The 55,078-nt window shown below is 62.3% G+C and carries 53 protein-coding genes, 3 tRNA genes, 1 other RNA gene and 2 pseudogenes; 32 read left to right on the forward strand and 27 right to left on the reverse strand.

From position 1 onward, the window contains the following. Both ACFDTG_RS05400 and ACFDTG_RS05405 read left to right on the forward strand, forming a co-directional pair. Positions 1-634 (forward strand): AIR synthase-related protein (locus tag ACFDTG_RS05400; RefSeq protein WP_375289996.1); only part of this gene is annotated, 634 nt, incomplete at its 5' end. A 108-nt stretch (positions 635-742) separates the two neighbouring features. Then, on the forward strand, positions 743-1,408 hold the full coding sequence (locus ACFDTG_RS05405) for a nitroreductase family protein (protein ID WP_375289997.1): 666 nt from the start codon (positions 743-745) through the stop codon (positions 1,406-1,408). Between the two features lie 68 nt (positions 1,409-1,476). Here the strand turns inward: ACFDTG_RS05405 and serB are convergent, their stop codons facing one another. Continuing rightward, entirely contained in the window at positions 1,477-2,361 is an 885-nt protein-coding gene (serB, locus tag ACFDTG_RS05410) for a phosphoserine phosphatase SerB (RefSeq protein WP_375290045.1), read from the reverse strand. Between serB and miaA the strand changes: the two genes are divergently transcribed. From miaA to leuA, 8 genes are all read left to right on the forward strand, one after another. After that, the gene (gene miaA, locus ACFDTG_RS05415) at positions 2,354-3,307 is read left to right on the forward strand and encodes a tRNA (adenosine(37)-N6)-dimethylallyltransferase MiaA (protein ID WP_375289998.1); all 954 of its coding nucleotides are present in this window, start codon (positions 2,354-2,356) and stop codon (positions 3,305-3,307) included. The two genes, serB and miaA, sit on opposite strands and share 8 nt — an antisense overlap. A 90-nt stretch (positions 3,308-3,397) precedes the next feature. Next, a complete protein-coding gene (gene ilvB / locus ACFDTG_RS05420; RefSeq protein WP_375289999.1) occupies positions 3,398-5,146 on the forward strand; it encodes a biosynthetic-type acetolactate synthase large subunit in 1,749 nt (582 codons plus the stop codon). An 11-nt stretch (positions 5,147-5,157) separates the two neighbouring features. Continuing rightward, positions 5,158-5,673 carry an acetolactate synthase small subunit gene (gene ilvN, locus ACFDTG_RS05425; protein WP_375290000.1) on the forward strand — a complete coding sequence of 172 codons (516 nt, stop codon included), beginning with the start codon at positions 5,158-5,160 and terminating at the stop codon, positions 5,671-5,673. Between the two features lie 15 nt (positions 5,674-5,688). Next, positions 5,689-6,723 (forward strand): ketol-acid reductoisomerase, encoded by a 1,035-nt coding sequence (gene ilvC / locus ACFDTG_RS05430; RefSeq protein ID WP_375290002.1) that lies wholly within the window; start codon positions 5,689-5,691, stop codon positions 6,721-6,723. Between the two features lie 49 nt (positions 6,724-6,772). Further along, on the forward strand, positions 6,773-7,429 hold the full coding sequence (locus tag ACFDTG_RS05435; protein WP_375290003.1) for a YceI family protein: 657 nt from the start codon (positions 6,773-6,775) through the stop codon (positions 7,427-7,429). Positions 7,430-7,563: 134 nt separating this feature from the next. Further along, the gene (locus ACFDTG_RS05440) at positions 7,564-8,694 is read left to right on the forward strand and encodes a glycosyltransferase (protein WP_375290004.1); all 1,131 of its coding nucleotides are present in this window, start codon (positions 7,564-7,566) and stop codon (positions 8,692-8,694) included. Then, positions 8,681-9,832 carry an alpha-hydroxy acid oxidase gene (locus ACFDTG_RS05445; RefSeq protein ID WP_375290005.1) on the forward strand — a complete coding sequence of 384 codons (1,152 nt, stop codon included), beginning with the start codon at positions 8,681-8,683 and terminating at the stop codon, positions 9,830-9,832. Before ACFDTG_RS05440 ends, ACFDTG_RS05445 begins: the two co-directional genes overlap by 14 nt. Before the next feature lie 171 nt (positions 9,833-10,003). Next, positions 10,004-11,680 (forward strand): 2-isopropylmalate synthase, encoded by a 1,677-nt coding sequence (gene leuA, locus ACFDTG_RS05450; RefSeq protein ID WP_375290006.1) that lies wholly within the window; start codon positions 10,004-10,006, stop codon positions 11,678-11,680. Here leuA and ACFDTG_RS05455 read toward each other — a convergent pair. Next, the gene (locus tag ACFDTG_RS05455; RefSeq protein WP_375290007.1) at positions 11,673-13,073 is read right to left on the reverse strand and encodes a short-chain fatty acyl-CoA regulator family protein; all 1,401 of its coding nucleotides are present in this window, start codon (positions 13,071-13,073) and stop codon (positions 11,673-11,675) included. The two genes, leuA and ACFDTG_RS05455, sit on opposite strands and share 8 nt — an antisense overlap. Before the next feature lie 137 nt (positions 13,074-13,210). Between ACFDTG_RS05455 and ACFDTG_RS05460 the strand changes: the two genes are divergently transcribed. Beyond that, complete coding sequence (locus tag ACFDTG_RS05460; RefSeq protein WP_375290008.1) at positions 13,211-14,809, forward strand: isocitrate lyase; 1,599 nt, start codon at positions 13,211-13,213, stop codon at positions 14,807-14,809. A gap of 10 nt (positions 14,810-14,819) precedes the next feature. Beyond that, positions 14,820-14,999, forward strand: a complete 180-nt coding sequence (locus tag ACFDTG_RS05465; protein WP_375290009.1) for a hypothetical protein — start codon at positions 14,820-14,822, stop codon at positions 14,997-14,999. 69 nt (positions 15,000-15,068) lie between these two features. On the opposite strand, the gene ACFDTG_RS05470 is transcribed toward ACFDTG_RS05465, so the two are convergent. From ACFDTG_RS05470 to efp, 8 genes are all read right to left on the reverse strand, one after another. After that, positions 15,069-16,391, reverse strand: coding sequence for an amidohydrolase (locus ACFDTG_RS05470; protein ID WP_375290010.1), 1,323 nt, complete (start codon positions 16,389-16,391; stop codon positions 15,069-15,071). 151 nt (positions 16,392-16,542) lie between these two features. Further along, positions 16,543-18,342, reverse strand: coding sequence for an SLC13 family permease (locus ACFDTG_RS05475; RefSeq protein WP_375290011.1), 1,800 nt, complete (start codon positions 18,340-18,342; stop codon positions 16,543-16,545). Between the two features lie 88 nt (positions 18,343-18,430). Then, entirely contained in the window at positions 18,431-19,708 is a 1,278-nt protein-coding gene (locus ACFDTG_RS05480) for an HD-GYP domain-containing protein (RefSeq protein WP_375290012.1), read from the reverse strand. A gap of 107 nt (positions 19,709-19,815) precedes the next feature. Further along, a tRNA-Leu gene (locus tag ACFDTG_RS05485) sits at positions 19,816-19,900 on the reverse strand. A gap of 72 nt (positions 19,901-19,972) precedes the next feature. Next, positions 19,973-20,293, reverse strand: a complete 321-nt coding sequence (locus ACFDTG_RS05490; protein ID WP_375290013.1) for a hypothetical protein — start codon at positions 20,291-20,293, stop codon at positions 19,973-19,975. Positions 20,294-20,396: 103 nt separating this feature from the next. Beyond that, positions 20,397-21,215 (reverse strand): inositol monophosphatase family protein, encoded by an 819-nt coding sequence (locus ACFDTG_RS05495; protein ID WP_375290014.1) that lies wholly within the window; start codon positions 21,213-21,215, stop codon positions 20,397-20,399. A 10-nt stretch (positions 21,216-21,225) separates the two neighbouring features. Then, a complete protein-coding gene (locus tag ACFDTG_RS05500; protein ID WP_375290015.1) occupies positions 21,226-21,579 on the reverse strand; it encodes a hypothetical protein in 354 nt (117 codons plus the stop codon). 11 nt (positions 21,580-21,590) lie between these two features. After that, positions 21,591-22,154, reverse strand: a complete 564-nt coding sequence (gene efp, locus ACFDTG_RS05505; RefSeq protein WP_375290016.1) for an elongation factor P — start codon at positions 22,152-22,154, stop codon at positions 21,591-21,593. Positions 22,155-22,285: 131 nt separating this feature from the next. On the opposite strand from efp, the gene ACFDTG_RS05510 reads away from it, so the two are divergent. Then, the gene (locus tag ACFDTG_RS05510; RefSeq protein ID WP_375290017.1) at positions 22,286-22,627 is read left to right on the forward strand and encodes an elongation factor P; all 342 of its coding nucleotides are present in this window, start codon (positions 22,286-22,288) and stop codon (positions 22,625-22,627) included. On the opposite strand, the gene ACFDTG_RS05515 is transcribed toward ACFDTG_RS05510, so the two are convergent. From ACFDTG_RS05515 to thiE, 3 genes are read right to left on the reverse strand one after another with little or no spacing between them, the layout of a single operon-like run. After that, positions 22,624-23,298: a M23 family metallopeptidase gene (locus ACFDTG_RS05515; RefSeq protein ID WP_375290018.1), complete on the reverse strand. Its 675-nt coding sequence runs from the start codon at positions 23,296-23,298 to the stop codon at positions 22,624-22,626. The genes ACFDTG_RS05510 and ACFDTG_RS05515 overlap by 4 nt on opposite strands. Then, entirely contained in the window at positions 23,295-24,674 is a 1,380-nt protein-coding gene (locus tag ACFDTG_RS05520; protein ID WP_375290019.1) for a L,D-transpeptidase, read from the reverse strand. Before ACFDTG_RS05520 ends, ACFDTG_RS05515 begins: the two co-directional genes overlap by 4 nt. Then, positions 24,616-25,257 (reverse strand): thiamine phosphate synthase, encoded by a 642-nt coding sequence (gene thiE / locus ACFDTG_RS05525; RefSeq protein WP_375290020.1) that lies wholly within the window; start codon positions 25,255-25,257, stop codon positions 24,616-24,618. The genes ACFDTG_RS05520 and thiE overlap by 59 nt, the downstream gene beginning before the upstream one ends. A gap of 101 nt (positions 25,258-25,358) precedes the next feature. Here thiE and ACFDTG_RS05530 point away from each other — a divergent pair, with 101 nt between their 5' ends. Next, the gene (locus tag ACFDTG_RS05530; RefSeq protein WP_375290021.1) at positions 25,359-25,748 is read left to right on the forward strand and encodes a hypothetical protein; all 390 of its coding nucleotides are present in this window, start codon (positions 25,359-25,361) and stop codon (positions 25,746-25,748) included. A 4-nt stretch (positions 25,749-25,752) separates the two neighbouring features. Here the strand turns inward: ACFDTG_RS05530 and ACFDTG_RS05535 are convergent, their stop codons facing one another. From ACFDTG_RS05535 to tkt, 5 genes are all read right to left on the reverse strand, one after another. Then, the gene (locus ACFDTG_RS05535; RefSeq protein WP_375290022.1) at positions 25,753-26,640 is read right to left on the reverse strand and encodes a fructose bisphosphate aldolase; all 888 of its coding nucleotides are present in this window, start codon (positions 26,638-26,640) and stop codon (positions 25,753-25,755) included. A 196-nt stretch (positions 26,641-26,836) separates the two neighbouring features. Continuing rightward, positions 26,837-27,295: a PaaI family thioesterase gene (locus tag ACFDTG_RS05540; RefSeq protein WP_375290023.1), complete on the reverse strand. Its 459-nt coding sequence runs from the start codon at positions 27,293-27,295 to the stop codon at positions 26,837-26,839. After that, positions 27,292-28,494 (reverse strand): phosphoglycerate kinase, encoded by a 1,203-nt coding sequence (locus ACFDTG_RS05545; RefSeq protein ID WP_375290024.1) that lies wholly within the window; start codon positions 28,492-28,494, stop codon positions 27,292-27,294. Before ACFDTG_RS05545 ends, ACFDTG_RS05540 begins: the two co-directional genes overlap by 4 nt. A 23-nt stretch (positions 28,495-28,517) precedes the next feature. Beyond that, complete coding sequence (gap, locus tag ACFDTG_RS05550) at positions 28,518-29,525, reverse strand: type I glyceraldehyde-3-phosphate dehydrogenase (protein ID WP_375290025.1); 1,008 nt, start codon at positions 29,523-29,525, stop codon at positions 28,518-28,520. Between the two features lie 15 nt (positions 29,526-29,540). Beyond that, positions 29,541-31,529, reverse strand: a complete 1,989-nt coding sequence (tkt, locus tag ACFDTG_RS05555; protein WP_375290026.1) for a transketolase — start codon at positions 31,527-31,529, stop codon at positions 29,541-29,543. Positions 31,530-31,581: 52 nt separating this feature from the next. Between tkt and ACFDTG_RS05560 the strand changes: the two genes are divergently transcribed. From ACFDTG_RS05560 to ACFDTG_RS05585, 6 genes are all read left to right on the forward strand, one after another. After that, entirely contained in the window at positions 31,582-31,896 is a 315-nt protein-coding gene (locus ACFDTG_RS05560; protein WP_375290027.1) for a hypothetical protein, read from the forward strand. After that, entirely contained in the window at positions 31,893-32,222 is a 330-nt protein-coding gene (locus ACFDTG_RS05565; protein WP_375290028.1) for a cell division protein ZapA, read from the forward strand. The genes ACFDTG_RS05560 and ACFDTG_RS05565 overlap by 4 nt, the downstream gene beginning before the upstream one ends. An 11-nt stretch (positions 32,223-32,233) precedes the next feature. Continuing rightward, positions 32,234-32,404, forward strand: a non-coding RNA gene (ssrS, locus tag ACFDTG_RS05570) — 6S RNA. Between the two features lie 28 nt (positions 32,405-32,432). Beyond that, entirely contained in the window at positions 32,433-33,011 is a 579-nt protein-coding gene (locus ACFDTG_RS05575) for a 5-formyltetrahydrofolate cyclo-ligase (protein ID WP_375290029.1), read from the forward strand. Next, on the forward strand, positions 33,008-33,223 hold the full coding sequence (locus tag ACFDTG_RS05580) for a DUF2842 domain-containing protein (protein WP_375290030.1): 216 nt from the start codon (positions 33,008-33,010) through the stop codon (positions 33,221-33,223). The genes ACFDTG_RS05575 and ACFDTG_RS05580 overlap by 4 nt, the downstream gene beginning before the upstream one ends. A 27-nt stretch (positions 33,224-33,250) precedes the next feature. Continuing rightward, complete coding sequence (locus ACFDTG_RS05585; RefSeq protein WP_375290031.1) at positions 33,251-34,033, forward strand: DNA-formamidopyrimidine glycosylase family protein; 783 nt, start codon at positions 33,251-33,253, stop codon at positions 34,031-34,033. 9 nt (positions 34,034-34,042) lie between these two features. Here ACFDTG_RS05585 and ACFDTG_RS05590 read toward each other — a convergent pair. Next, a tRNA-Asp gene (locus ACFDTG_RS05590) sits at positions 34,043-34,119 on the reverse strand. Between the two features lie 187 nt (positions 34,120-34,306). On the opposite strand from ACFDTG_RS05590, the gene ACFDTG_RS05595 reads away from it, so the two are divergent. Next, positions 34,307-34,516, forward strand: a complete 210-nt coding sequence (locus ACFDTG_RS05595) for a hypothetical protein (RefSeq protein ID WP_375290032.1) — start codon at positions 34,307-34,309, stop codon at positions 34,514-34,516. A gap of 70 nt (positions 34,517-34,586) precedes the next feature. Here ACFDTG_RS05595 and ACFDTG_RS05600 read toward each other — a convergent pair whose 3' ends face one another. From ACFDTG_RS05600 to thyA, 4 genes are all read right to left on the reverse strand, one after another. Continuing rightward, positions 34,587-35,894, reverse strand: a complete 1,308-nt coding sequence (locus tag ACFDTG_RS05600; protein WP_375290033.1) for a dihydrolipoamide acetyltransferase family protein — start codon at positions 35,892-35,894, stop codon at positions 34,587-34,589. A 7-nt stretch (positions 35,895-35,901) separates the two neighbouring features. Then, entirely contained in the window at positions 35,902-36,900 is a 999-nt protein-coding gene (locus ACFDTG_RS05605) for an alpha-ketoacid dehydrogenase subunit beta (protein ID WP_375290046.1), read from the reverse strand. 74 nt (positions 36,901-36,974) lie between these two features. After that, positions 36,975-38,276 (reverse strand): 3-methyl-2-oxobutanoate dehydrogenase (2-methylpropanoyl-transferring) subunit alpha, encoded by a 1,302-nt coding sequence (locus ACFDTG_RS05610; protein WP_375290034.1) that lies wholly within the window; start codon positions 38,274-38,276, stop codon positions 36,975-36,977. Positions 38,277-38,363: 87 nt separating this feature from the next. Continuing rightward, positions 38,364-39,335, reverse strand: coding sequence for a thymidylate synthase (thyA, locus tag ACFDTG_RS05615; protein WP_375290035.1), 972 nt, complete (start codon positions 39,333-39,335; stop codon positions 38,364-38,366). Between the two features lie 110 nt (positions 39,336-39,445). On the opposite strand from thyA, the gene ACFDTG_RS05620 reads away from it, so the two are divergent. After that, positions 39,446-39,522: transfer RNA gene (locus ACFDTG_RS05620), tRNA-Pro, on the forward strand. Between the two features lie 839 nt (positions 39,523-40,361). On the opposite strand, the gene ACFDTG_RS05625 is transcribed toward ACFDTG_RS05620, so the two are convergent. Beyond that, positions 40,362-41,156 (reverse strand): TorF family putative porin, encoded by a 795-nt coding sequence (locus ACFDTG_RS05625; RefSeq protein WP_375290036.1) that lies wholly within the window; start codon positions 41,154-41,156, stop codon positions 40,362-40,364. 203 nt (positions 41,157-41,359) lie between these two features. On the opposite strand from ACFDTG_RS05625, the gene kdpF reads away from it, so the two are divergent. Genes kdpF through ACFDTG_RS05655 form a run of 6 tightly spaced genes read left to right on the forward strand, consistent with a single transcriptional unit; the run spans position 41,360 to position 49,089 of the window. Further along, positions 41,360-41,449: a K(+)-transporting ATPase subunit F gene (kdpF, locus tag ACFDTG_RS05630; protein ID WP_197635597.1), complete on the forward strand. Its 90-nt coding sequence runs from the start codon at positions 41,360-41,362 to the stop codon at positions 41,447-41,449. After that, positions 41,449-43,473: a potassium-transporting ATPase subunit KdpB gene (kdpB, locus tag ACFDTG_RS05635; RefSeq protein WP_375290037.1), complete on the forward strand. Its 2,025-nt coding sequence runs from the start codon at positions 41,449-41,451 to the stop codon at positions 43,471-43,473. The genes kdpF and kdpB overlap by 1 nt, the downstream gene beginning before the upstream one ends. A 20-nt stretch (positions 43,474-43,493) precedes the next feature. Beyond that, positions 43,494-45,152 (forward strand): potassium-transporting ATPase subunit KdpA, encoded by a 1,659-nt coding sequence (kdpA, locus tag ACFDTG_RS05640; protein ID WP_375290038.1) that lies wholly within the window; start codon positions 43,494-43,496, stop codon positions 45,150-45,152. A 27-nt stretch (positions 45,153-45,179) separates the two neighbouring features. Continuing rightward, on the forward strand, positions 45,180-45,734 hold the full coding sequence (locus ACFDTG_RS05645; protein ID WP_375290039.1) for a potassium-transporting ATPase subunit C: 555 nt from the start codon (positions 45,180-45,182) through the stop codon (positions 45,732-45,734). 12 nt (positions 45,735-45,746) lie between these two features. Further along, positions 45,747-48,374 (forward strand): ATP-binding protein, encoded by a 2,628-nt coding sequence (locus tag ACFDTG_RS05650; protein ID WP_375290040.1) that lies wholly within the window; start codon positions 45,747-45,749, stop codon positions 48,372-48,374. 16 nt (positions 48,375-48,390) lie between these two features. Then, the gene (locus ACFDTG_RS05655) at positions 48,391-49,089 is read left to right on the forward strand and encodes a response regulator transcription factor (protein ID WP_375290047.1); all 699 of its coding nucleotides are present in this window, start codon (positions 48,391-48,393) and stop codon (positions 49,087-49,089) included. Between the two features lie 63 nt (positions 49,090-49,152). On the opposite strand, the gene ACFDTG_RS05660 is transcribed toward ACFDTG_RS05655, so the two are convergent. Then, complete coding sequence (locus tag ACFDTG_RS05660) at positions 49,153-50,052, reverse strand: LysR family transcriptional regulator (RefSeq protein WP_375290041.1); 900 nt, start codon at positions 50,050-50,052, stop codon at positions 49,153-49,155. A gap of 94 nt (positions 50,053-50,146) precedes the next feature. Here ACFDTG_RS05660 and ACFDTG_RS05665 point away from each other — a divergent pair, with 94 nt between their 5' ends. Together ACFDTG_RS05665 and ACFDTG_RS05670 are read left to right on the forward strand one after the other, a co-directional pair. After that, positions 50,147-50,479, forward strand: coding sequence for a nuclear transport factor 2 family protein (locus tag ACFDTG_RS05665; protein WP_375290042.1), 333 nt, complete (start codon positions 50,147-50,149; stop codon positions 50,477-50,479). 35 nt (positions 50,480-50,514) lie between these two features. Continuing rightward, positions 50,515-51,254, forward strand: a pseudogene (locus tag ACFDTG_RS05670) (SDR family oxidoreductase). A gap of 137 nt (positions 51,255-51,391) precedes the next feature. Here the strand turns inward: ACFDTG_RS05670 and ACFDTG_RS05675 are convergent. Both ACFDTG_RS05675 and ACFDTG_RS05680 read right to left on the reverse strand, forming a co-directional pair. After that, positions 51,392-51,604, reverse strand: a complete 213-nt coding sequence (locus tag ACFDTG_RS05675; RefSeq protein ID WP_375290048.1) for a helix-turn-helix domain-containing protein — start codon at positions 51,602-51,604, stop codon at positions 51,392-51,394. A 226-nt stretch (positions 51,605-51,830) separates the two neighbouring features. Beyond that, positions 51,831-52,289, reverse strand: a pseudogene (locus tag ACFDTG_RS05680) (AraC family transcriptional regulator); the annotation flags it as partial. A 155-nt stretch (positions 52,290-52,444) separates the two neighbouring features. Here ACFDTG_RS05680 and ACFDTG_RS05685 point away from each other — a divergent pair. Both ACFDTG_RS05685 and ACFDTG_RS05690 read left to right on the forward strand, forming a co-directional pair. After that, positions 52,445-53,164: an SDR family oxidoreductase gene (locus ACFDTG_RS05685; protein WP_375290043.1), complete on the forward strand. Its 720-nt coding sequence runs from the start codon at positions 52,445-52,447 to the stop codon at positions 53,162-53,164. 349 nt (positions 53,165-53,513) lie between these two features. Beyond that, positions 53,514-54,995, forward strand: coding sequence for an aldehyde dehydrogenase family protein (locus ACFDTG_RS05690; RefSeq protein WP_375290044.1), 1,482 nt, complete (start codon positions 53,514-53,516; stop codon positions 54,993-54,995). The last annotated feature ends 83 nt before the right edge of the window (positions 54,996-55,078 follow it).

Consider the following 55,078-nt stretch of genomic DNA (forward strand, 5'->3'; position numbering starts at 1 on the left):
CAACGAAAGCAAGGCGACCGGCGGCGGCAGCGCGATCCTGCCCACCCCCGCCATCGGCGGCGTTGGCATCATCGATGATTACGCCGCAATGATGACCATGGGGTTCAAGGGCGCGGGCGACACGCTCTACCTCGTCGGGCCCGAATTCTGGGCGCGGCCCGATCCCACCCGCTCGCATCTCGGCAAATCGCTGTGGCTGGATATAATTCACGGTAATGACGGCGGCCGCACCCCGCCCACCGACCTCACCATCGAACGCAACGCGGGCGAGATCGTGCGCGAGATGATCGGCCACGGACTGGTCAACGCGGTCCACGACATCTCGGACGGCGGCCTTGCCGTGGCGCTTGCGGAAATGGCGCTGGCCGGCGGCGTGGGCGCCGAAGTGGAGGCCAATCCCGCCTATACCCCCGCGCAATGGTGGTTCGGCGAGGATCAGGGCCGCTACATCATCTCCGTCCCCGATGTGGAGGCGCTCAACAGGCAGCTCGCCAAGGGTACGAAAAACGACGAAACCGCCCAGATCGGCTTTACGAGAATCGGCAAGACCGGCGGAGACAGCGTGCTCGGCGTCAAGCTGGCGGATATGCGCGAGGCGAGTGATAGCTTCTTCAGGGACTGGATGGAGGGGTAGCAGGCGGCGCAACGCACCCGTGTGCGCTGCCGCTTCCCCCCACCGTAAACCCGGCTTCATATCGGGTGGCCCTTCCCCTCGGCGCTGAAGTGCTCGATTGTGCGAATCGTGACCGGCACCATCCCCTTCAGTTTGGACCACCTGGACGACGCTGAGGCGCTTTCTCGGGTAGAAGGTCTGCGCGACCGGCTGCGGCTCCGGCGAAGTTGCCGCGATTTCTCCGCAGAGCTGGTGCCTCGAGCCATCATCGAAACCGCTATAGCGGCGGCAGGCACGGCGCCTAGCGGAGCGAATCACCAGCCTTGGCACTTCACGGTGGTGGGCTCGGCCGAAACGAAACGGGCAATCCGCGAGGCGGCCGAAGCCGAGGAGCGCGCCTTCTACGCGGGCAAGGCCGGAACGGCTTGGCTTGAGGCGCTGGCGCCGCTGGGCACCGACGCCGAAAAGCCTTTCCTTGAAATCGCCCCGTGGCTGATCGTGGTCTTCGCCCAGCGCAAGGGCGGCATCGCCGAAGATGGCGAGACGCAGAACTATTATGTGAGCGAAAGCGTGGGCATCGCCTGCGGCATGCTGCTGGCGGCGCTAAACGAAGCGGGCCTTGCGACCCTCACACATACGCCATCGCCGATGGGGTTCCTGAGAGAGATCTGCGGGAGGCCCGAATGGGAAAAGCCGGTGATGATCGTTGTCGCTGGCCACCCGGCGCCTGGCGCACGCGTGCCCGATCACGTTTCGCGAAAAAAGCCGCTCGAGCAGCTTGTGAACTGGCTGTGATCAAAGGCGGTCTGCCCCGATCGCGCGGGCGTTCGTGGAACTTGGCCGCCTATCGCCGCCCCGAGTACTCAGGCCAAGACCCATTCGCTGCGCGGAATTCCCAATAGCTTGAGAACATTGGTCAAATCGCCATTCTCCACCCATCCATCGGCAGCAGCGCGGGCCTTGGGCTTGGCGCGATAGGCGATTCCATAGTCCGCCGCCTCGAGCATGGGAATATCGTTGGCGCCGTCCCCCATGGCGAGGACCCTTGCGCCCTCTCCAAGCTTTTCAGCTTCTTCCCTCAGTGTCCTCGCCTTGGTGGAGGCATCGCTGACAGGCCCGGCGAGCGCTCCGGTGAGCTTCCCATCGGCAACCGCCAGGCGATTTCCGACCACCCGCTCGAACCCGATCGTCTCGGCAACGGGATCGGCGAAATGATGGAAGCCCCCGGTCACCAGCACCGTCCGGCAACCCTTGGATTGCAGCGTACGGACCAGCGTCCTGGCCCCCGCTACGGGAGAAATTTGCTCTTTAAGACAGAGTTCTATCGCCGTTTCCTCAAGCCCTTCGAGTAACGCGACCCGGTCCTTCAAGGCGCTGGGAAAGTCGAGTTCGCCCTGCATCGCGCGTTCGGTAATTTCGGCAATTCTGCTTTTCAGCCCGGCATAATCCGCCAGTTCGTCGATGCACTCCTGCCCGATCATCGTAGAGTCCATATCGGATACGAAGAGCCGCGGAATCTCGATCTCGCTTGATGCCATCAGTAGGTCGCAGGGAGCCATATGTTTATCCAGAACTGCCCTGATCTGAACATCCTGTTCGCCCGCGAACAGGATCTGTAGGACGTCGGAACAGGCATCCAGCATCGCCGCCGATGCCATCGGTGCGCCGATATCTTCAAGTGCCTTCGCCGCTGCATCGAGGCGTTTCTCCAGTCCCTCTGGCTCTGCTATCAGCCGCGCAATGAGCACTTCCACAGTCTCCGACAAACCCCCGTTGGCGCTCATTGCAGGGCCGACGGCCAGCGGCAAGAGCGCCCTTGCAGTCCGGCTCGCCAAGTCGATCGAGGCGCGCGGCGGCTCTGCCGTTGTAATCAATGCCGACAGCGCGCAGGTTTATGCCGACCTGCGCGTCCTCTCGGCCCGACCCACAGAAGAGGAAATGGAGGGAATTCCGCATCGCATTTTCGGCACTTGGGACGGCTCCGTTGCCTGTTCCGCTGCGGACTGGTCCAAGTCCGCAAGGGACGAAATCGCGCGGGCTCATGCGGAAGGGGCATACCCGATCCTGGTCGGTGGAACGGGGCTTTACTTCAGGACTCTGCTGGACGGTATAGCCCCCATCCCCCCTATCGATCCGGCAATTCGCGATGAAGTTCGCGCCTTGTCCCAAGAGGATGCCAGGGCCGCACTCGAAGCGGAAGATCCACTGGCTGCCACACGCCTGGCGCCCCGCGATACGGCGCGCACCACCCGGGCGCTGGAAGTCATCCGTTCGACCGGTCGGCCAATTACGGATTGGCAGGGGGCCCGCTCCGGTGGCATCGCCGGGGAGATCGGCCTGCATCCCCTGGTGCTCATGCCAGAGCGCCCATGGCTATACGCGCGGTGCGATCTACGCTTTGGCGCGATGCTCGAGAATGGCGCTCGCCAGGAAGTCGCCGCCCTTCTCGAGCGGCGGCTGTCAGAGGATCTGCCCGTAATGCGGGCCATCGGCGTGCGCGAAGTAGCAAGGTTGCTGGAGGGCCAGGCCTCTTTTGAGGAGACGGTGGAAGCGGGTTGCCTTGCAACCCGGCGCTATGCGAAACGCCAGTTTACCTGGTTCCGGCATCAAGCTCCCGCCGATTGGCCACGGATCGAGTCTGAAAATTACGGAAATACCGAAATCGATGAATTATTCTTTCGTTTTTTGTCTTGACTTTGAAACTGAGCGCGCTCAGGTGGACTTCCCCGTCGGCCCGGCGCTCAGACCCTGCGCCGGGCCATTTTTCGTCGTCAGGAGGTTGAAGTGAGTACCGAACGGAGCGGAGCGGCCATTCTGGTCGACAGTCTCATTCGCGAAGGCGTGGAGGTGGTCTTCGGCTACCCCGGCGGCGCGGTTCTCCCCATCTACGACGAATTGTTCGGCCACGACGGGATCCGGCATATTCTGGTCCGCCACGAGGCCGGAGCGGCCCATGCGGCGGAAGGCTATGCCCGCGCGACAGGCCGGCCCGGCGTTGTTCTCGTAACCAGCGGACCCGGCGCCACTAATGCGGTCACCGGAATCGCCGATGCCTGGATGGATTCCATCCCAATGGTCATCATAACCGGACAGGTTCCAACGGCGCTCATCGGCACCGACGCTTTTCAGGAAGCCGATACGGTCGGCATCACGCGCCACTGCACCAAGCACAACTATCTGGTAAAGGATCCGGGAAGCCTCGCGGGCACGATCGCCGAAGCCTTCCGCATCGCCACCAGCGGCCGTCCCGGGCCGGTGCTGGTGGACATTCCCAAGGACGTGCAGATCGCCATGGCCGCCGATGCCATGCGCGAAGCTCCTCCCCTCCCCTCCCACCGCTATCAGCCTCGCGTGGCGGCAAATCCGGAAGAAATATCGCAAGCCGTCGATATGATCGCCTCGGCGGAACGACCGGTCTTCTATACGGGTGGCGGCGTCATCAACTCCGGCCCGGTCGCCAGCGAACTCCTGCGTCAGCTTCAGCGTAAGACCGGTGCGCCGGTAACAAGCACGTTGATGGGCCTCGGCGCCTTCCCGGCGACGCATCCCGATTGGCTGGGGATGCTGGGCATGCACGGAACCTATGAAGCGAACATGACCATGAACCGCGCCGATCTCATCGTGGCGATCGGTGCGCGCTTCGATGATCGCGTGACGGGACGCCTCGATTCCTTCGCGCCGGAAGCAACGAAGATCCACATCGATATCGACCGGGCGAGCATAAACAAGATCGTTCCCGTCGATCTCGGGATCATCGGTGATTGCGCCACCGTCCTCGAACAGATCATTCAGGCGTGGGGAGACCGCAGGCCGCGCGATCTGTCTGAGTGGACTGCGCGGATCATGGGCTGGAAGGCGCGCGAGTGTTTGGCCTATCCGGAGCGGAAGGATGCAATCATGCCGCAGAAGGCAATCGAACGCCTCTTTGCACTGACCAAGGCGCACGACCCCATCATCTCAACCGAAGTCGGTCAGCACCAGATGTGGGCAGCGCAGTATTTCGGATTCGACGCGCCCAACCGCTGGCTCACCAGCGGTGGTCTTGGCACGATGGGCTATGGTCTGCCGGCGGCGATCGGTGCTCAGCTCGGTAATCCCGATGCCCTAGTGATCGACATTGCGGGCGAGGCGAGCATCCAGATGAATATCCAGGAGCTTGCCACCGCGAGCCAGTATCGCCTGCCGGTGAAGGTCTTCATTCTAAACAACGAATTCATGGGCATGGTCCGCCAGTGGCAAGAACTGACCTACGAAAGCCGCTATTCGAACAGCTACTCCGACAGCCTGCCGGATTTTGTCAGGCTGGCGGAAGCATACGGGTGGAAAGGCATCCGCATCGAGGACGAGAGCAATCTCGATGCCGGGATCGAGGCGATGCTGGCCCATGACGGCCCGGTGATGGTCGACTGCCTCGTCGCCAAGGAAGCCAATTGCCTCCCCATGATCCCGAGTGGAGCGGCCCACACCGAGATGCTGCTTTATGGCGATCTTGTGAGCGGAACAATGGCAGACGAAGCCAAGGCGCTGGTATAAGGCGACCCCCAATGAAGATCGAAACCCAGGATGCCGAAAGGCATGTGCTGACCGTGCAGGTCGATAACGAGGCGGGCATTCTCGCCAAGATCGCCGGCATGTTCACGGCGCGCGGCTACAATATCGACAGTCTCACGGTTGCCGATATCTCCGAAGACCATGCGGTAAGCCGGATCACCGTGGTCACCAACGGCCCCCCGCCCGTCATCGACCAGATCAGGGCTCAGCTCGAGCGTCTGGTTCCTGTGCACAAGGTCACGGATCTCACCGAGCAGGGCCCCTATGTCGAACGCGAGCTCGCGCTCGTCAAAGTTGCGGGCATGGGTGAAAAGCGCGTGGAAGCGCTGCGGATCGCGGAGCTTTTCCGCGCGAAGGTAGTGGATACCACCACCAGCAGCTTCGTGTTTGAAATTACGGGTTCGCCCGACAAGATTTCCAGTTTTCTGGTGTTGATGCGCGAACTCGGGCTGGTCGAAGTGGGCCGATCCGGGATCGTCGGAATGTTGCGTGGCGCCGGGGGCGCCTGAGTAAAAGGGAAAGACATGCAGGTTTATTACGACAAGGATTGCGACACTGACCTCATCAAGGGGAAGAAAGTCGCGATTGTTGGATACGGCAGCCAGGGGCACGCACATGCCCAGAACCTTCGCGACAGTGGTGTCGGCGAAGTGGCGATCGCCCTTCGTGAAGGTTCGGCGACGCGCAAGAAGGCGGAAGAGGCTGGCTTCAAGGTCATGAGCAACAGCGAAGCCGCCGCTTGGGCGGATGTCGTCATGGTCCTCGCCCCTGACGAGCATCAGGCCGCGATCTGGGCGAATGACATGTCCGGCGAAATGAAGGCGGGCAGCACGCTTGCCTTCGCGCACGGTCTCAACGTGCATTTCGGCCTGATCGAACCCCCGGCCGACATCGACGTGATCATGATCGCCCCTAAAGGACCGGGCCACACCGTGCGTTCCGAATATCAGCGTGGCGGCGGCGTACCCTGCCTGATCGCGGTTCATCAGGAAAGCACGCAGTCGGGCGGCAACGGCTATGCCAAGGCTTTGGCACTCAGCTACGCCAGCGCGGTCGGCGGCGGTCGGTCGGGTATCATCGAGACAACCTTCCGCGAAGAATGCGAGACCGATCTTTTCGGCGAGCAGGCTGTGCTTTGCGGCGGTATAACCCATCTTATCCAGGCCGGTTTCGAAACGCTCGTGGAAGCTGGCTATGCACCCGAGATGGCCTATTTTGAGTGCCTCCACGAAACCAAGCTAATCGTGGACCTGCTCTACGAAGGCGGTATCGCCAATATGCGTTATTCCATCAGCAATACTGCGGAATATGGAGACATCACCACCGGACCGCGGATCATCACCGATGAGACCAAGGCCGAAATGAAGCGTGTTCTGGCGGACATTCAATCCGGCCGCTTCGTTAAAAACTTCGTGCTCGACAACCAGGCAGGTCAGCCCGAGCTAAAGGCGAGCCGCAAGGCGGCAGAAGCACATCCGATCGAGAAGGTTGGAACGAAGCTTCGCGAGATGATGCTCTGGATCGGCAAGAACAAGCTGGTCGACAAGGCGGTGAATTGATCGGTTCCGCCCGCCGGTCGGGCGGTTGTCGTTGGATGGGAGGACCACAGTGAAACGCTTCAGCATACCCCTATGCGTGCTGGCCCTGGCTGGCGTGGCGGTGACGACATCCGGCGCGCAGGAGGTGTCTCCTCGCGCGCCGGGCATGATCGATCCCGCGCGCGTCACCGGTGGTACTTACCAGGCGGACGCGGCTCATAGTCTCGTATCCTGGCGCGTGAACCATCTCGGCTTCAACGATTACATCGGCCTATTCGGCGACGTCTCTGGAACCCTGGTAATCGATCCGGCGAAGCCGCAAGAAGCCAAGGTCGATGTGACAGTGCCGATCACCTCAGTTTTGGTGGCCAGTTCCGGGTTGCGTGAGCACTTGCTTCGCGCAGGCAAGAAAGGCACCAAGCCGGACTTCTTCGGACCCGATCCCGCCCCGGCACGCTTTGTGTCCACGGCTGTCAGGCTGAACCCAGGTCAGGTCACCGCGCATGTCGAGGGCAATTTGACGTTAAACGGCGTTACAAAACCGGTGGAGCTGTACATCCGCTTCACCGGTGCAGGGACCGGGCCGATGAACAAGGCTGAGACGATCGGCTTCGAAGGCCGCACGACGATCAGCCGCTCGGAGTTCGGCATCGGATACGGCATCCCGATGGTCGGCGATGATGTGGAACTCACGCTGACCGCAGCATTCGAGAAACCGGCGGCTTAAGAGTTGCTGGGTAATGCTCGGCGCAGCCGGTCGGTGCATTCGGCACTGGCTCCAAGCTGCGCGAGACGATGCGCCACATCTCTTCAGCATAGTGGTAAATTGACCCATACGGCTCCCGGCGATACGCGGGGACGGTGATCGCGCGGCATATCTTAATCCCCCTGCATGACTTCTCCGCAGGCGGGACGGAGGCCTTCGCATTTCGATTGGCGCGACACTGGATTTCGGAGGGGCGCCGGGTGACGGTGCTCGCCGGCGCTTCCCGTGGGCCGATGCGAGATCGCGTGCCAGACGGTGCGGACGTACGAATACTTTCGCCTGAACGACCCCGAACAGCATTGTCGCGTATCAATCTGGGAAAACATATGGCCCCGACGGCTGCTTCCCTCGCGCCGGACGTCATTTTCGTGCCAGGTAACTTTCATTTCGGCGTCGCAAGAGCCTTCAAGCAACGGTTGCCCAGGGTGCCGATCGTGGCAAAAATCAGCAATCCGCTGGTGCCGGCAGTGATGGAGCGCCCACCGATGCTCTCGATAGCCCGGTCTGCTCTATCGGGAGTGACCCGGGGTATCGATTGCTTCGCTGCGACGTCCCCCGGCTTGGCAGATGATCTTGTAAGACTTCTCCCACATGCAAGCGTCACCGTCCTTTACAACCCGTTCGTCCCTGATGGCGCGTTGCCTTTTCGGGCACGCGAGATTCGGCGAGCTCGCGAAGCGCTTAGGCTCGTAGGGATCGGACGGCTTGAGGCGCAAAAGGACTGGCCGCTCGCGCTGCGGACAATTTACGCGCTTCGACGCGAGGTTGAGGTGACACTGACAATATATGGCGAGGGGCCTTTGCGATCGGCACTTGAAGGTCTGACACGATCCTTAGGGCTGGAAAACAATGTTTTCTTTCCAGGCTTTACAGATGATATTTCCCAGGCTTTCGCAACCGCGCATGCTCTGCTCGTAACGTCCCGATATGAAGGCGGACCGGCGGTAGCCGCGGAGGCATTGATTCATGGCGTGCCGGTCGTCTCGACTGCCTGCTCGCATTTCCTGTCGGACCTGATTGATCGCCCGGCGCTCGGCCGGATCGTAGCTAGCCGCGCGCCCGAAGATCTCGCCCGCGCAGCGCTGGATCTCAGCCGGACAGCCTTCGCCCCCGAGGCCGTCATCGAGGCCAAAGTCGCTCCCTTGCGGCAGAGCCGATCCGCCCTTGCCTATCTGGAGGTGTTCGACAGCCTCGTATCCGAAGGAGCGCGCGGTGCGGCTGAATGACTGCCACAACATCGAAGATTTTCGCCGGCTTGCGAAGGCACGCCTGCCATGGCCGGTTTTCGACTATATCGACGGGGCTGCCGACGACGAGATCACGAAGACCCGCAATACCCAAGCCTTCAAGACAGCGGATCTGGTTCCCGACGTTCTTGCCGGCGTCTCCGAAATCGACACCTCGTGCCGCATCATGGGCCGTAAGAGCGCCCTTCCCCTCGTCCTCAGCCCGACCGCACTGCAGCGCGTGTTTCACTGGGAAGGGGAAAAGGCGGTGGCCCGAGCAGCCGAGAAATTCGGCCTGTGGTTCGGCATATCGAGCCTGGCCACGCATTCGATCGAGGTTATCGCCGCGCTCACATCCGGACCGAAACTGTTTCAGCTCTATGTCCACAAGGATCAGGGTCTGAACACATCAATGATCGAACGATGCAAGGCAAGCGGTTTCGATGCTCTCGCCCTGACCGTGGACACGATCGTCTCGGGCAAACGCGAGCGTTGCATGCGCTCCGGCTTCACCACCCCGCCCCGCTTCACGCCTAGCGCTGTCTGGAGCTACGCGACGCGCCCCCGGTGGACGCTCGATTATCTCTTCAGGGAAAAGTTCAGCCTTCCGAATTTGGACACGCACGTTGCCGAAGGCAGCAGCAAGTCGGTCAGCATCGCCGAATATTTCAACACCATGCTCGATACTGCCATGGATTGGGATACCGCCGCGGCCATTCGCAGCGACTGGGGCGGCACCTTCGCCCTGAAAGGCATCATGAGCGCCACCGATGCCCGCAGGGCCGTCGATATCGGTGCGGATGCCATATGGATTTCCAATCACGGCGGCCGACAGCTCGACGGGGGCAGGTCGCCGTTCGACCAACTGGCGGAAATCGAAGACGCGGTGGGCGGGGAGATCGAGATTATCTGTGATGGAGGTGTCCGCCGCGGCACCCATGTTCTGAAAGCTCTTTGCGCCGGGGCCGACGCCACATCGGGCGGCCGCCTCTACCTCTATGCGCTGGCTGCCGCCGGGCAAGCGGGGGTGGAACGCGCCCTCGGCATTTTGAAGGACGAGATCGAACGCGGTATGAGGCTGATGGGTGTCACTAGCGTGGATCAGCTCACCCCGAACCGCCTGCGGTGGCGCAATTAGGAGAAGGTTACGGTTGCCCTGCGCGAAATTTTGCGCAATGCATGAATGATGCCTCGTTTCGGATACATGCTACGACTTACTCGCCCCCGGGCGTAAGCTTGCGTGCCTGTAGGCGCGCCGCGCTACGGGGGACTGACCCGACCTTGCCGAAACTGCACGAGACTTAGCCCAATGCCCATGCTCCGCGACCCGAGCAGCAAATACGCGCCGTTCCCATCGATCCCGATAAAGGATCGTCAGTGGCCGTCACGTACCATCACCTCTCCCCCCCGCTGGCTCTCCACCGACCTCAGGGACGGCAATCAGGCCATCGTCGATCCGATGGACTCGGCGAAAAAGAACCGTTTTTTCGACCTGCTGGTCAATCTCGGCCTCAAAGAGATCGAAGTCGGTTTTCCCAGTGCCGGTCAAACCGAATTCGATTTCATCTCTCAACTGGTGCGATCCGGGCGGGTCCCGGAAGAGGTGACCGTTCAGGTCTTGACCCAGAGTCGGGAAGATCTGATCCGCACGAGCTTCGCCAGCCTCGATGGCGCGCACTCCGCGATCGTCCACCTTTACAACGCCGTCAGCCCGACCTGGCGAGAAATCGTGTTCGGGATGACGCGGGACGAGGTGAAGGCAATCGCCGTCGCCGGAGCGAAGGTCCTGCGCGACGAAGCCGGCGCGAGTCCCGGCACCGACTGGCACTTCGAATACAGCCCCGAGACTTTCTCGACCGCGGAGCTCGATTTCAGCGTGGAGGTCTGCGAAGCCGTCATGGAGGTGCTGGCGCCTACGCCCGATCATCCCATCATCCTCAATCTCCCCGCCACGGTCGAAGCTGCAGGCCCCAATGTCTATGCGGATCAGATCGAACAGTTCATCCGCATGCTCCCAAATCGCGAATCCGCAGTCATCAGCCTGCACACGCATAATGATCGGGGCACCGGTGTGGCCGCCGCGGAACTGGGACTGCTGGCGGGCGCCGACCGCGTCGAAGGCTGCCTTTTTGGCAATGGGGAACGGACCGGGAATTGTTGCCTGGTGACGATGGCGCTCAATTTGTACACGCAGGGCATCGATCCCGGCCTCGATTTTTCCGACATCGATCGGGCCATCGAAACCGTGGAATATTGCAACCAATTACCCGTTCATCCCCGGCACCCCTATGGGGGCGAACTGGTGTATACGGCGTTTTCCGGCAGCCATCAGGATGCGATCAAGAAAGGCTTCGCCGCGCGCGAGGACCAGAACAGCGAGCGCTGGCGGGTGCCCTACCTACCCATCGATCCTGCCGATCTGGGCAGAAATTACGAAGCGGTCATCCGCGTGAATTCGCAAAGCGGAAAGGGCGGTTTCGCGTGGGTCCTCGAACAGGATCAGGGCCTCAAGCTTCCCAAGCGAATGCAGGCCGACTTTGCCCCGCATGTACAGAAAATGGCGGACAAGCTCGGGCGCGAACTGAATGCTGCCGACATTTGGCAGGCTTTCCAGCAGGCCTATCATGTCCAGACGCGGCCCAAGCACTTCCAGCTTGTCAATTATCAGGAAACCCGCGCCACGGACGGGACGCGCGTTTTCTCTGGTACCATCGAAGTCGATGGGACGGCTCGTTCGGTCACCGGAAGAGGCAACGGCCTCATCTCCTCCGTCATGGCCACGTTGCGGGACAGCTTCGGGATCGCTCTGGAGGTCAAGGACTACACCGAACACGCGATGGGGGCCGGTTCCGACGCCCGCGCCGCGGCCTATCTGGAGTGTGCCCTTCCTGATGGTCGCACCGTCTGGGGCTGCGGAATCGACGAGGACATCGCCACCGCCAGCGTACGCGCCGTGCTGAGCGCCGCGAACTGCTCGGTCAGCTAGTCGCGATATCCCGGGCGATCGCATAGGGCAGGCTCGCCCGGCCCAGCGGATCGAAGACCAGTCGCCCGCTCGCGGGTGGCAGCGATCGCTGTTGGCAGTCCACCCTGTGGCATTGCCTGCATCCCGGGCCGATCCGGGTCGGCGTGCCTTCATCCAGCGATTTGCCATGCGATTGAACCAACGCTCCGCCCAGTCTTGCGTCGAGGCCAAGCACGACCGAAAAGCGGCTCGACTCTCCTGCCGCGCCACCAACCGAAACCGTTCTGGCCATACAGAACCACTCCTTCGCCTCTCCTGCCGTCTCCTCGAGAGAGACCAATTCAGTGAGCAGATCGCCGGGTTGCCTGAATGTCTTCATGGCAATCCAGAGTGGGCATAGTTGCTCGGTATCGAAGAAGGTGGCCCCGCTGGCGCCCACGAACCGTTTCGAAAGCTGACCCGCCCCGTCGACACGTAACATAAAGAACGGAAGGCCGCGCTGGCCAACACGCTGAAGCGTGGTGAGCCTGTGCGCCAGTTGCTCGAAACTGACCTCGAAACGGCGAAGCAAGATCGACAGATCATATCCGGTTGCATCGCAGGCTCGAAGAAACCGGCCGTACGGCATGATGAGAGCGGCTGCGAAATACGCTGAAAGATGTCGTTTCAGGAACTCGCGCGAGCTGTCGTCCTCGAGCTTGGCGCCCTGAACGATTTTCTCGATTTCGTCTCTCTGCTCCAGTTCCGCCAGTTGGACAGCCATCTGGAATGTCCGGGACCTGGGGCCCAACATTTCTGCCAGCTGGACCTGGCGCGCGTGCAAATCCAGTCGCCTTCGATGATCCGGCATGACCTCCCGGGGCAAGATGCGCACGGCAAGCTGGTGCCTTTCCCTCAGGCGATCCACCAAAGCGGCGGAAAGATTTCCGCGCGACAACCGCATTTCGTCGGCCAGCGCTTCAGCTGCGTGATCGAGATCGGAAAAATGGTTCTTCCAGTGCTCAATCGCCGTCCGAACCGCATAGGTCGGTTCGGCGTTCGGCAGGGCGGCCGGGTGTCCAGCCTGATCGTAAAGGCGTGCGAAAGCCGCGGCAATCTGGGGGCTTTCGGACAAGAACGTGTCAACCTCCTCCCGGTCGATCCCCAGATCGGCAAACCGTTCGTCACCCACGCGACGGACCAGACCGTCAAGTCCGCCAATCCTCTCGTCGATCTTGAGCGACTGCGGGTCGAACGCGAATTCCGAAATCAGCTGTACCAGTACCCGTGCCGTGACAGGTCTCTGATTGCGCTCGATGAGATTGAGATAGCTGGCAGATATGGCGAGGCGGCTGGCCATTGCCGCTTGAGTGAGGTTTTCCCTCTTGCGCAGCCGTCGCAATGCCGGCCCGGCCATCATCGGTTCGTCAGCCATTTGTAAACATCTCTACTTATTTACAGCGGTTATACCCGATGATGAACAACCTTTACAGCGTTAACTGTAAATCTTTCTCACGCTTCAGCCGGCACGCGGATACATCCTTCTCCAAGAAGCCAGTCGGGATTTGAATTATGACCTACCAACAGCGTATCGGCGAACTCAACAGCACCATTTCCGGAGCAGGAGCCCCTTGGGCCGCTATCGACGGCGAATCGGCTGCTCGGATGCAGGTTCAGAATCGTTTTCCTACCGGGCTGGACATCGCGCGCTACACCGCGAAGATTATGCGCGAGGATATGGATGCATACGATGCCGATCCCGCACAATATACGCAGTCGCTGGGTGCATGGCATGGCTTCATCGCCCAGCAGGAGATCATCAGCGTCAAGAAGCACTTTGGCGAGACCCGCCGGCGCTATGTTTATCTGTCCGGATGGATGGTCGCCGCGCTGCGCAGCGATTTCGGGCCCCTGCCGGACCAGTCCATGCATGAGAAGACCAGCGTTCCGGCGCTGATCGAAGAAATCTATACCTTCCTCAAGCAGGCCGATGCCCGTGAACTGGGCGGCATGTTTCGCGCCCTCGACGCTGCACGCGGATCGGGCGATGAGGTTGAGGCGAGGCGTCTCCAGCAGGCCATCGACAATCACGAAACGCATGTCGTGCCGATCATCGCCGACATCGACGCCGGCTTCGGCAACGCCGAGGCGACCTATCTGCTAGCCAAGAAGATGATCGAAGCGGGCGCCTGTGCCCTTCAGATCGAAAACCAGGTTTCCGACGAAAAGCAGTGCGGCCACCAGGATGGCAAGGTCACCGTGCCGCACGAGGACTTCCTCCAGAAGATCCGTGCCATACGCTACGCCTTCCTGGAACTTGGCGTGCCGGACGGCATCATCGTCGCTCGCACTGACAGCCTGGGTGCGGGCCTGACCAAGCAAATCGCGTTCAGCACCGAGCCGGGCGACCTGGGCGACAAGTACAACAGCTTCCTTGACTGCGAGGAGGTGGACCCGTCGAACGTGACCAACGGTCAGGTTTTCATAAGCCGCGACGGCAAGCTGATGGCGCCAAAGCGTCTTCCCTCGAATCTTTACCAGTTCCGCGCCGGAACGGGCGAAGATCGGTGCGTCCTCGATTGCATCACCGCGCTCCAAAACGGGGCCGACCTGTTGTGGATCGAGACCGAAAAGCCGCACATCCGCCAGATCGGCGGAATGGTCGACCGGATCCGCGAAGTCATCCCAAATGCCAAGCTGGTCTACAACAACTCTCCCAGCTTCAACTGGACCCTCAGCTTCCGTCAGCAAGTGTATGACGCATGGGCCGAAGAGGGCCGCGATCTGTCCGCTTTCGACCGCGACAGGCTGATGAGCGTGGATTACGATGCGACCGACCTGGCACAGGAGGCCGATGAGCGGATCCGTACCTTCCAGCGTGACGCGGCGCGAGAAGCAGGAATTTTCCACCACCTCATCACCCTGCCGACCTATCATACCGCGGCGTTGAGCACCGATAATCTGGCCAAGCGCTATTTCGGCGACGAAGGAATGCTCGGCTACGTCAAGCAGGTCCAGCGCGAGGAAATCCGCCAGGGTATCGCCTGCGTAAAGCATCAGAACATGGCGGGAAGCGACATCGGCGACGACCACAAGGAGTACTTTGCAGGCGAAGCTGCCTTGAAGGCGGGCGGTTCGGCCAATACGATGAACCAGTTCGCAGCTGCTTAAGGACCGGATCATGACCGAACCAACCGCCGCTAGGGAGCCGGGCCGCGCCCGCGCCCTCTTCTCGACCGCCGATTTCCGTTTGCTTCGTACCGCGCTCGCAAGTCACGCCAAGGTGACCGACGATCGCGAGGAATTGGCCAAGATCAACGCTCTGCACCATCGCCTCGGCACCTATGTGAGCGGCGAATAGCAACATCTCCTGGGGAGGAGAGACGGCCACCGGGTGCCCTGACAGGCTGCACGGTGGCCGTTTTTATCGTCAGCTCGACGGCATCAGATGCATGGCCGCACCGGCCAGCGCCTCAGCACCGGTAGCTATCACCTTTTCCGCGTCGGGAGCCCAGAACGGCGAGTGGAGCGAGGGCAGAGGTTTGCCTTCCTTTTTAAGCGCCTCCAGCATGGGCTGCGGCGTGCCGCTGATCCAGAAAATCATCGCCTTGATCGAATCGGGGTCGGCACGGCGGTATTCGCTGAAATCCTCTCCGCCCATCACCGGTTCCGCTTCGAAGACGCGATCCTCTCCAAACCGCTCCTTGAACCTCGCAGCGAGTTCCAGGGTGAACTCTGGGCTATTGTAGGTCGCCGGGGTGAAATCTTCTTTCACGGTGACCACGGGGAGCATTTCGCCCTCCAGACCGGCTGCAATCGCCTCCCCACGGGCAATTCGCGCGATACCGTCGAGCAGCTGCTTGCGGCTTTCATCCGTATAGCTGCGGACGGTGAGCTGAAGCTTCGCCTCGTCCGAAATGATGTTGTGCTTCGCTCCGGCAAGGAAGCTGCCCACCGTCACGACTGCCGGCTCGAAAGGCGATTTCTCGCGGCTGACGAGCGTTTGAAGACGCATCACGATCGCGCTTGCAATCACGATGGGATCCTTCGTGGATTGCGGATAGGCACCATGTCCACCTACCCCCTTCACCTTGATATCGACGCTATCCACATTCGCGAGCGCAAACCCCGGGACATATCCGATGGTCCCCGCAGGCGCGGGCGCCGCCGCATCGTGGAAGGCCAGTGCGTAGTCGGGTTTGGGAAATCGCGTATAGAGCCCATCAGCGAGCATCGCTCGAGCGCCGCCGCCCGCCTCTTCCGCAGGTTGCAGCACCATCACCAGCGTCCCGCTCCATTTGTCCTTGTGGCGGGAAAGTAGCTGAGCAGCGCCAATGAAGCCCGTCATGTGAGTATCATGGCCGCACGCATGCATGACCCCGGTGGTCACTCCGCTTTCCGGAACCGCAGTTTCCTTGCTGGCATACGGGAGCCCCGTCTGCTCCACGACGGGTAGGCCATCCATGTCGGCGCGCAGCAGAACCGTCGGCCCTTCGCCATTGCGCAGCACCGACACCACGCCTGTTTTACCCACTTTTTCGGTAACCTCGAAGCCAAGCTTGCGCATGCGCGCCGCCAACTTCGCGGAAGTCCTCACCTCCTGAAAGCTGAGCTCGGGGTGGGCATGGAGATCGCGATAGAGCTCCATGAGGGCGGGCATGTCACCCTGAAGTTCTGCGCCGAGATCCTGCGCATGGGCCGCCCCGGGGATCGTCATCGCCGCTAGGGCCAGTTTCAACATAAATTTGGACATACGCCTCCAGTTCCATAGACATGGACCACTTGGACCACTTGGACCACAGTCCAAGGGACAAGAAATCCGCTTGCGGACTTACCGGCGCTGAGCGGCCGAACCGGTAGGCTGGCAGATTGCGCGGCGATAGGAAAGTTTTCTTGGTCGGAGCTCAGAGGCCGTAGGTCAGGGCAAGCGTCACGGACAGCACGATCACCATCAAGATAACCAGCGGAACACCGGTCCGGATGTAGTCGCGGAATTCATAGCTGCCCTCCGCCATGATCAGCATGTTCGTCTGGTAAGCGATGGGCGTGGCGTAGCAAAGATTGCAACCGAACAGGACCGCCAGGATCAGCGGTTCCGCGGGCAGACCCAGCCTCTGCGCGATCGCGAAAGCGATGGGCGTGCCGACCGTCGCGGCGGTCGCATTGCTGGCAAAGTTGGTCAGCAAGGTCACGAACAGCATGATCGCCGCGAGTACTGCCGCCGGGCTAAGATGTTGCAAACCTTGCGCGAGCGCCTGGCCCAGCCAGTCAGCCGCTCCACTGTCATCGATGATCCGCCCGATAGCAATGCTGGCTGCTACCAGGACGATAACCTTGGCGGACAGCGCGCGGCCTACCCTGTCGAATTTGACGCAGCCGGTCACGAACATCAGGATGGCGCCGGCCAGCGCACTGATCGCGATGGGCAACAGGCCGATTGATGCAGTGCCCACGCTCCCTACCATGATGCCGAAGGCCAGAACCGCCTTGGAACGTCGCGGAAGCTCGCGCGCGCCTTCGAGACGGAGCAGGCTGTCGCCGCGCGCGAAGGCGGCAAGGTCAGGCTCTATCCCCATCACCAGCAGGACGTCGCCCTCGGCAATGCGCAAATCCCCGCCTTCGCTGTATTCCTCGCGTCCGCCGATCACTCGTTGAGGTCGATGAATGCCGATTACGGCAACGCCGTATAGATCGGCGATGCCCGATGTGGGCAAAGTTCGGCTGATGAGGCGCGAATCGCCGGTCACGGTCATTTCGACCACCAGAACGTCCAACCTGTCGGCCGACGCCCGGCGGTTGATCCGATCCAGCACCCAGCCTGGAGCCGCTTCCCCCCGTAGCGTGCGGATCGCCTCTTCCAATGCTTCGTGGGGCGCCGACATGGCGAGACGTTGCATCGGTTTCAGGAGACCCGGCGGCGCGTCGTGGAACTCGATCTCGCTTGGCAATCGGGGCAGCATCTCGGCCAGTTCGCGGCCGTTCATGACGCTGTTTTCGGTTACGCGCAGCCGCGTGTGGAAACGCCGCGGAGCCACTGCGGCGGTCGTCCGGTTGTCGCCCAGCATTCTCGGCGCGATCAGCCACAAGTACGGTAGCGCTACCAGGGCCGCGACCGCCACGATCGGCGTGAAGTGAAAGACCGACATCTGTGGCATTCCCAGATCGCGCGCGATCGAGACCACGAGAACGTTGGTCGAGGTACCGATCGTAGTTGCCATCCCGCCGATAAGAACCGCCGCATTGAGGGGTATCAGCGTCTTGGATGCAGGCAGCCCACCCCTCGCCGCAAGCTGAACGAAGATCGGCAGCAACAGAACCAGGACCGGCGTGTCGTTGACCGCCATCGAAAGCGCGAAAGCCAAGACCAGCGAAACAAGCAATCCCAATTGCTGGTTGGTCTTGAACACCCGCTCTAGAAGCTTTGCAGCCGGATCCAGAGCACCGGTCACGACCAGCCCTCTACCCATGATCATGAGCGCGCAAATCGTGACCAGCGCGTAATGACCGAAGCCGGCAAAGGCGAGCGCCAGCCCTTCAGTCGGGCCAGTGCCGGGTAGCGGAAAGAAATAGAGACCGACGGCGATAACCGCGATCGTCAGAAGCGAGACTATCTCCACGGCCATGCGCCCACGCGCAAAGCCGATGAACATCGCGACGGTTACGGCCATGGCAGCCAGCGCGTGATAGGATGGTGTGCCAAGCATCGTCTGACACCCTGATTCCCACAGTCGTCAGCGAATACAAGCGAAACGTTCGTGGCCGAGCGGCTGCCTGTCCTTACCTGACGCTAAATCACTCCTGGTAGGCGCGCGTCAGCAGCCGTTTTCGCAGCATGCCAGCAGGAGGCAGGTCGAAGGCGGCCGTGTCGATAACCGAGATGATCTTGTCGGTTCCATAGGTGAAGCGAAGGTCGATCGTCTGTTGCTTCACCGATTTGTCGAGGCGGATCGAGTGGAAGGCGCGGACCATCGGGAGCGAGGGATCGTCCTGATTGATGTCCACGACCATGGCGATCAGCCCGGATTCCAGCTCCACGAAGGTACCGATGGGATAAATGCCCACCGATCCTGAGAACCCTGCCAGAACGGTGTCATCGTAGCTGTCCTGCTGCCTCTGGATTTGTTCGAGAGCCATGGCGGGATCGAGAGGCGGCCGATTGTAACCGCCGCTGACCAGGAAATCGAAATCGTCGCATACAGCTGCCATCTTTGCCAGGATGCCGATCTGGTCGCCGATGATTCCGAAGGGGAAGCCGGATCCATCGACCCGCTCGTGATGATCCAGGCAAGCTCGGACCACCTCCTGCGGCACGTCCCCCGCAAGCGACAAAACATCGTGGCCGTAGGCCACATGCTGCTCCATGATGGGCTGCGGCAGTGCTCTATAATCCCCATCGACCTCGGCCAGATGGTCGGACATTTGCCCCACGCCGACATCCATGAGCAGGCCTGTAAGACCGGCCAGACGAATATCGTCCCGCGACAATTTCAATGTCCGCCCCAAAGAAATCATCAGCGCGCAGCTTGCAAGCGCGTGGCGATAGACTTCGCCTGTTTCAGCCTGGCACCGCAGGATCCCGGTCAAGGTGTGAGGATTGCTGGCGACGGATTCGTAAATCTCTTCGACGACCGCTTCCACGTCCGCCAGCTTGATTTTCTCACCCAGACGCGCGTTGAGGAAAACGCGCGAAATGACCTTCTGCGACCGATCCGCGACAGCCTTCGCACGTCCGAACTCGCGTGCACCGGGAAGCTCGATCCTGACGGGGATTACTGGCGCCGAGCCCCTTGGTGCGACGAGCGGTTCGCTAGCAAAAATACCGCTCGCAAGCGGCTTCGCCGGCTCTCGCTCGCTAGCCGAATTGTTGTCCTCAGCGCAGTTCTTGGGGAGGCACCCGCGAGAGGTGTCGATGATGACGCCTGGGACCGAGCTTTCGCGCAAGACGCGCAACTGTTTTTCATCTGAAAGCACAAAGCGGCGCTTCCAGAACGGATGGCGCAGCCAATTGCCTTCCAGCCTCTCGACAAACATTCCGATTTCCGCTTCGGCGGCTTCGATTCTCTGCAGCATGGCCCCTGACTTTCGATCAGAGACAGTTAGGTCGGCAGGCACAAAATCGGTGTGATATCTGCTCTACGTATTTCTACGAGTTCGGCGAGATTTTGCCGGCGCGGTGGTGGTGCCCCTGGCCCGACTCGAACGGGCACTTCTTGCGAAACTCGATTTTGAGTCGAGCGCGTCTACCAATTCCGCCACAGGGGCCCAGTAACCGGGTTTCAGGCAGGCGGCGCGCTTAGCCGACGGTTGCGCACCATTCAAGCGATAGCGACGAAATCACATTGCCCAGACCAAACCGACATGTGCGAGCTTCGGCATGCCTTCATGGCGCCCGCCGAATGCTCCGAGCAAGACCACCGGGCCCCGGAAGGCCAAGGAAACCTCCCATTCCGGCGCGTCAAAGTCGCTGGACCAAGTGGCCAACCTTCTAGCAGGAATGTGATCGCCCGCGTCGTCCTGCTGATAAGAGCCGAACCCATCGGTCGACGAATCGGTGGCTCGCTCATCTTGAAGCTCGAACGGCACCACGGGGGACCGGACAGCGTGATTATCGGCGGGGGACAGCGTAACGACGGCGGCGGCAACAAGTTCGAGCATCTTGCGACTCCGGACAGCTTCTGGACCGGTGTATAGCAAACTCTGCTTTGTCGCGCGTTGCTGCTTGCAGTTATTCGAAATTAACCACGAACGTCGGATGCGACTATTTGAGCGAACCCGCCAGGATTTTGTGCAGCCGGGAATGCAGCGCATCATTAGCGGCCAGAACCTGTCTCGAATGGATCGGCATGCTGCGCCCCCTATAATCGGACACGAACCCCCCGGCCTCGCGGACGATCAGGCAGCCGGCGGCTGTGTCCCAATCCGCGAGGTCACTTTCCCAGAACCCGTCGAAGCGTCCCGCCGCCACCCATGCGAGGTCGAGCGACGCGGCGCCGAAACGGCGGATTCCCGCGACCTGAGGTCCGATGGCGCCGAAGATTCGCGCCCACTCGCCGAAATCGCCATGCCCTCCATAAGGTATGCCGGTTGCGATCAAAGCCTCGGATAGATGACGCCGGCCCGAGACGCGCAGACGGGCATCATGCAGCCAAGCCCCGCGGCTCTTCTCGGCCCAGTAAGTCTCGTCGGTCACGGGCTGATAAACAACTCCCGCAACCACATCACCCCAGCCCGATCCATCCAGCTTTGGCTCCTGAACCGCGATCGAAATGGCGAAATGCGGAATGCCGTGCAGGAAGTTGCTGGTCCCGTCGAGCGGGTCGACGATGAAGCGCGGCTGTCCTTCTTCACCTTCGATGGTGCCAGCCTCTTCCATCACGAAGCCCCATCCGGGACGCGCGGCGGTCAATTCATCATATATCGTCCGTTCCGACCGCATATCGGCCTTGCTGACGAAGTCGGCGGGTCCCTTGCGGCTGACCTGGAGGTGCTCGACCTCGCCAAAATCGCGGCGCAAGCGGTTGCCCGCCTTGCGCGCGGCCTTCTCCATTACACGAATGAGCCCGGAAACTGCGGCCATGGTACTTTCTCTATTCTGTCAGGACGCGAATTGAGCGCGCCTGCAAGTGAATGGTGCCCCAGTCGCACTGCAAATCGAACCGGGTGCCTTCGATGGCGAAGGACTGAATGCGAAACCGCCTTTGTCCGGTGTCACCGTGATCGGTGCGCTCAAGCGTCAGCTTGGTAATCCCGCCAAACCGAAGCGTTCCCGGATGAAAACAGCACTCTTCGCCTTCACCGGGACGTTCGTAGTCAGGGTGGTCGGGGCGGAGGCAGAAATCCATTTCGAGTGTGAGTTGATCGTCATCGACGACCACGCCCAGAAGCATCGAGCGCTCAATGTCGACCTTCTCGAATCGGGAAGCGATGCTGTTGCCTGCCATCGATGCTCCGATCAGTTGGCCTTGCCGACGTAGCTCTGTTCGTAAACGTCGACCACGATGCGAGTACCGCTTTCGATATGCGGCGGGACCATGATGCGTACGCCGTTATCGAGTACGGCAGGCTTGTAGCTGGAGGACGCGGTCTGGCCCTTCACCACGGCGTCAGCCTCGACAATGGTTGCCTCGACCTGGGCGGGGAGTTCGACCGAGATCGGTTTTTCTTCCCACAGTTCCAGCATCACCTGCATGCCGTCCTGAAGAAACGGGCGAGCATCGCCCAGCAGGTCGGACGGCAGATTGATCTGTTCGTAGGTTTCCTGATCCATGAAAACGAGCATGTCGCCGTCTTCGTAAAGGAACTGATAGTCCTTCGTATCCAGACGCACCCGCTCCACGGTATCGGCGCTCCTGAAGCGAACGTTGGTCTTGCGCCCGTCCTGGAGATTTTTCATCTCGACCTGCATGTAGGCCCCTCCCTTGCCGGGTTGGGTATGCTGGATCTTGGCGACCTTCCAGATGCCGCCTTCGTATTCGAGAATGTTGCCGGGACGGATGTCCACGCCGGAAATCTTCATGAGGGTCTACTGCCTTCGTGGGTGAGAAAGAGCTGCGACGCACCTTCGCGCCGGTCGGGCGCCGCTTAGCGGTTCGCCCCGCGCCGGGCAAGGTGCTGGCCATCACCGGGCAGGCAGGCTAATTGCGAGCGATGAAGTCCATCGCTGCCCTTGCCTTGCTTTTCGTTCTGACGGGCGCCTCCGATCTGAAAGTCCTCGAACAGGGGCGTTATGCCTGCGCTTTGCCCGGGGACGCGGCAGGACCGGCGCTGCAACGTATGGGGGAGCACGATTTTGTCGTCACTCTCGGCTCAAGCTATCGCAGCGCCGAGGGGGTTGGTACTTACCTTCTTGCCGGTGATGAACTTACCTTCACCAGCGGGCCCTTCAAAAACCAGCGGTTTCGCAGGGGTGAGAACGGGCTCTGGCGACAGGTCGGCGAGGAAGGAATGGCCGGTCGGCTTTCCTGCAACCGTAGCGGCCCCTCACTCTAGTTTCCGCTATCCCTCAATAGTGGATAGGGGTTTATCGCATTTGCGGGCTCCCACCATCCGGACTCCGGCGTCGTTTGCATGACGGCAAAATGGAGATGCGGGGCATCAGGCGATGCATTGCCGCTCGCCCCCACCGTTCCGAGCGGTTCCCCTTTTGCAACCGCCTGCCCTTCCCTTAAGCCCGGGGCGTAGCTGTCGAGATGGGCATAATAGGTGATGGTGCGCTTGTCCGGAGAGCGGATATACAAGGTTTTCCCGCCGCGGTCCGAATGGAAAATCTTTTCTACCGTTCCGCCCTGCGCGGCGATGACTCCGGTCCCCGTGGGTGCCATAATGTCCAAGGCCTCGTGCAGCCTTTTCCCCCCACCCCTTGCATCGGAAAAGCCGTCCGAAAGATTGGTGGGCCTGACCCCAACGACCGGGACGATAAAGTCTCCGGCCTGAGAAGCAATCGGGCGTGCATCCTCGCGGTCCGGACTAAAGACTGACCGATCCGGTGAAGTGCGTGAAACGGAACCGTCCGGGGCAGCCTGTGGGATGCGCCGGACGCTCGCTACGCCATCGCCGAATTTCTCGATAATGGAACCACCCGCGACGATCCACGCGGCACTGGTGAGAGTGGCCGTAACCAGGATCGTCGTCAGGCGATCGCCCCACCCCATTCGCGTCATTTTTCGAAAACTACCTTCGTGCTGGTCGACACCATTTGCGCAAGGCGGGCAGCATCCCAGTTCGTCAGACGCACACAACCATGGCTCTGCGCCCGGCCGATCGTTTCGGGTTCCGGCGTTCCGTGGATGCCATAGTGCTCCTTGCTAAGGTCGATCCAGACCACACCGACCGGACCATTCGGACCGGGGGGAAGCTGTTGTTTGGCTTCACTGTCAGGCACATCCCACATCAGATCGGGGTCGAAGCTGAAGGTGGGGTTATGTCCGACGCCGGTCACCTCCCAGTTCCCAATCGGCAACGGATCGTGGCTCGATCCGGAACTGACGGTGAATTCGGCCACGAGCTTGCCGCTCTGGTCGAACGCCTTGAGCGTATCTTCCGATTTGCTGACTACGATCTTCGCGACCTTCGGCTGTTCAGAGCCCACGCCGAGCGACGCGAGCGTCCGTTGCCAATCGCCATCCTTTACCGAGCCCGGCGCGATGCGATCTCCGCCAATGTTCGGCACCCTGATCTGCCGGCCGGCACTGAAAAAGGATTGAGCTCCGGCTTTCATGCTGGAACCGCCGTCGCTCGCAGAAGACGTCGGTGTCGGCGCAGAAGCGGGAGATGCCGAGGCAGTAGCCGGCGTTCGCCCGTTTGCAGCTGGTGCATTTTCCATTCCCGCCGGCATTCCCCCCGGATTGAGGGTCTTTAACACCGCCACGGTCGTGTGAAACCTTTCGGCCAGACGCTCATCCAGCGAGCTGTACCCCAGCCTTTTCATCTTCGCCTTTTCCGCCGTATCATCGGGAATCTCGTGATACTGCGCCCGCCCCCACTCGGCGGGGATAGTGACCACGCGAGTTGCCGGGATCGTATCCCACTGCGCCAGCTTCGCTTTTGTCGCTTCGTCCAGTTCGCCCGTCACGTCGAGGTCATTGGCCTCCTGAAACCCCTGCAGCGCATTTTCAGTCGACATTCCCATCTTGCCGTCGATCACCCCCGGACCGAAGCCTTGTCGGTCGAGCACGACCTGGGCCTGCATAATCGGCCGATCTTCCGGATCGGGTATGTTCGTATCGCCGGCGGTACCATCCGTACCCATCGAAGCATTATCGTTGGATGCCATCGTGTCGGCGAGATTATCTTCGCCATAGGTGGCATAGCCTACATCATTCGTTACCGGCGTTGCTTGAGCGGTTTCCTCATCGTCCTTGTAGCGGTCGGTACCATTGAGGCCACAAGCGGCAACGGCGAACAAGGATACGGCAGCAAGGATACGATGCATTGGAATCTCCCAGAGAATTTCGGGAGAAACGCTGATGCGCGAGATTTTATCCTGCGGCAGCGGATGTGATTGCGGATTGAAAAGCGCGGATTGCTTCCGCTTCATCACCGGATGACCAAACCGCTCCGCTCACGGCCAGGAAATCCGCGCCGGCGCTGACAAGGGGCCCGCAATTGTCAGGCGTGATGCCACCGATCGCAACGCAGGGTATTTCGAACACGCGCTGCCACCACACAAGGATGTCCACTTCGGGGCGGTGCTCGCTCTCCTTGGTTTTGCTGGCAAAGAAGCTGCCGAAAGCGACATAGTCCGCCCCTGCCTCCCCCGCTTCCATGGCGAGATGGCGGCTGGCGTGGCAGGTCACGCCGATCTGCGCTTCCCTGCCCAGAATGTCGCGCGCCTCGCGTGGGTCGCCGTCGCCCTGTCCGAGATGGACGCCATCGGCCTTGAGCCTTTTCGCCAGCGCGATACTGTCGTTGACGATAAAGGCACAGTCATGCGCGGCGCACACTTCCTGCAACGGCGCAGCCAGGCGGGCGGCCTCGTGATCGTCTACGCCCTTGACGCGAAACTGGAAGGCGGCAACGGGCCCCGCGCCCAGCGCACGATCGAGACGCTCGACGAAATTGCCGCCCACGTCGGCGGGGGAAATCAGGTACAGCTGCACAGCGGGATCGGTGGTATCCATGGCCGGCATCTAGCCATCACCGGAACAAACGAAAAGGGGCGCCACCCTCGATACGCCGCCCCGTTCATGGGCCACTCAGCGAACCGCGGCGACAAAGGCCTATGAAACGCTTGACCCTTCTCGCACCGGCGATCTTCCTGGCATCCTGCGTGGTTGTGCCAGATGCGCCCAATGTCGCCGGCACCCCCTTGCCCGAAGGATCCGCCATCGCACTGGGTCAGCCGGTTCGTCTTGGTGAAATCGTAGTGACGCCCCAAGCGGTGAAGGAGGATAGCCGCTGCCCAGTCAACGCGCGCTGCGTGTGGGCAGGTAGGCTCGTGGTCACTACGCGGATCGACGGCGCTGGTTGGCGCGACACGACCGATATCCAGCTTGGCGAGACATTCGGCACGCATGGCCATGTGATCGCCCTTGTCTCGGGTGAACCCGCGAAAACGGCGGAGCAGGACACTCCGCCGCGATCCTATCGGTTGGTTTACGAACTGCGTTAGATACTCAGCTGACGCTGGCGGCGTGGATCTGGTCGATCGCGGCGCCAAGGGTCTCGTCGAATTCCGTATCGCTTTGGCCATGGCGCAGGTCCTGTAGGAGGCCGCGACTGAAGCTGGCGATCATGCCGGGATTGTCGGCCAGTTTCGCGCAGGCTTCTTCGGTGGAATAGCCGCCGGACAGCGCCACCACACGCAACACCTTTTCGTGCTTTACAAGCGGCGCGTAAAGCCCCGACTGCGCCGGAATGGAGAGCTTGAGCATGACCTGCGAACGCGAGGGGAGTTGTTCCAGATGGGCGAGAATTTCCTCGAAGAGGATCTGTTCGCCCTCATCCCGGTCCGCGGCGTGGATATCGTATTCCGGCTCCAGCATCGGCATAAGACCGGTGGAGAGAATACGCTTACCCTCCTCGAACTGCTGCTTGACGATGGAAGCGATGCCCCTGGCATTCGCGCTTTTAATCACGCTGCGCATCTTGGTGCCGAAGACACCTTTCTTACCGGCGCGAGTGCAGACCTCTTCCAGCAGAGGCATGGGCTTCATCAGTTGAACGCCATCTTCTTCGTCCTCCAGGCCCTTGTCGACCTTGAGAAACGGCACGATGCCGCGTTCGGCCAAGCGTGCTGGCACGCTTTTGCCGCCGCTTTCCCCGTCCATGGTCTTTTCGAACAGGATCGCGCCGATCACCTTGCCGTTTCCGAAACAGGGTGACTCAATGATACGCTGGCGCATCTCATGAATGAGGGCGAACATCTCCTCGTCGCCTGACCAGGCTCCGTCCTCGATCCCGTAGCCTTTAAGCGCCTTGGGGGTCGACCCGCCGGACTGGTCGAGCGCGGCGATAAAGCCTTCCCCGGTCGCGATCCGTTCGCGCATGTCATCGAAATCCATAATCGTGTTCCCCGTCTGGTGCATTCGTATGCGTGTGCGCTTACAAAGGCACTGCCACGGTAGCAACCGGATGTAAGCGCCATTAGCGCAGTGCCCCGTTTCCAAACACTGTGCGCAACTTATTTGCCTATCAGATCGACCGCCTCATTCGAACATCCCCCGTTGCGATGGAGATCGAGGCGCCTGATGTGCGCCATCAGGTCCTTCGGGAAAGCCTGCGGATAATACCAGTGAAGCTCAGCGCGGGTTTGCCATCCGCAGTCACGATCCCGCGTACGTAAATAGTCTTGCCGCCCGCACGGGTGACTTCACCGCGCGCTTCGACCAGTTGCCCGACCGCTACCGAATCGAGGAAATCGCCCGACAGGTTCATGGTCACCCCTCGCCCATCGCCCAGCGCCTCGCGAGCAATGCTGAACAGCGCGCCATCCGCGAAGGTCATCAGGCAGCCGCCGTGCATGAAACCGGCCCCGTTCATATGCCGATCTTCGGCGCGGAAGGCGCTGACTGGCCGACCATCGCCGTCGATGCGCTCGTAAAACGGCCCCGCGCGCTGCTCGAAAGCATCGGACTGCCACACGTTCCAGCCGGCGAATTCGCCCTCGGTGACGGGAACGAGCCCGCCTGTCGCGCCCACCGCCTGGTTCTCGCTCATCGTGTAAGCGCCGCGACTCCGGGCAGTTCCTTGCCCTCCATCCACTCGAGAAAGGCGCCCCCTGCGGTGGAGACATAGGTGAAATCGTCGGCAACACCGGCATGGGCCAATGCCGCCACCGTATCCCCGCCCCCCGCCACCGAAGTGAGCGAACCATCCTGGGTGAGCGCGGCTGCAGTTCTGGCGAGCGCGACGGTTGCAGTGTCGAACGGTGGCGTCTCGAATGCGCCCAGCGGACCGTTCCAGACCAGGGTGCGGCACGTCTTGAGTGCATCGCCCAGCGCTTCGACCGCCTGCGGTCCGATGTCGAGGATCATCTCCTCCGGCTGAACCTCGTGTACGTTGCAAGTCCGCAGGCTGGGTGGGTTTACTGCAAATTCGGTCGCAACCACAACATCATAAGGCAGATGCACCGTACAGCCCGCGTGGTCGGCCTCGTCCATGATGCGGTTCGCCGTGTCGGTAAGATCGTGCTCGCACAGCGACTTGCCCACGTCGACGCCGCGCGCGGCAAGGAACGTGTTGGCCATGCCGCCACCGATCACCAGGTGCTGCACCTGACGGACGAGGTTCTGAAGCACATCGAGCTTGGTCGAGACCTTGGCCCCGCCCACCACCGCCATCACCGGCCGGTCCGGATTGCCGAGCGCGGCGTCCAGCGCCTTCAATTCGGCCTCCATCGCGCGACCCGCGTAGGACGGAAGAAGATGGGCCAGACCCTCGGTGCTCGCATGGGCGCGATGTGCGGCGGAGAACGCATCGTTCACATAAAGATCGCCGTGCTGAGCGATCCCTTTTGCGAATTCCGGATCGTTTGCTTCCTCCCCCGGCCAGAACCGGAGATTGTCGAGCAGACCGATATCGCCATCTCCCAGAATGGAAATGGCCTGATCCACGACCGGACCCATGACTTCGGGAATGAACATGATCTCGCGATCCAGCACACGCTCGACATCGCCCTGCACCATGCTGGTGCTCATGGTCGAATGGCGCTGACCCTTGGGTCGCCCGAAGTGAGCCATAAGCAGCACCTTGGCGCCCCTGTCCGACAAGTCGAGGATGGTGGGCTTCACCGCTTTCACCCTCGTGACATCGCTGGCACGGCCTTCCTGCATCGGCAGATTGAGATCGACACGCACCAGAGCGACCTTTCCGGAAAGATCGCCGGGAAGGTCGTCGAGAGTCTCGAAATTCGCCACGTTTATCCGAACCTTCCGAAAGCTTAGAGCAGACCGGCCATGACTCCGGCGGTGTCGATCATGCGGTTCGAGAAGCCCCACTCATTGTCGTACCAGCTGACGACACGACCCAGCTTGCCTTCCAGCACAGCGGTTTCGAGGCTGTCTACCGTTGAACTCGCCGGCTGGTGATTGAAATCGGAGCTGACAAGCGGTTGATCGGTATAGGCCAGCACACCCTTCATGGCGCCTTGCGAAGCCTTCTTGAGCGCCTCGTTCAGCTCTTCTGCCGAGGTATCGCGGCCCGGCGTGAAGACGAGATCGATGAGGCTGACGTTCGGCGTCGGGACGCGGACTGAGGAGCCATCGAGCTTGCCCTTCAGTTCGGGCAGCACCAGGCCAACGGCACGCGCCGCGCCTGTGGTGGTCGGGATCATGTTCTGCGCACCGCCGCGCGCACGGCGCAGATCCTTGTGGATCTGGTCCAGCATGCGCTGATCGTTAGTGTAGCTGTGGATGGTGGTCATGAAGCCGCGCTCGATCCCCACCGTGTCGTGTAGCACCTTGGCCACGGGGGCGAGGCAGTTGGTGGTGCAGCTGGCATTCGAAACGACGTCATCGTCGGCGGTTAGTGTATCCTGGTTCACCCCGAAGACGATGGTTTTCGACACGCCGGTTGCGGGCGCGGAGATCAGGACTTTCTTTGCGCCGGCACCGATATGGGGGCGCGCCGATTCGTCCGACTGGAAGAAGCCGGTGCATTCCAGCACGATGTCGATGCCGTTGTCCTTATGCGGCAGCTTGCCCGGATCGCGCTCGGCGGTCACGTGGATGCGCTTGCCGTCCACTACGAGATCGTTGCCATCGACCTCGATGGTGCCGGGGAAGCGGCCATGCGTGCTGTCGAAGCCGAACAGCAAGGCGTTCGAGCCGGTATCGGCGAGATCGTTGATCGAAACGAGCTCCAGATCGTGGTCGTTGCGCTCCAGAATGGCGCGCGCCACCAGGCGACCGATACGTCCGAACCCATTGATTGCAACCTTCGTCGCCATGTCAGAAACTCCTGCCTATTCGCTGATATTGTTCATGATTTGAGGAATAATGGCTTCCACGGTGAAGCCGAACTTCTCGAACAGATCGCCAGCCGGTGCGCTGGCACCGAACCTGTCGATACCGATCCGCAGCCCGTTCGTCATGGTGTAGCGATCCCACCCGAAGGTCGTCCCCGCTTCGATCGAGACGCGCAGGATCTGATCCGGCGCCACGTTCGGCAGAATGTCCTCGCGGTACGTCGCGTCCTGTTCGTCGAACAGCTGGGTGCAGACCATCGACACCACATCGGCACCGATCCCTTGTCCCTCCAGCTTCGCCGCGCAATCCATTGCCAGCGCCAGCTCCGAACCGGTCGCAATCAGGATCACCCGCCTGGGATTCTCAGCGGCCTTGATCCTGTATCCGCCCCTGGCGCTCATGTTCTCGCGCGCGGTGTTGCGGATTTGCGGAAGGTTCTGACGGCTCAGCGCGAGAACCGTGGGCCGGGTCTTGCTCTTCAATGCGATTTCCCAGCATTCGGCGGTCTCGATCGTGTCAGCCGGACGCATGACGAGGAGATTGGGGATCATCCGCAGGGATTGGACATGCTCCACTGGCTGATGCGTAGGACCATCCTCGCCAAGGCCGATCGAATCGTGAGTCATCACGTAAATGACCCGAGCTTCCTGCAACGCCGAGAGGCGGATTGCGGCGCGGCAATAGTCAGTGAAGACCAGGAAGGTTCCGCCATAGGGGATGACACCCCCATGAAGAGCCATCCCGTTCATCGCCGAAGCCATGCCGAATTCACGGATTCCGTAATAGAGATAGCGCCCGGCGTAATCTTCGGCCGTCAGCGGCCCGATGCCACCTGCCTTGGTGTTGTTCGATCCGGTCAGGTCCGCGCTGCCGCCGATGGTTTGGGGAACCTGCGGGTTGATGGCGCCCAGAGCCATCTCGCTCGCCTTGCGGGTGGCGACCGTCTGCGGATCTGCGAGCAGGCCGTCGATATAGTCCTGAAGCGAAAAGTCGACCGGAAGGTCTCCCGCCATGCGGCGCTCAAAATCTGTCTTGCCGGAATAATCTTCCAGCTTTGCGCGCCAAGCCGAATGCGCCTGCTTGCCATTGGCCGAGACCTCGCGCCAGTCGTTGAGAATGCGCTCCGGCACTTCGAACGGCGGGTGGTCCCACCCCAGCGTCTCGCGCGCGGCGGCGATCTCATCCTTGCCCAGCGGCGCGCCATGGGTCGCACTGGTGCCCTGCTTGTTGGGCGCGCCCTTGCCGATCACCGTCCGACAGGCGACCAGCGAGGGCCGCGGGTCCGCCTTCGCCTCTTCGAGCGCGCGCCGGATGTCGGCAAAATCGTGTCCGTCACAGCGGACGGTGTGCCAGCCCGCCGCGGCATAGCGTGCCTCGACATCCTCGCTGGTGGAAAGATCGGTGGGGCCGTCGATGGTGATGCGGTTATCATCCCACATCACATTGAGCCGCCCCAGCTTCAGATGGCCGGCAAGGCCGACCGCCTCGTGGTTCACACCCTCCATCAGACAGCCGTCGCCGGCGATCACCCAGGTATGATGGTCCACCAACTCGTCACCGAATTCCGCATTCAGGTGCCGCTCGGCGATGGCCATGCCCACCGCCATCGCCAAGCCTTGTCCAAGCGGGCCCGTGGTGCATTCCACGCCGTCCAGAAGAAAGTTTTCGGGGTGGCCGGCGCAAGGGCTGCCCAGCTGGCGGAAATTGCGAATGTCCTCGATCGTGGGAGCCGCATAGCCACTGAGATACAGCAGGCTGTAGATCAGCATGGAACCATGCCCCGCCGACAGCACGAAACGATCGCGATCGGCCCAGTCGGGCGCAGACGGATCGTGTTTCAGGAATTCGCTCCAAAGCACCGTCGCGACATCGGCCATGCCCATCGGCATTCCGGGATGCCCCGAATTGGCCGCTTCGACCGCGTCCATCGAGAGCGCACGGATGGCATTGGCCATGGGCGCGAGACGATCGGGACCAAGTGGCATGGGTGGAAAAGCTCCTGATACAGGCGCGCCGCGACATCCGCGGGCGATTCGTATGCCGCAGCGCCTTGGCGCATGGGCGAAGGTGCGGTCAACCCGGCCACCCGGCCCGATCCTTGCGCGACTTTTCAACAGCCTGCTTCAAGCCTTTGCTCTGGCGCGTCTAATTGCCTATGATCAGGCCATGGACCAGGCGCGTATGGATAGGGCGATGGCGCGGATCGAAGTGGCGCTTTCACGGATTGAATCCGTTCCGGCCGCGCCGCCACCCGCCGCCACCGGACCGAGCGAGACGCAAACTGCGCTTCGGGAGCGGGTCGAAGGGGCGATTTCCCAGCTCGATGCTTTGATCGGATCGCTGGAGAAATGAGCGAGGTTACGCTTCAGGTCGGCGGCCGACCCTACACGATCTCATGCGCGGACGGGGAGGAAGACCATGTTCGTCACCTAGCCCGCATCATCGACGGCAAGCTGACCGCGATGGGGACCCTGTCTTCGAACGACGCGAAGAACCTGCTGTTCGCGGCGCTCATCCTGGCCGACGAGGTGGACGAAGCAAGGCGCGTACCAGCCCAAGCCCCCGACTCCGAACCCGACACGATCATGGCCGAAAACGTGGTGGCCGGCCTTGAATTGCTGGCGGGACGTTTGGAAGAGGTGGCCGATCTGCTTGAGAACCGTGCCGCGCCATCCTAAATAGCGCCATGGCGGGACTGCCCGGCACGAGCCATTCGAATATCCCTGAGGCTATAAGCAATCCAAAGGGAGCTGTCCCTTCCCTGAGGCGCTGGTTCGTCCAGCAAATTGGGGTAAACGGCGCCCACCTGACGTGAAGGCGTCAGAGGATTTCACGGCAAACGACCCATGGTGGTTCCGCTACACCGCCAACTTGCTATGACGCTGCGCATGAATGCCGCAAAAGCCCTACTGCGCAAAGACCTGAGAGCCCGCCGCCGCGATCATGTGGCCGCGCTCGATCCCACTACCCGCGCATTGATCCTCAATCGTCCGCCGGCGCCTCTGCTGGACCTCGTTCCCGAAGGTTCAACGATCGGCCTCTACCGCGCCGGTCCGCATGAGGCGCCGACAGAAGGCTATGCGCGGTTCTTTCACGAACGCGGTCACGCCCTCGCCCTCCCCCGCTTCGCCCACCGCGCCGCCACGATGGAATTCGCTCGTTTCGCCGACCCGTGGGACGAAAGCGCGTGCGAGGTCGGGCCTTTCGGCCTTTTGCAGCCCGTGGAGGATGCGCCCGCCACCATACCTACTGTCCTGATCGTCCCGCTGCTGGGCTTTACCGCTAGGGGTGAGCGCATCGGCCAGGGTGGGGGCCACTATGACCGCTGGCTGGCGGACCATTCCGGTACGACGGCCATCGGGCTGGCCTGGGACGCTCAGCTGGTGGATTCGCTGCCCATCGAGCCGCACGATCATTCCATGTCGGCCATCGTCACCCCGACACGGTTTTACGGGCCCTTCGCATGAGGGACCAGCCCACCATGCGCATCCCCCTCGGGATCCTGGGCTTGCTGGCGGCGCTTCTGGCCTACGGGATTGCCGTGGCGACCTTCCTTCCGCCGTTGATAGGGAATTGGCCCACGCTGCTCCAGACGGTCGTCTATGTACTCCTCGGCCTGATCTGGCTTCTGCCTCTGCGGCGCTTCCTGATCTGGATGGAAACCGGCCGCTGGGGATAACCCGCCGTGCTTGCGCGTTGAGCACCCATGCCGGAACTCCCCGAAAACGAAGCCCAGCGCCGCCTCGTCGATCGCGAGTGCCTGCATCGCACCATCGAAGCCGTCGAGCTGGGCGACGATGTGACCTACATCGCCCTGCCCGGCGATAACGAGCGGGCGCGTCTGGTGGGCCGACAATTCACGGAAACGCGGCGCCACGGGAAGAACATCTTCCTCGGCAGCAAGACGGGGCCGTGGATGGCCGTACATCTGGGTATGACAGGCCGTCTGATCCCTTTCGACGCGCCCGAGGACCCGCCGACCAAGACCAAGCTGCTCGTCCGTTTCGAAGGCGACCGTCGCCTCGCTTTCCGCTGTCCGCGCAAACTGGGCAAGGTGCGCATCATCGACGATCCCGATACGTTCATCGCCGAGCAGAAGCTGGGGCCGGATGCCCTGACGATCACCAAACGTCAGTTCGCGGACGCCGTGGGAAGCAGTCGCAGTGCGATCAAGGCGGCGCTGCTCGATCAAGGCAAGCTGGCGGGCGTCGGCAATCTATGGTCGGACGAGGTGCTGTTCCAGACTGGCCTGGCCCCGACCGATACGGCCGCCAACCTTGACGAAGCTTGCCTGGAAACCTTGCTGAAGCGGTTGAAGGCCATCCTCGAAGCGGTGATCGATACCGATGCCACCTACAGCAAGCTGCGCGACGACTGGCTGATCCGGCACAGAAAAAAGGGTGCCACCTGCCGGCGTTGCGGCGGAAAGATCGACAGCGCGAAAGTAGGCGGTCGAACCGCCTACTTCTGCACCAGTCATCAAAGCTGATTTCCCAAGTGGCGCGAGTGACGGGGCTCGAACCCGCGACCTCCGGCGTGACAGGCCGGCACTCTAACCATCTGAGCTACACCCGCGCATCTTGAAAAGAGCGGTGCACCGCTTGGGAGTGCGGCCCACTAATGGGCACCAGCGGGGCTGTCAATGCCGCCTCACCCAAGAATCTCGGCTCTTTTTGGTTAAGCGCTCGTCCCATCCTGTTTGACCACCGGATATTAACCCTGAAGGGCGACATTCCGGTCAGGAATCAGGGGGTCTCGGGTCATGCGTTTCGGATTGTTCGCCTTATCTGCCGCATTGTTGATGACGGGTGGGTTTGCCGCGCAATCGGCGCTCGCAATCGCGGTGACGGCGGAGACTTTGCCCTCTGCGAAACAGTCAACGCAAGCGCTCGCGGCGGATGCCCGGGCTTACGGCTCAGTTCCGTTCAGCCGCTCCGGCCGCGAGGAAGCGATTATCCTCGCCATGCGCTGAGGCGGACAGTCGGACAAAGCGTCCCCACTTTTTGGCGGCACTTGTCCCTAAGGGGGGAACTGCCCCTTTGTCAGCCGACCAGCAGCAACGCCGGTTGTTCGATCAGCTTTTTCATCGCCTGCACGAAGCTCGCCGCATCCCAGCCATCCACGACCCGGTGATCGCAGCTTATCGACAGATTCATCAGCTTCCGCTTCTCGATACGCTCCCCGCCTTGCCCGTCGCTGACGAACATGGGCCGTTCCACGATGCGATTGGGGCCGATGATGGCCACTTCCGGCCGGTTGATGACCGGCGTGGTCGCAACCCCGCCCAGCGGCCCTAGCGAGGTGAGGGTGAGCGTCGAACCCGACAGCTCTTCGCTTTTCGCCTTGCCGCTGCGCGCGGCATCCGCGAGCCGCGTGATCTCGTTTGCCAGCTGCCACAGGTTCCTTCCCTGCGCATCGCGGATAACGGGCACCATCAGCCCGGAATCGGTCTGCGTCGCCATGCCCAGATGCACCGCGCCGGAACGTGTAACCACGCCGGCATCGTCATCGAACCGGGCGTTGATCATGGGAAAATCGGGCAGGGTCTTGCAGATCGCGGTAATTAGCAGGGGCAGCATGGTGAGCTTTGGCCGATCGCCCCGCCCTTCGTTCAACTGGCCGCGCAGTCGCTCCATCTCGGTGACGTCGATTTCCTCGACGTAAGAAAAGTGCGGAATGTTGCGCTTGGATGCGGCCATGTTCTCGGCGATGCGGCGGCGCATGCCGATGACCTTGATCTCCTCGTCGGCACGCTTGCCGCCTGCGGGCGCGAACCCGCCATTGTAAGACAGGAAAGCATCGAGGTCGGCATGACGCAGACGACCGTCGGCGGCGGGCTTGATCTCCACTAAATCGATGCCGAGATCTTTGGCGCGGGCTCGCACGGCGGGAGAGGCCAGAACCTTCGTATCTTTCGCGGGCGCAGGCGCCGGGGTTGGGGTAGGCCGAGGGGCCGGGTCCGGATCGGCCGCGATGGCGTCGTCCGCATCGCTGGCATCGGAATTTTCCGTTTCGATCCGCTCCGCGACGCCCTCGTCCTTCGGAGCAGGCGCGGGTGCCGGATCGGCCACGGGCGCATCGACCACGTCTTCCTGCGCCGGCGCTTCGCCCTCCGTCTCGATGACCACCAGCATGGAGCCGATGGCGATCGTGTCCCCGACTTCGCCAGCCACTTCCAGCACCTTGCCGGTGACCGGACTTTCCATCTCGACCGTGGCCTTGTCGGTCATCATGTCAGCGATCTGCTGATCTTCCTCGACCGTATCGCCAGGCTTGACGTGCCAGGCCACGATCTCGGCCTCGGCGATGCCCTCGCCAATATCGGGAAGGTTGAAGGTGAACTTGCCCATGGGTCGCTTACTCGCTCAGAATCTTGTCGATGGCCTCACCGATGCGGATCGGGCCGGGAAAGTAGGCCCATTCGAGGCTGTGAGGATATGGCGTGTCGAAACCGGTAACGCGTTCGACCGGCGCTTCCAGGTGATAGAAGCACCGTTCCGTCACCAGTGCGGACAACTCAGCGCCGAAGCCCGATGTCCGAGTCGCTTCGTGCACGATCAGGCAGCGACCGGTTTTCTGAACCGATTCCTCGATGGCTTCAATGTCCAGCGGCACGAGCGTGCGCAGGTCCAGGATATCGGCATCGACACCCTTCTCGCGGCACACCGATTCGACCACGTGAACCATAGCGCCATAGGCGAGGATGGTCAGTGACTCCCCCTCCCTGACGGTGCGCGCCTTGCCGAGCGGGATCGAATAATATCCCTCCGGCACCGCGCTCTGCGGATGGCGCTTCCAGGGCTCGGCAGGCTTGTCGTAATAGCCGCTGAAGGGGCCGTTGTAGATGCGCTTGGGCTCGAAAAAGATGACCGGATCGTTGTCCTCGATGGCTGCGATCAGCAGGCCCTTCGCGTCATAAGGCGTCGAGGGGATCACCGTTTTGAGGCCCGAGACATGGGTGAAGAGCGATTCGGGGCTCTGGCTGTGGGTCTGTCCCCCGAAGATGCCGCCGCCGAAGGGGCTGCGCACCGTCATCGGCGCGATGAACTCTCCCGCCGAACGATACCGCAGGCGGGCCGCCTCGCTGATGAGCTGGTCAAGGCCGGGATAGATGTAATCCGCGAACTGGATTTCGGGCACCGGCCGCAGGCCATAGGCACCCATCCCAACCGCCGCACCGATAATCCCGCATTCGCTGATGGGTGTATCGAAGACGCGGGACTTGCCGAATTTCTCCTGCAACCCCGCGGTGCAGCGGAACACCCCGCCGAAATAACCGACGTCCTCCCCCATGATGACGACGTTTGGATCGCGCTCCATCATGATCCCAAGCGCTTCGTTGATCGCCTCGATCATGCTGATGCGGCGCTCGGAGGCTTGATCTGCCGAGCTTTCCTGCGGTTCGCCGGTCAGAGCGCTATCCTGCTCGCTCACAGCTTCAGCCCTCCCGGAAACTTTATCTCGCGTTCCTTGATCGCCTGATCCGCCTGTTCTTGCAGATGCCAAGGCAATTCCTCGAATACGTCCTCGAACATGGTGTGGAACGGGTGGTGGAGGCCATGGCCCAGGATGCCGTTGGCTTCGGCCTCCTTGGTCGTCGCGCGCACCTTTTCTGCGGCGTTCTTGTCCATCTCCGCCTGACGATCCTCGTCCCACTCGCCAATGGCGATGAGATGGTTCTTGAGACGGGTCACCGGGTCGCCCAGCGGCCATTCGCTGCGCTCCTGCGCACTGCGATATCCCGCCGGGTCGTCGGAGGTGGAATGGCCCTCCGCCCGATAGGTGAAGAACTCGATCAGCGTCGGTCCGGCATTCGCCCTGGCGCGATTGGCGGCCCAGCGTTCGGCCGCATAACATGCCAGCGCATCGTTTCCGTCCACGCGCAATCCCGCGAGGCCATAGCCCAGCGCGCGCGCGGCAAAGGTGGTGCGCTCCGCCCCGGCAAAGCCGGAAAAGCTCGAAATGGCCCATTGGTTGTTGACGATATTGAGGATCACCGGCGCGTTGTACACGGTGGCAAACGTGCAGGCGGCGTGAAAATCACCCTCTGCGGTGCTTCCCTCGCCCACCCAGGTCGCGGCGATCCGGCTGTCGCCCTTGATCGCGCTCGCCATGGCCCAGCCCACCGCTTGCGGGGTTTGCGTCGCCAGATTGCCGCTGATAGTGAAGAAGCTCTTCTCGCGGCTGGAATACATGATGGGGAGCTGGCGCCCCTTCAGCTTGTCACCCTTGTTCGAATAGATCTGGTTGATCATCTCGATCATGGGATACCCACGCGCGATCAGAATGCCCTGCTGGCGATAGCTCGGAAACACCATGTCATCGGCGGCCAGTGCCATGGCGGATGCAATGCTGGTCGCCTCTTCGCCGGTGCATTTCATGTAGAAGCTGGTCTTGCCCTGGCGTTGTCCGCGAAACATGCGCTCGTCGAAGGCGCGGGTCATCGCCATGTGACCCAGCATCGCACGCAGCGTATCGGCGTCGAGCTTCGGGTCCCAGGCCCCGTGTGCGCGGTCGTCGTCGCCCAGCACGCGCACCAGACCATAGGCATGATCGGTCAGATCGCGCGGATCGCAGCTTTCGTCGGGACGCGGCAGCCGCCCCGGAGCATCGACGTCCACGTGGCCGAAATCGACGGTGTCGCCGGGCCGGAACTTGGGCTCCGGCACATGCAGCGACAGGCCGGGCTTGTTTGCACCGGCTGAATTAGGGTTCTCCGGCCCTTCGGCCATGCGGCTCTCCCGTGAGATACGCCCTTTTTCGGGGCTAGGCATTCTATGCGCCGGTGCGTTATTTTATTTCAGCACCGGCGACAAGCCTCACACTGCCACGGGTGCCTTTATCGGCGGGTGCGGCGTATAGCCGTAAACCTCGAAATCCTCGATCCGATAGTCGAAGATCGTCGGCGGACGCCGCGTAATCTCAAGCCGCGGGCGCCCCCGCGGTTCCCGCGCCAACTGCTCCTCGATCAGATGCGCGTGGTTGAGATAAAGGTGCGTGTCCCCGCCCATCCACACCAGCTCGCCCGGTTGGAGGTCGGTCTGTTGCGCCAGCATTCGCACAAGCAGCGCCGCCGACCACAGGTTGAAGGGCAGGCCCAGCGCCACGTCGCAGCTGCGCTGATAGAGGACCGCGTTGAGCCTCCCCTGCCCCATTTCATGGCCGGCCACATGGAATTGATATGTCTTGTGGCACGGCGGCAATGCCATCCGGTCCAGCTCGGCCACGTTCCAGCCTTCGATGATGTGCCGCCGGCTGCCGGGGTTGTCGCGCAGCGAGGCGACGACCTCGGCCACCTGGTTGATCCCCCCCCCCCGCTCGAACAACCCGTCTGGGCGGTAGCGATAGGTCGGCCAGTCCACCCATTGCTTGCCATAGACCGGCCCCAAATCGCCCCAGCGCGCGGCGAAATCCGCATCTTCGGCGATCCTGCCGACAAAGTTTTCCAGCGGGATCTCGTTGCCCGTTTCGCGCACGTAGCGCGCATGGGGCCATTCGTTCCAGATCTTCACGCCCTGCAGTACGAGGGGACGGATATTAGTCTCGCCGGTCAGGAACCACAGCAACTCGCGCGTGGCGGTTTTCCAGTAGACCCGCTTGGTAGTGACAAGCGGCATGGCACCACCCGCCAGATCATAACGCAGCATCGCCCCCATGACCGACCGCGTGCCCACGCCCGTGCGATCCACGCGCTCACTGCCCGCGCGCCACACCCGCTCCATAAGGTCCAAATACTGGTGTTCGGGATGGGGCACGGGGCGAGAATCATCTGCGGAGCATGCACTGGCCATGGTTTTCCCTAGGCGGCAAATTGCCCGCTTGCCACCCTGCCAACCCATCCCTATAGGCACGCGCCTTGCCTCGACCCGCTGCGCCCTGGCGCCTGCGGGACCGATCCGGTCGGGGAGTAGCTCAGCCTGGTAGAGCACTGTCTTCGGGAGGCAGGGGCCGGAGGTTCGAATCCTCTCTCCCCGACCACATTTTATCTTGCAATAAGCCCTTAAAACAAGCGTTTACTCGAAGTTGGGCTCATAAATAGAACAGGGGTTCTGGGTTCACGGTAAACCTTCACCGCCTTCTTCTCCTTCCGATCGCGATTCTATCGCCGACGTCTTTTAGGTAGTCTGGAGAGAAGCGCGCGTAGTGCTTCTGCGTTGTGCGATCATCGTCGTGTCCCATGAGTTGCGCCAGCGCAGCCATTGAGACTCCTTCTTCGGCAGCCACCTGTGAGATTCTCCGCGCCGAGCCAGTCTTCCAGACTTCTCGCGAGACCGTCGAACGTTCCGCTATCGGCCTCTTCGGGCGTCTGCCCGTGGCCGGTCAAGTCTACGGCGTTTACCTCCCGGACTTGAGAAAGCACAGGCGAGATCGTGTCCCACGAGCCGCTGATCGCTCCGGTCCGTGGACAAGGAGGACGGGTTTTCCGCGCCCCGTGCGCGTGTAGTGCGTGGTCATGTAACGGCAACATCTCGCACCGACGTATGGGCCCGTAGCTGTTTATATTGCCGATAGTGAGTCCAACAGCGGACGGTCCACTAGCGGCCCGGAAGCTGCTGGACCGGTAGCGGCCCAGAAGCGGCTGGACCGGTTTTGACGGAGATGCCTGTCGGCAAGACGCCCCAATTTCGGTCGTTCGAACGCCGCGAGGCAAACGCCGAAAGCGGTCGTTCCTGCAATTCAACGCTAAGGATGGGTCCATCGCTGGTGCCAAATGTGATCTGCCTCTAGCGGCCATGGCTTTGGGGAGACGGGTGCGCGGCAGAGGATCAGCCGATCCGCACATCAAGGAGCGCCGTCCTGTGCCACGCGGTTTGAGCCTAAAAGGAGGCAGTCAACGAGATGACAACGGCATCGTCGACGATGTCGGGCGTCGCGCCCGCTGCGATCGCGTCGAAATCCGAGATGTCGGTATCGACGTAAGCGATCCGCGCGGTGAGCGCATTCCAGCTCGCACTCGCGCCGAGCGACCACTCGGTATAGCTCCCGCTTGGCGTCAGCGTGGTGTCGCCTTCCGACCGGCCCACATGCGCGTCCAGCGCAAAGGGCGTTCCTTTGATCGGCAGCGCGGCATCGACGGAGACGTAGATGTTATCGTTACCGCCTATCGCATCCTGCAAAGGTGCGTAGGCGACGCCGAGCGTAAGCGCGGCGGGGCCTGCCGTGAGACCGAGTCTGGCGTAAGGTTCGAAGAACGCGAAATCGCCGCCGGTCGATCCGGGATAGGCGTAGTAGAGCAGCCCGCCGTCGAGCGTCACACCATCGGCCATCTCGGCCTTGTACCCGGAGTAAAGATCGAGCTCGAAATCGGAACCGCCGAGCTCGCCGAAGCCATCGACACTCGAAGCCCAGGTGCCAACATAGAGGCCGCTTTCGTGGGTGAGGCTGACCCAGCCCTGCACCGCCACTGTCTCGTCCGATAGGTCGATCCCGCGAAACCGGTAGGAGGAAACGAGCGCCGTTCCGGCCGAGACCGTGACAGTGTCGGCCTCGGTCTGGTCGGTTTCCTCCTGCATATCCTGGGCGGCGACGGGTGTGGCAAGCGAGGCCGCAATGGCGGCGAGGCAGATCAGGCGCATCGGGAAAATTGCCCTTGATGAAAGGGCGGCGACCATCGCCGCGCCGTGCGCAAGGTCTCTCCTCCCACCGCCCGTTAAAACGCCATGCGGATCGCGGGGATGGCCAGTTAAATCCGCATGAAAGCTGAGCGAGGCGGGGAATATTTTCACGCGGATTTAATGCCGCCGCGCTCGATCCCCCGGCGAATTTTCACGCGCGCGAGGTCCAGAGGGGCTCCCGAACAAGGGAGCTGTTTCGCATGACATTCGATCTCATCCTCGTGGGGCTCGTGGCGCTCGGGCTCTTGGCCTATCTCACCGCGGTCCTCCTGCGGCCGGAGCGCTTCTGATGGAGCGCGCTGCTTCTGGCCAGACAGGGCTGTTCCAGCGCGAGCTGATCGTCCCCGCGATCCGCGATTCTTTCGTGAAGCTCGATCCGCGCACGCTTGTGCGCAATCCGGTGATGTTCGTCACCGCGATCGTTGCCGCGACCGCGACGGTGATCCTGCTGCGAGGGATCGCCACCGGGGTCCAAGATATCGGCTTCCAGGCCCAGCTGGTCTTCTGGCTGTGGCTGACCGTGCTGTTCGGCAACTTCGCCGAAGCGCTCGCCGAAGGGCGCGGGAAGGCGCAGGCCAAAGCGCTGCGCGACACGAAAGAGAGCCTTGTCGCCCTGCGGATTGGCAAGAACGGCGATACCGAGAAAATCCAGGCGACCGAGCTGCGCTATGGCGACATCGTGCTGGTGTGCGAAGGACAGCAGATACCCGCCGACGGCGAAGTCGTGGCCGGGGTGGCCTCCGTAAACGAAGCGGCGATCACCGGCGAAAGCGCGCCCGTGATCCGCGAGGCTGGCGGCGACCGTTCGGCGGTGACCGCGGGCACCACCGTGATATCGGACGAAATCCGGGTGAAGGTGACCGCCGAGCCGGGCAGCGGCTTCCTCGACCGGATGATCGCCCTGGTCGAAGGCGCCAGCCGCCAGAAGACACCCAACGAGATCGCGCTGACGATCCTGCTGACCGGGCTGACGCTGATCTTCCTCGTCGCGGTGGGCACGCTGCCTGCTTTCGCCAGCTATGCCGGGGGAGCGATCGCGGTGCCGGTGCTGATCGCGCTGTTCGTGGCGCTGATCCCCACTACGATTTCTGCGCTGCTGTCCGCGATCGGGATCGCCGGAATGGACCGCCTGATCCGCTTCAACGTGCTCGCCAAGTCTGGCCGTGCGGTGGAGGCGGCAGGCGATGTCGGCACGCTGCTGCTCGATAAGACGGGCACGATCACCATCGGCGATCGCCAGGCGAGCGCGTTCGTGACGCTTCCCGGGATCGCCGAGGCAGACCTGATCGAGGCAGCGCGGCTTTCCAGCCTCGCCGACACGACACCAGAGGGGCGCTCAATCATTGTGCTGGCGGGTGGTGACGACGTGCACCCGGTTGATGCCGAGCCGGTCGCCTTCACCGCGCAGACCCGCGTCAGCGGCGTCGATCTGCCCGGCAGGACGATCCGCAAGGGCGCGGTCGACGCGGTGCTCAAGCTCGGCGAATTTCCCGAAACTACGGTGTCGGCGCTGCGCAAGATCACCGACCGGATCGCGCAGGCCGGAGGCACGCCGCTCGCCGTGGTCGAGAACGGCCGCCTGCTCGGGGCGATCCTTCTGAAGGACATCATCAAGACCGGCATTCGCGAGCGGTTCGTCGAACTGCGCCGGATGGGGATCCGCACGGTGATGATCACCGGCGACAACCGGCTAACCGCTGTGGCCATCGCTGCCGAGGCTGGCGTCGACGATTTCCTTGCCGAGGCGACACCCGAAGACAAGCTCGCCTACATCCGCAAGGAGCAGGCCGAGGGCAAGCTGGTCGCCATGTGCGGTGACGGGACCAATGATGCCCCCGCGCTCGCGCAGTCCGACGTCGGCGTGGCGATGAACACCGGCACGCAGGCCGCGCGCGAGGCGGGGAACATGGTCGATCTCGACAGCGATCCGACCAAGCTGATCGAGGTCGTCGGCATCGGCAAGCAGCTGCTGATGACGCGCGGCAGCCTCACCACCTTCTCGATCGCCAACGATGTCGCCAAGTATTTCGCTATCCTCCCGGCGATCTTCGTGGTGCTCTACCCCGCGCTGGGAGCGCTCAACGTGATGGGGCTGTCGAGCCCGCAAAGCGCGATCCTCTCCGCGATCATCTTCAACGCTATCATCATCCCGCTGCTAGTGCCATTGGCGCTGAAGGGTGTCGCGTATCGCCCGATGCCCGCAGCCAGCCAGTTGCTGCGCAATCTCGGCATTTACGGCGTCGGCGGCGTGATCGCCCCCTTCGTCGGCATCAAGCTCATCGATCTCGCCGTGGCCGGCCTCGGCCTCGCGTAAGCCCGCGAAAGGACACTCCCATGCTTTCCGCAATTCTCACCACCATCCTGATCGTCGGCGGCACCGCGCTGCTGGCATGGCCACTCGGCATATACATGGCCGGGCTCTTTTCCGGCCGCTTCGCAAGCGCTGACGGGCTTTTCGTTCGCACCGTCGGCGGCGCGCCAGAACAGGACTGGAAGCAGTATTCGATCGCTCTTTTCGCCTTCAATATCGTGATGTTCTGCTTCGTCTTCGCGCTGCTGGCGACACAGCACATGCTGCCGTTCAACCCGGACGGTCAGGGCGCGGCAAGCCTGGACCTCGTGTTCAACACCACGGCCAGCTTCACCACGAACACCAACTTGCAGCACTATTCTGCCGAGAGCACTTGGAGCTATCTGGCCCAGATCGGCGGGCTGATGTGGCTGCAGTTCGTGTCTGCGGCGACCGGTATCGCCGCTCTCGCTGCGCTGGCGCGGGGCATCGGGGGCGAGCCTACCATGGGCAACTTCTTCGTCGACGTGCAGCGCGCCGCGTTTTGCGTGTTGCTGCCGCTGGCAATCATCGTCGCGGCGGTGATCGCGTTGAACGGCGTGCCGATGACGCTGCAGGGCGCGGCGCAGGTCACCACACTGGAAGGCGTGGCGCAGACCATCGCGCGCGGGCCTGCTGCCGCCTTCGTCGCGATCAAGCAGCTGGGCACCAACGGGGGCGGCTTCTTCGGACCCAACTCCACGCATCCGCTGGAAAACCCGACCTTCTGGTCGAACGCGTTCGAGATGGTCGCGATCATCCTGATCCCGATGGCCTGCGTGTGGATGTTCGGGCGGATCATCGGCCGGCCCAAACATGCCATGGTCGTGTTCGGCGTGATGGCGGCGCTGCTGCTGATCAAGATCGTCGCATCGGTCGGCTTCGAGACCGCTCCGACCCAAGCCTTCATGGACCTGCCGGTCGCGCAGGATGTCGGCAACCTCGAAGGCAAGGAGCTTCGCCTTGGGGCCACCACCGGCCCGCTGTGGGCGGTGCTGACCACCTCGACCAGCAATGGTTCGGTCGGCGCGATGCACGACAGCCTCAATCCACTGACGGGGCTCGTCCCGATGGCGGGCATGTGGCTCAACGAGACCTTCGGCGGCGTCGGCGTCGGCACGATCAACATGTTCCTCTACATCGTCGTCGCGGTGTTCGTCGCGGGCATGATGGTCGGCCGCACGCCAGAGTATCTTGGGCACCGGATCGAGGGGCGCGAGATGCGACTCGCGGTGCTGGCGCTCATAAGCCACCCGGTGCTGATCCTCGGCGGCACGGCGCTCTTCGCGGCGACTGCCTGGGGGCAGGACACGCTCAACAACGTCGGCGCGCACGGCTTCTCCGAAATCCTCTACGAATTCAGCTCGGCCGCCGCCAACAACGGCTCTGGGTTCGAAGGGCTTGGCGACAACACCGTGCCGTGGAACATCGCCACGGGCCTCGTGATGCTGATCGGCCGCTACCTGCCGATCATCGTTCCGTTGGCCATCGTCGGTTCGCTGATGGCCAAGCGCCGCAGCGCGGAAAGTGCGGGCACGCTGAGCGTGGAGAGCAGCACCTTTGGCGTGATGCTGTTCATCACCATCCTGATCTTCGGCGCGCTGACCTTCTTCCCCGCCGCCGCGCTCGGCCCCGTAGCCGAACACCTTACATTCATGCGCTGACGGCAGCCCGGACAAGGATACGAAACGATGAACTATGTGCTCCCTTCGCTCCGCCTGTGGCTGGTGACCATCCTCGTCTGCGTGGTTGGCTATGCAGGACTGATGCTCGCCTTCGCCCAGACGGTTGCCCCCTACCAAGCCAACGGTTCGATCATAAAGGTGGACGGCCAGGCAGTGGGCAGCGAACTGGTTGCGCAGGATTTCAGCAGCCCGCGCTATTTCTGGCCGCGACCCTCGGCCGCCGGTTACGACGGCATGGGCGCTGCGGGAAGCAACCTGTCCCCGACCAGCGCGGACCTCGCCGTGCGCGCCCGAGAAATCGTCGCCCGCTACGGCGCCACTGCCGAGAACCCGATTCCGGCCGACCTAGTCGCGGCATCAGGCGGTGGGCTCGACCCGCACATCTCGCTCGACGGGGCCCTGTATCAGGCTGACCGGGTCGCAGCTGCGCGAGGGCTCGATCCAGCCCGGGTGCGCGATCTGATCGAACAACAGGCCGCCGCGCCGGGCGCGATCTTCGCGCCCGAGCGTATCGTGAACGTGTTCCAACTAAATCTGGCGCTCGACCGGCTGGAAGAATAGGCGAGGCGAACAATGGTCGACCAGCAGCCCAGCAACGATGCCGAACGGTTCCTGCGGCTGGTCCGCGCCGAGGAACGCGGTCGCCTGACGGTCTACCTCGGCGCGGCACCAGGCGTCGGCAAGACCTACCGCATGCTGCAAGATGCGGCGCGGCGGCAGGCCGAGGGCATAGACGTGGTCGTGGGGGTGGCCGAAACCCACGGTCGGAGCGAGACCGCGCTCCTGCTCGAGCCGCTAGAGGTGATGCCGCGCCAACACTACGACCATGAAGCCCATCGGCTGGAGGAGTTCGACATCGATGCGGCACTGGCGCGGCACCCGCAGCTCATTCTGGTCGACGAACTGGCGCATACCAACGCGCCCAGTTGTCGCCATCCCAAACGTTGGCAGGATGTCGCCGAACTGCTCGTCTCGGGCATCGACGTCGCGACGACCATCAATATCCAGCATCTCGAGAGTCTCAACGACATCGTGGCCGGTGTCACACACATCCGCGTGCGCGAGACGGTGCCGGACAACATCCTCGAGAATGCAGAGATCATAGCGGTCGACCTGCCGCCCGAGGCGCTGATCGAACGGCTCCAGGCGGGCAAGATATACCTGCCCGATACCGCCGGTCGCGCGCTCTCCAACTTCTTCACCCCTACCAAGCTCGCCGCCCTGCGCGAGCTCGCGCTGCGCTATGCTGCGAGCAATGTCGATCGGCGGTTGAGCAATCAGCTCGAACTGAGCGGGGATGGCAGTAGATTTGTCTCCGGCGATCGGCTGATGGTGGCGGTAAGTCCCGGAAAGGGTGGCGCCAGCGTTGTGCGCGAAGCCAAGCGGCTGGCGGATATGCTCCATGCCCCGTGGACCGCCGTGGTGGTCGAGAGCGGCAGCGCCCGAGCGGTTCACGGCGCGCAGCGCGAACAGTTGGCCGACAACCTCGCGCTTGCATCTTCGCTCGGCGCTTCGCTGATGACCGTCGCGGCGACCGACGTGGGCCGGGCGCTGGTCGATCAGGCACGCGCATTACGCGCCAGCCAAATCGTAATTGGAAAAAGCCGTCGCAGTCGCTGGTTCGAGTGGCGGCACGGCTCGATTGCACAGGAAGTGATCTGCAAGGCCAAGGGAGTTTCGGTCCACGTCGTGCCCGTCGACGAAGCGGACGAGAAACCGCAGCGAGCCGCCGATCCGCATCCTTATCGCGATCCCATGCTGGCGCTGGTCCTCGTTGGCGCGACCGCCGGACTGATCGAGCTGGCCCTGCCGTGGATCTCGCCGAGCGCGGTTGACCTGCTGTTGCTGTTGCCGGTGATATGTTCCGCCACGCTGCTGCGCATGAGTGGGGCCATCTGGTCGGCGGTCTGGGCGGCGCTGGCGTTCAACTTCTTCTTCACCGAGCCCTATCACACGCTCACGATCTACAGCCCCGCAGACGTCATCACCTTCGCCGTGCTGGCGCTGGTGGCGACCGTTGTGGGTGCGCTGGCCGGGCGGGTGCGCCGCCAGGCACAGACCAGCGCAGGTGTCGCGCGACTCAACGCCTCGCTCGCACGCTTCGCGGGGCTGATGGCCGGGTTGTCGGGCGAAAGCGAGACCGCAGAAGTCGCCTGCCGCGAAATCGGTGGCCTGCTCGACGTCGAGGCGATCGTGGTCGCGCTAGAGGATGCTCGGGTGGTCCTGCGCGGAAACGAGAAATACACCCGGCTTGACATGGTAGACGAGGCTGCTGCCCGCTGGGCTCTGGAGAAAGGCGAGCCCACCGGGCGCGACACCGGCACACTCAACGCGTCCGACTGGCAGTTTCATCCGCTGCGGACCGCGCTGGGGACGATGGGCGCGCTCGGTATCGCCCGGCCGTCGCAGCAGCGCGTGATCCGGCCCGACGACGCCACCTTGCTCGCCTCTCTGGTCGACCAGACCGCGCTGGCGCACGAGCGGCTGGTGCTGGAAGCGCAGGCGCGCCAGGTCGGCACGCTGCGCGAGCGCGACCGCCTTCGCGGCGCTTTGCTGGGCAGCATTGCGCACGACCTGCGCACCCCGCTTACGGCGGTCATCGCCGCCGCCGAGGCAATCCCCGCCGAGGGGGACTTTGCCGAGGAAGTGCGCATTGCGCGCGGAGAATCGCGGCGCTTGCAGCGCTTCCTCAACGACCTTCTCGAAGCGTCGCGGATCGAGCACGGCACGATCGAGCCCAAGTGGGAAAGCGTCGACCTGACCGACGTGATAACCTCGGTGCTGCGCGACCTGCGGCAGGACCGGCCCGATGCGCGGGTCGAAACCGCGATCGACGCCGAGAGCCCGCTGGTGCGCAGCGATCCGCTGCTGCTGCGCCACATGCTAATCAACCTGATCGACAATGCGCTCAAGTTTTCGCCCCCCGACAGCAAGGTCACGGTGGAACTGCAATCCGGAGAGCGGATGGCGACGTGCCGCGTGCTCGACCAGGGCCCCGGCCTGCCGGTCGAGAGCGAGGCGCTGTTCGACCGCTTCCATCGCCTGGAAGGCAGCGACCGCCTCGGCGGTTCGGGCCTCGGGCTGTGGATCGCAAAGAACTTCACCGAAGCGGTAGGCGGGACTATTACCGCCGGAAACCGCGCGGGCGGGGGCGCGGTGTTCGAGATCGCCTTGCCGACTCCGCCGGCGCAGTCCCAGTAGCAGGAGAATGCGGACGATGCGTAGCGACGTGCTGATCGTCGATGATGAGCCGGCGATCAGGCGACTGCTTACCGGCGCGCTCGACCGCAGCGGCGTGACTCATGCTGAAGCATCGAGTGCCAGCGAAGCGCTGCGGCTCGCCGGAGCCCAGCCTGCGCCGCTGGTGGCCTTGCTCGACCTAGGGCTGCCTGATCGCGACGGGATCGAGATCGTCCCGCAACTGGCGCAGCTCGGCCTCGCGGTGATCGTCCTGACCGCGCGCGACGCCACCGATGAAAAAGTCGCTGCCCTGGATCTGGGAGCCGACGATTTCGTCACCAAACCGTTCGACAGCGAGGAGTTGCTCGCCCGGGTCCGTTCCGCACTCAGGCGTAAGGCAGGGCCGCTCGCCGACAGCGCTTCGCGCGAATTCGCCGATGGCACGATCGACCGCGAGGCGCATGCTGTCACGATATGGGGCGAGAAAGTCGAACTGACGCCGCGTGAGTTCAATCTGCTCTGGGCGCTGGCCGACCGCCCTGGACGCGTAGTCACGCATGAGAGCCTGCTAGAAACGGTCTGGGGGCCGGCGCACCGCCACGACTTGGACTATCTGCGGGTCGCGATCCGTTCCCTTCGACGAAAGATGGAGCGAGATTCGAGCAATCCGCGGCTAATCGTGAACGAACCAGGCGTGGGTTATCGTGTAGCTGTGGATCAGGGGCAGGTTGTCTAATGCGATCCAATATGCAAGACAAAGTGGACTGTCCGCTTGCGGCCCAATTGTTGACAGAGGACATCAAATCGTCCGAGACAGCTCTCGGGCGAGATCAACGAACACGCGAAATGCCGCGGGCGGGTTGCGACGGCTGGGATAGTAGAGGCACAGCGGCGAGAGCGAGGGCGTCCATTCCTCCAACACGCGCACGAGCCGCCCCGCCGCGATATCATCTTTTACGTCGGTTTCCATAAAAAAGCCGATGCCGATCGCTTGCAGTGCCGCCATGCGCGCCAGGCTCGCTTCATCGAGCGTGATAGGGCCATCGACATCGAGCTGGATCGGCTCTCCGTCGGCTTCGAACCGCCAGCGGAAAATCGATTCGTTCGGCAGCCGGGTGCGGATGCACGAATGGTGCATCAGGTCGGTTGGCATATGGGGCGGCGGATTGCCTTCGAAATAGTCCGGAGTGCCGACCACGGCGTATCGCCTCGGCGGAGTTAGGGGGATGGCGATCATGTCGCTGGGCACAAGGTTCTCGCTGCGAATGCCGAAATCGAAGCCCTGCCCGACGATATCGACCATATTGCCTTCGGTGACGAGATCGATCCTCACTTCGGGATAGCGGCGGAGGAATTCCAGCACGAGCGGCTCCAGCACCTCTCGCCCTGCGGTGGCGAAGGTATTGATCCTCAGTGTACCCGAGGGTGTGGTCTGCTGGGAACGGACGGCATCGAGTGCCTGCCGGATGTCGCGCATGGCAGGGTCGAGCTCATCGACGAATCTCTGCCCTGCCTCGGTCAAAGCAACGCTGCGCGTGGTGCGATTAAACAGACGCACGCCTAATTGCGCTTCGAGCTTGGCGATGGCGCTGCTGAGCGCGCTGGTCGACATTCCTAGATCGAGAGCGGCGGCCCGAAAGGAGCCAAGCCTGCCGACTGCCAGAACAGCGTCGAAATCGCTGAGACTGTAGCGTGCCATTGTCCGTTTCCCTGAAATAACTCGTCCCGAACTATCCGGATTATCGGCATGGACGCAAGCAGGTAGGAAAGAAACTCCAGACAAGAAAGGCAGAATGATGGCTATCCACCTACCGCCCCCGATCGCGGCTTATTTCACAGCCGACAGGAAAGGCGATGCGCAGGCGCTGGCGCAATGCTTCGCCCCAGGCGCGATCGTTATCGACGAGGGTAACACCTATGAGGGGCGCGACGCGATCAGGGACTGGATCGCACATGCCTCGACCGAATACACATATACCGTCGAGCCCTTTGCGCTGACCGAGGAAGACGGCCGCATCGTCGTCACCAGCCACCTCGTCGGCGATTTTCCCGGCAGCCCGGTGGACCTGCGATATTTCTTCGTCATGGAGGAAGATCACATAGCGCAGCTGGAGATCGTGCCGTGACGCCGTTCCTTGATCTGGCGGGCAAACGCGCACTCGTGACCTCTGGAACGCGAGGCGCGGGCAAGGCGACAGTCGATCTGTTCCGCGAACTTGGTGCGTCTGTGCTCATGACGGCCCGACATGCGCCGTCGGGCATTGACACCGATGGTTTCTTCGCCGCCGATCTTTCCAATGCAGAAGGTTGTGACGGGGTGGCTGCCGCGGTTCTCGAACGGCTCGGCGGGCTCGATATCCTCGTGCACATGCTCGGCGGATCGTCTGCTCCTGCTGGCGGATTCGAAGCGCTGGACGATGAGCAATGGCAGGCCGAAATCGATCTCAACCTCATGCCCGCCGCCCGCCTCGATCGGCACTCGTCCCGGCAATGGTCGCGCGAGGATCCGGCGTGGTAATCCATGTGACATCGATCCAGCGCGAGCTACCTCTGCCGGAAGCGACGACCGCATATGCGGCCGCCAAAGCTGCGCTTTCGACCTACAGCAAGAGTCTGGCCAAGCAGGTAGCGCCCGCCGGCGTGCGCGTAGTTCGCGTCTCGCCCGGCTGGATCGAAACCGAGGCTTCGGTCGAACTGGCGAAACGCCTTGCAGCTGAGCACGGGGGTGACCTCGCCGCGGGCAGGGAAATTATCATGCAGTCCCTCGGAGGCGTGCCGATCGGACGGCCCTCACGGCCTGAGGAGATCGCCCGCCTGATCGCCTTTCTCGCGTCCGATCGCGCGAGCACGATCACCGGCACCGAGTATGTTATCGATGGCGGAACCGTTCCGACCGTGTGAAAATATCTTTCGGTCGCATCATCGAGAGACCGCCTTCGTCTGGCTATTGTCCGCGAACTGCCAGAACCGCCCGCTTCAAGCCCAATCTCAGCACAACCGGACAGTCCGGAACCGGCCCATATTCGGCCAACTGGGAATCAGAGTTGCGTCAGAATATTTCCGCTGCTTTGCAAACGCATAACGTCTTGCCGGGGTGGTGCGCCGAACAGGCGGGAATACTCGCGACTGAACTGCGAGGGACTCTTGTAACCCACCGCAAAGCCGGCCGACCCTGCGTCTGCGCCTTCCGAAAGCATGAGCCGCCGCGCTCCCTGAAGCCGCAGCTGCTTCTGATATTCCAAGGGAGTCATGCGCGTCACCGTCTTGAAATGCAAGTGCAGGGACGACGGGCCTCATCCCCGCTGCGGCCGCGATATCTTTAATGTGTATGCGCTGATCGAAAGAGGAGCGGATCGTTTTGATGGCGCGGCTCACCTGATTGAGATGGCTGTCAGCCACCGCCATGTATCGCAATGCGGGCCCATGCGGTCCGGTCAGAAGGCGGTAGACGATCTCCCGCTCGATCAGCGGGGCAAGAGCAGGGATTTCTTCCGGACGATCGAGCAATCGTAGCAGTCGACATGCGGCATCTGCCAGATCGTCGTTGCTTCGGTAGACGGCCAGTGCCGGCAGGTCGGCTTTCGGTGCGCGCTCGCCTTCCTCCATGATGAGATTGACCAGTGCAGACTGGTCAATATCGATTTTCGCGCAAAGGTAAGGTGCATCAGGACTGGCCTGCGTCACATGCCCGATCAGCGGCAGGTCCAGCGACACCAGCAGGTAATGCTCTGCGTCATAAGTCAGGCTCTGATCTGAAAGCGATACACGCTTCGACCCTTGAGCAATCAGGCAAAGTGAGGCCTCATAGACCGCTGGTAACGGCTGGATCGGCTCGTCGGCGCGGAACAGGGACAGCCGTGAGATCGCCGTGTCCACCATCCCGGTGCGCGTGACATGCCGCGCAATATGCGCTGCTAGTTCGGAATGCTTGCTCATCTCTCTGCTTTGTCACTCCGCAGCGCCATTCCGCAATCGATGGCGTGTGAGTTTTGGAGGATCATGCAAGAATTCCAGCGGATCGAGATCACGCATTCCTGACCATCGTTCTATCTACCGAACATCCCGACAGCCCATAAGGAACTGACATCACAATGACGATCGAAAAGACCGTGCTGATCACCGGCGCTTCAAGCGGGATCGGCGAGGCGACAGTGCGCGAGTTGGCCGCGACGGGTGCGAAGCTGTTCATCGGTGCGCGGCGCTCACACCGACTGGAAGCGCTCGCGGACGAATTGGGTAAGGTTATAGCCTGGCAATCACTTGACGTGACGGATGCTGACAACTTCTGCGCATTTGCTGCGGCGGCGCAGGAACGCTTCGGAAGCGTGGACGTGCTCATTAATAACGCCGGCATCATGCCGCTCTCGCCTCTTGCTGCGCTGAAGCAGGACGAATGGTCCCGGATGATTGACGTCAACATCCGCGGCGTGCTGAACGGGATAGCGGCGGTTCTGCCCGGTTTTATTGCCCAAGGCTCAGGGCATGTGGTCAATGTAGCATCAATTGCAGCCCACATGGTGATGCCAAGCGCGGCGGTCTATTGTGCGACCAAGCACGCGGTGTGGGCGATCACCGAAGGCCTTCGTCAGGAACATGACGATATCCGCACCACGATTATTTCGCCTGGTGTCGTGAAGACGGAGTTGGGCAACGACATAACCGATCCGCAAATCGCTTCCGCGCTCATGACATGGCGGGAAAAGTCGCTGACGCCGGACGCGATAGCACGTGCCATCCGTTACGCTTTGGAACAACCAGAGGGCGTCGACATCAACGAAATCATCGTGCGCCCGACCGCAGCCGGAATGTAGCGATGGTTTTCGAGGAGCGCAGACTTCGGATCGATACCGCTATTCGCGCTCCTCGACATGTGAATCGTCGGCGGTTGGCCAGCAAACGTCGTTATACAGCCAGGACGGTGGCTGTCCAACGGACACAGCAGCGGACGTTTCGCTTACGGCGCATAAGCTGCCAAGCGGTCGATAGTCATCTCAGGATGCCAATGTGTCCCAAGTAGCCGAGCTATCTGACGCTCCTGTGTGGAGAACCAAAAAACGTCAGTTACATGGCCAGAGGGCAGCCCTTAGCCCACAAATGTCCGGCTGCAGATCTCGATCGGTGCTGTGCGAAACGAATGTCAGCCGCGGTCGTTCGTATTGCATGTCCAGAACTTATAAAAAGCTCGACCGGCTCTTCGTCGCCGGTGAATGGCGTAAAGGCCAAGGCGATACTCTTAAAAACATCTGCCCGTGGGACGGAAGCGAGATCTTCTCGATGAAGACCGCCCGGCCAGCCGACGTCGACGAGGCTTGCCAAGCCGCGAAGGAGGCCCAGCGTGAATGGGCCGCCCTCCCACCGTCCGCTCGCGCAGCTAAGATGCTCGCCGTCGGAGACATCCTCGAAGCACGCAAGTACGAGATCGCCGAGTGGATCATGCGGGAGGCCGGCGGGACGCAGGTGAAAGCCGCGCTCGAGTTAATGCTGGTGACGCAGGTTGCCCGGCAGGAAGCCGCAGCCTTGCCCTATATGGTCGAAGGCGCGATCCTGCCCGAAGACATACCCGGCAAGGAAAGCCGCGCCTATCGAGAGCCGGCCGGCGTGGTGGCGCTGATCAGCCCTTGGAACTTCCCGCTCCAGCTGACCGCGCGCACTCTCTTCCCGGCGCTGGCGCTGGGCAACGCGGTGGTCCTCAAACCCGCAAGCGACACGCCGGTTACGGGCGGCACGATATTCGCTGCGATCTGCGAGGAAGCGGGCCTGCCCAGGGGCCTCGTCTCCGTCCTGCCCGGCAGCGGGTCCGATATTGGCGATGCACTGGTGCGCCACCCGATCCCCTCGGTCGTCAGCTTTACCGGCTCCACCCCCGTGGGGCGCGGTGTCGGCAAGGCGGCGCTGGATGGCGACCGTATCAAGTCGCTCGAGCTGGAACTCGGCGGCAATTCGCCGATCGTCGTGCTCGACGATGCGGATATCGACTATGCGGTGGAGGCGAGCGTCTGGGGCAAGTTCATGCACCAGGGCCAAATCTGCATGATCGCCAACCGGATCGTGGTGGAAGACGCAGTGCACGACGAATTCGTCGAGAAATTCGTCGCGCGAACCCGCGAGCTGGTGGTGGGCAAGCGTGATGCGGCGGACTGCCTGATCGGGCCGATCATCAACCGCGACCAGTTCGACGGGATCATGGAAATGATCGGCAAGGCGAAGGATCAGGGCGCAACCTGCGCGCTCGGCGGAAAGCCCGACGGCCTCGTCATCCCGCCCCACGTCTTCACCGATGTGGCCGATGACAATTGCCTCGTCGCGAACGAAATCTTCGGGCCGGTCGCGCCGATCCAGCGCGCGCGGGATGAAGACCATGCGCTGGAACTGGCGAACAATACCGACATGGGGCTGTCGAGCTCGGTCTTCAGCCGCGACGAGGGCCGCGCGCTGGCCTTTGCCAAGCAGATCGAGGCGGGGATGACGCATATCAATGACCAGCCGGTCAACGACAGCCCGTTCTCGCCCTTCGGCGCGGTCAAGAATTCCGGCGTCGGCCGGTTCAACGGGCGCTGGGCAATCGATGCCTTCATGACCACGCACTGGATCTCGGTCCAGCACGGCAAGCGCCAATTCCCGTTCTCGGCAAAGGATCTTTGAAACGATGGGCCTCCTGAAGAACGGCACATGGCACGACGAGTGGGCGCATAACGATGAGGACAGCGGCGAGTTCGAGCGCGACG

It is taken from the genome of Qipengyuania sp. (genome assembly GCF_042095715.1).
Classification (GTDB): domain Bacteria; phylum Pseudomonadota; class Alphaproteobacteria; order Sphingomonadales; family Sphingomonadaceae; genus Qipengyuania.

Coding starts and splice junctions, on each gene's coding strand:
- ACFDTG_RS05495 (WP_375290014.1), bottom strand. CDS start 21,215: ATGGCCGCAGTTTCCGGGCTCATTCGTGTAATGGAGAAGGCCGCGCGC.
- ACFDTG_RS05650 (WP_375290040.1), top strand. CDS start 45,747: ATGGTCGACCAGCAGCCCAGCAACGATGCCGAACGGTTCCTGCGGCTG.
- ACFDTG_RS05600 (WP_375290033.1), bottom strand. CDS start 35,894: ATGGGCAAGTTCACCTTCAACCTTCCCGATATTGGCGAGGGCATCGCC.
- thyA (WP_375290035.1), bottom strand. CDS start 39,335: ATGGCCAGTGCATGCTCCGCAGATGATTCTCGCCCCGTGCCCCATCCC.
- ACFDTG_RS05540 (WP_375290023.1), bottom strand. CDS start 27,295: ATGAGCGAGAACCAGGCGGTGGGCGCGACAGGCGGGCTCGTTCCCGTC.
- ACFDTG_RS05685 (WP_375290043.1), top strand. CDS start 52,445: ATGACGATCGAAAAGACCGTGCTGATCACCGGCGCTTCAAGCGGGATC.
- ACFDTG_RS05470 (WP_375290010.1), bottom strand. CDS start 16,391: ATGTCCAAATTTATGTTGAAACTGGCCCTAGCGGCGATGACGATCCCC.
- ACFDTG_RS05460 (WP_375290008.1), top strand. CDS start 13,211: ATGACCTACCAACAGCGTATCGGCGAACTCAACAGCACCATTTCCGGA.
- ACFDTG_RS05585 (WP_375290031.1), top strand. CDS start 33,251: ATGCCGGAACTCCCCGAAAACGAAGCCCAGCGCCGCCTCGTCGATCGC.
- efp (WP_375290016.1), bottom strand. CDS start 22,154: ATGAAGATTTCCGGCGTGGACATCCGTCCCGGCAACATTCTCGAATAC.
- ACFDTG_RS05475 (WP_375290011.1), bottom strand. CDS start 18,342: ATGCTTGGCACACCATCCTATCACGCGCTGGCTGCCATGGCCGTAACC.
- ACFDTG_RS05500 (WP_375290015.1), bottom strand. CDS start 21,579: ATGGCAGGCAACAGCATCGCTTCCCGATTCGAGAAGGTCGACATTGAG.
- ACFDTG_RS05515 (WP_375290018.1), bottom strand. CDS start 23,298: ATGACGCGAATGGGGTGGGGCGATCGCCTGACGACGATCCTGGTTACG.
- tkt (WP_375290026.1), bottom strand. CDS start 31,529: ATGCCACTTGGTCCCGATCGTCTCGCGCCCATGGCCAATGCCATCCGT.
- ACFDTG_RS05575 (WP_375290029.1), top strand. CDS start 32,433: ATGAATGCCGCAAAAGCCCTACTGCGCAAAGACCTGAGAGCCCGCCGC.
- gap (WP_375290025.1), bottom strand. CDS start 29,525: ATGGCGACGAAGGTTGCAATCAATGGGTTCGGACGTATCGGTCGCCTG.
- ACFDTG_RS05580 (WP_375290030.1), top strand. CDS start 33,008: ATGAGGGACCAGCCCACCATGCGCATCCCCCTCGGGATCCTGGGCTTG.
- miaA (WP_375289998.1), top strand. CDS start 2,354: ATGAGCACTTCCACAGTCTCCGACAAACCCCCGTTGGCGCTCATTGCA.
- ACFDTG_RS05610 (WP_375290034.1), bottom strand. CDS start 38,276: ATGGCCGAAGGGCCGGAGAACCCTAATTCAGCCGGTGCAAACAAGCCC.
- ACFDTG_RS05675 (WP_375290048.1), bottom strand. CDS start 51,604: ATGACTCCCTTGGAATATCAGAAGCAGCTGCGGCTTCAGGGAGCGCGG.
- ACFDTG_RS05530 (WP_375290021.1), top strand. CDS start 25,359: ATGAAACGCTTGACCCTTCTCGCACCGGCGATCTTCCTGGCATCCTGC.
- ACFDTG_RS05455 (WP_375290007.1), bottom strand. CDS start 13,073: ATGGCTGACGAACCGATGATGGCCGGGCCGGCATTGCGACGGCTGCGC.
- ACFDTG_RS05665 (WP_375290042.1), top strand. CDS start 50,147: ATGATGGCTATCCACCTACCGCCCCCGATCGCGGCTTATTTCACAGCC.
- ACFDTG_RS05645 (WP_375290039.1), top strand. CDS start 45,180: ATGAACTATGTGCTCCCTTCGCTCCGCCTGTGGCTGGTGACCATCCTC.
- ACFDTG_RS05480 (WP_375290012.1), bottom strand. CDS start 19,708: ATGCTGCAGAGAATCGAAGCCGCCGAAGCGGAAATCGGAATGTTTGTC.
- ACFDTG_RS05655 (WP_375290047.1), top strand. CDS start 48,391: ATGCGTAGCGACGTGCTGATCGTCGATGATGAGCCGGCGATCAGGCGA.
- ACFDTG_RS05510 (WP_375290017.1), top strand. CDS start 22,286: ATGAAGTCCATCGCTGCCCTTGCCTTGCTTTTCGTTCTGACGGGCGCC.
- ilvN (WP_375290000.1), top strand. CDS start 5,158: ATGAAGATCGAAACCCAGGATGCCGAAAGGCATGTGCTGACCGTGCAG.
- kdpA (WP_375290038.1), top strand. CDS start 43,494: ATGCTTTCCGCAATTCTCACCACCATCCTGATCGTCGGCGGCACCGCG.
- ACFDTG_RS05520 (WP_375290019.1), bottom strand. CDS start 24,674: ATGAAGCGGAAGCAATCCGCGCTTTTCAATCCGCAATCACATCCGCTG.
- thiE (WP_375290020.1), bottom strand. CDS start 25,257: ATGGATACCACCGATCCCGCTGTGCAGCTGTACCTGATTTCCCCCGCC.
- kdpB (WP_375290037.1), top strand. CDS start 41,449: ATGGAGCGCGCTGCTTCTGGCCAGACAGGGCTGTTCCAGCGCGAGCTG.
- ACFDTG_RS05465 (WP_375290009.1), top strand. CDS start 14,820: ATGACCGAACCAACCGCCGCTAGGGAGCCGGGCCGCGCCCGCGCCCTC.
- ilvC (WP_375290002.1), top strand. CDS start 5,689: ATGCAGGTTTATTACGACAAGGATTGCGACACTGACCTCATCAAGGGG.
- ACFDTG_RS05605 (WP_375290046.1), bottom strand. CDS start 36,900: ATGATCGAGGCGATCAACGAAGCGCTTGGGATCATGATGGAGCGCGAT.
- ACFDTG_RS05535 (WP_375290022.1), bottom strand. CDS start 26,640: ATGGATTTCGATGACATGCGCGAACGGATCGCGACCGGGGAAGGCTTT.
- ACFDTG_RS05625 (WP_375290036.1), bottom strand. CDS start 41,156: ATGGTCGCCGCCCTTTCATCAAGGGCAATTTTCCCGATGCGCCTGATC.
- ACFDTG_RS05660 (WP_375290041.1), bottom strand. CDS start 50,052: ATGGCACGCTACAGTCTCAGCGATTTCGACGCTGTTCTGGCAGTCGGC.
- leuA (WP_375290006.1), top strand. CDS start 10,004: ATGCCCATGCTCCGCGACCCGAGCAGCAAATACGCGCCGTTCCCATCG.
- ACFDTG_RS05490 (WP_375290013.1), bottom strand. CDS start 20,293: ATGCTCGAACTTGTTGCCGCCGCCGTCGTTACGCTGTCCCCCGCCGAT.
- ACFDTG_RS05595 (WP_375290032.1), top strand. CDS start 34,307: ATGCGTTTCGGATTGTTCGCCTTATCTGCCGCATTGTTGATGACGGGT.
- ACFDTG_RS05565 (WP_375290028.1), top strand. CDS start 31,893: ATGAGCGAGGTTACGCTTCAGGTCGGCGGCCGACCCTACACGATCTCA.
- kdpF (WP_197635597.1), top strand. CDS start 41,360: ATGACATTCGATCTCATCCTCGTGGGGCTCGTGGCGCTCGGGCTCTTG.
- ACFDTG_RS05690 (WP_375290044.1), top strand. CDS start 53,514: ATGTCCAGAACTTATAAAAAGCTCGACCGGCTCTTCGTCGCCGGTGAA.
- ACFDTG_RS05560 (WP_375290027.1), top strand. CDS start 31,582: ATGCCGCAGCGCCTTGGCGCATGGGCGAAGGTGCGGTCAACCCGGCCA.